This window comes from Streptomyces sp. P9-A2, from assembly GCF_036634175.1.
GTDB classification, from domain to species: Bacteria; Actinomycetota; Actinomycetes; order Streptomycetales; family Streptomycetaceae; genus Streptomyces; species Streptomyces pratens.
The window spans coordinates 1891456-1949126 of record NZ_JAZIFX010000001.1; the positions used below are offsets into that span (position 1 = coordinate 1891456).

50 protein-coding genes and 1 riboswitch (1 of these 51 running past the window's edge) are annotated in these 57671 nt (G+C 71.8%); of the genes, 15 read left to right on the forward strand and 35 right to left on the reverse strand.

Features of this window, described 5'->3' with window-relative positions; all coding sequences use genetic code 11:
- Positions 1-204 carry the end of an alkaline phosphatase D family protein gene (locus V4Y04_RS08580; protein WP_332426766.1) on the forward strand. The gene continues 1482 nt to the left of window position 1, outside the view, so only the last 204 of its 1686 coding nucleotides appear in the window; the start codon falls outside the window, past its left edge; it ends in the stop codon at positions 202-204.
- A 66-nt stretch (positions 205-270) separates the two neighbouring features.
- On the opposite strand, the gene V4Y04_RS08585 is transcribed toward V4Y04_RS08580, so the two are convergent.
- Positions 271-849, reverse strand: a complete 579-nt coding sequence (locus tag V4Y04_RS08585; RefSeq protein ID WP_332426768.1) for a dienelactone hydrolase family protein — start codon at positions 847-849, stop codon at positions 271-273.
- Positions 850-1062: 213 nt separating this feature from the next.
- On the opposite strand from V4Y04_RS08585, the gene V4Y04_RS08590 reads away from it, so the two are divergent.
- Positions 1063-2247, forward strand: coding sequence for a mechanosensitive ion channel family protein (locus tag V4Y04_RS08590; protein ID WP_332426769.1), 1185 nt, complete (start codon positions 1063-1065; stop codon positions 2245-2247).
- A gap of 409 nt (positions 2248-2656) precedes the next feature.
- Here the strand turns inward: V4Y04_RS08590 and V4Y04_RS08595 are convergent, their stop codons facing one another.
- The 6 genes from V4Y04_RS08595 to V4Y04_RS08620 all read right to left on the reverse strand — a co-directional run bounded on the left by V4Y04_RS08595 (position 2657) and on the right by V4Y04_RS08620 (position 8713).
- Complete coding sequence (locus V4Y04_RS08595) at positions 2657-3403, reverse strand: SDR family NAD(P)-dependent oxidoreductase (protein ID WP_332426770.1); 747 nt, start codon at positions 3401-3403, stop codon at positions 2657-2659.
- A 41-nt stretch (positions 3404-3444) separates the two neighbouring features.
- Entirely contained in the window at positions 3445-5031 is a 1587-nt protein-coding gene (locus tag V4Y04_RS08600) for a Na+/H+ antiporter (RefSeq protein WP_332426771.1), read from the reverse strand.
- A gap of 530 nt (positions 5032-5561) precedes the next feature.
- Positions 5562-6029 (reverse strand): GNAT family N-acetyltransferase, encoded by a 468-nt coding sequence (locus tag V4Y04_RS08605; protein ID WP_332426772.1) that lies wholly within the window; start codon positions 6027-6029, stop codon positions 5562-5564.
- Entirely contained in the window at positions 6026-6970 is a 945-nt protein-coding gene (locus V4Y04_RS08610) for an RluA family pseudouridine synthase (protein WP_332426773.1), read from the reverse strand. Before V4Y04_RS08610 ends, V4Y04_RS08605 begins: the two co-directional genes overlap by 4 nt.
- A gap of 55 nt (positions 6971-7025) precedes the next feature.
- Complete coding sequence (lspA, locus tag V4Y04_RS08615; protein WP_332426774.1) at positions 7026-7652, reverse strand: signal peptidase II; 627 nt, start codon at positions 7650-7652, stop codon at positions 7026-7028.
- An 89-nt stretch (positions 7653-7741) separates the two neighbouring features.
- Positions 7742-8713 (reverse strand): TraR/DksA family transcriptional regulator, encoded by a 972-nt coding sequence (locus V4Y04_RS08620; protein WP_332426775.1) that lies wholly within the window; start codon positions 8711-8713, stop codon positions 7742-7744.
- Positions 8714-9359: 646 nt separating this feature from the next.
- On the opposite strand from V4Y04_RS08620, the gene ileS reads away from it, so the two are divergent.
- Entirely contained in the window at positions 9360-12527 is a 3168-nt protein-coding gene (gene ileS, locus V4Y04_RS08625) for an isoleucine--tRNA ligase (protein ID WP_332426776.1), read from the forward strand.
- A gap of 455 nt (positions 12528-12982) precedes the next feature.
- Here ileS and V4Y04_RS08630 read toward each other — a convergent pair whose 3' ends face one another.
- The 16 genes from V4Y04_RS08630 to rsmH form a co-directional block, all read right to left on the reverse strand.
- Positions 12983-14272, reverse strand: a complete 1290-nt coding sequence (locus V4Y04_RS08630) for a DivIVA domain-containing protein (protein ID WP_332426777.1) — start codon at positions 14270-14272, stop codon at positions 12983-12985.
- Positions 14273-14324: 52 nt separating this feature from the next.
- Positions 14325-14615: a YggT family protein gene (locus tag V4Y04_RS08635; RefSeq protein WP_332426778.1), complete on the reverse strand. Its 291-nt coding sequence runs from the start codon at positions 14613-14615 to the stop codon at positions 14325-14327.
- 50 nt (positions 14616-14665) lie between these two features.
- Positions 14666-15316, reverse strand: a complete 651-nt coding sequence (locus tag V4Y04_RS08640; protein WP_055628326.1) for a cell division protein SepF — start codon at positions 15314-15316, stop codon at positions 14666-14668.
- 130 nt (positions 15317-15446) lie between these two features.
- Entirely contained in the window at positions 15447-16178 is a 732-nt protein-coding gene (locus V4Y04_RS08645) for a YggS family pyridoxal phosphate-dependent enzyme (RefSeq protein ID WP_332426779.1), read from the reverse strand.
- Positions 16179-16184: 6 nt separating this feature from the next.
- Positions 16185-16913 carry a peptidoglycan editing factor PgeF gene (pgeF, locus tag V4Y04_RS08650; protein ID WP_332426780.1) on the reverse strand — a complete coding sequence of 243 codons (729 nt, stop codon included), beginning with the start codon at positions 16911-16913 and terminating at the stop codon, positions 16185-16187.
- On the reverse strand, positions 16910-18103 hold the full coding sequence (gene ftsZ / locus V4Y04_RS08655) for a cell division protein FtsZ (protein WP_065003104.1): 1194 nt from the start codon (positions 18101-18103) through the stop codon (positions 16910-16912). The genes pgeF and ftsZ overlap by 4 nt, the downstream gene beginning before the upstream one ends.
- A 280-nt stretch (positions 18104-18383) precedes the next feature.
- Complete coding sequence (locus V4Y04_RS08660) at positions 18384-19181, reverse strand: cell division protein FtsQ/DivIB (RefSeq protein ID WP_332426782.1); 798 nt, start codon at positions 19179-19181, stop codon at positions 18384-18386.
- A 255-nt stretch (positions 19182-19436) separates the two neighbouring features.
- Positions 19437-20528: an undecaprenyldiphospho-muramoylpentapeptide beta-N-acetylglucosaminyltransferase gene (gene murG / locus V4Y04_RS08665; RefSeq protein ID WP_332426785.1), complete on the reverse strand. Its 1092-nt coding sequence runs from the start codon at positions 20526-20528 to the stop codon at positions 19437-19439.
- 6 nt (positions 20529-20534) lie between these two features.
- Positions 20535-21887 (reverse strand): putative lipid II flippase FtsW, encoded by a 1353-nt coding sequence (gene ftsW, locus V4Y04_RS08670; protein ID WP_332426786.1) that lies wholly within the window; start codon positions 21885-21887, stop codon positions 20535-20537.
- A gap of 80 nt (positions 21888-21967) precedes the next feature.
- Complete coding sequence (gene murD / locus V4Y04_RS08675; RefSeq protein ID WP_332426787.1) at positions 21968-23446, reverse strand: UDP-N-acetylmuramoyl-L-alanine--D-glutamate ligase; 1479 nt, start codon at positions 23444-23446, stop codon at positions 21968-21970.
- Positions 23428-24519, reverse strand: a complete 1092-nt coding sequence (mraY, locus tag V4Y04_RS08680; protein ID WP_332432761.1) for a phospho-N-acetylmuramoyl-pentapeptide-transferase — start codon at positions 24517-24519, stop codon at positions 23428-23430. The genes murD and mraY overlap by 19 nt, the downstream gene beginning before the upstream one ends.
- Positions 24519-25940, reverse strand: a complete 1422-nt coding sequence (locus V4Y04_RS08685) for a UDP-N-acetylmuramoyl-tripeptide--D-alanyl-D-alanine ligase (RefSeq protein WP_332426788.1) — start codon at positions 25938-25940, stop codon at positions 24519-24521. The genes mraY and V4Y04_RS08685 overlap by 1 nt, the downstream gene beginning before the upstream one ends.
- 4 nt (positions 25941-25944) lie before the next feature.
- Positions 25945-27714, reverse strand: coding sequence for a UDP-N-acetylmuramoyl-L-alanyl-D-glutamate--2,6-diaminopimelate ligase (locus V4Y04_RS08690; protein ID WP_443079977.1), 1770 nt, complete (start codon positions 27712-27714; stop codon positions 25945-25947).
- Between the two features lie 52 nt (positions 27715-27766).
- Positions 27767-29743: a peptidoglycan D,D-transpeptidase FtsI family protein gene (locus V4Y04_RS08695; protein WP_332426791.1), complete on the reverse strand. Its 1977-nt coding sequence runs from the start codon at positions 29741-29743 to the stop codon at positions 27767-27769.
- A gap of 5 nt (positions 29744-29748) precedes the next feature.
- Positions 29749-30255, reverse strand: coding sequence for a hypothetical protein (locus tag V4Y04_RS08700; protein WP_332426792.1), 507 nt, complete (start codon positions 30253-30255; stop codon positions 29749-29751).
- A gap of 56 nt (positions 30256-30311) precedes the next feature.
- A complete protein-coding gene (rsmH, locus tag V4Y04_RS08705) occupies positions 30312-31295 on the reverse strand; it encodes a 16S rRNA (cytosine(1402)-N(4))-methyltransferase RsmH (RefSeq protein WP_332426793.1) in 984 nt (327 codons plus the stop codon).
- 436 nt (positions 31296-31731) lie between these two features.
- Here rsmH and V4Y04_RS08710 point away from each other — a divergent pair, with 436 nt between their 5' ends.
- The 4 genes from V4Y04_RS08710 (at position 31732) to V4Y04_RS08725 (ending at position 37414) form a co-directional block, all read left to right on the forward strand.
- The gene (locus V4Y04_RS08710) at positions 31732-32280 is read left to right on the forward strand and encodes a beta-class carbonic anhydrase (protein WP_332426795.1); all 549 of its coding nucleotides are present in this window, start codon (positions 31732-31734) and stop codon (positions 32278-32280) included.
- A gap of 297 nt (positions 32281-32577) precedes the next feature.
- Complete coding sequence (locus V4Y04_RS08715) at positions 32578-33651, forward strand: AAA family ATPase (protein ID WP_443079978.1); 1074 nt, start codon at positions 32578-32580, stop codon at positions 33649-33651.
- Complete coding sequence (locus tag V4Y04_RS08720) at positions 33651-35015, forward strand: DUF58 domain-containing protein (RefSeq protein ID WP_332426798.1); 1365 nt, start codon at positions 33651-33653, stop codon at positions 35013-35015. The genes V4Y04_RS08715 and V4Y04_RS08720 overlap by 1 nt, the downstream gene beginning before the upstream one ends.
- Positions 35012-37414 carry a transglutaminase TgpA family protein gene (locus tag V4Y04_RS08725; protein WP_332426799.1) on the forward strand — a complete coding sequence of 801 codons (2403 nt, stop codon included), beginning with the start codon at positions 35012-35014 and terminating at the stop codon, positions 37412-37414. The genes V4Y04_RS08720 and V4Y04_RS08725 overlap by 4 nt, the downstream gene beginning before the upstream one ends.
- Positions 37415-37683: 269 nt before the next feature.
- On the opposite strand, the gene V4Y04_RS08730 is transcribed toward V4Y04_RS08725, so the two are convergent.
- The 3 genes from V4Y04_RS08730 to V4Y04_RS08740 all read right to left on the reverse strand — a co-directional run bounded on the left by V4Y04_RS08730 (position 37684) and on the right by V4Y04_RS08740 (position 39985).
- Positions 37684-38094 carry a DUF3040 domain-containing protein gene (locus V4Y04_RS08730; RefSeq protein WP_332426800.1) on the reverse strand — a complete coding sequence of 137 codons (411 nt, stop codon included), beginning with the start codon at positions 38092-38094 and terminating at the stop codon, positions 37684-37686.
- 291 nt (positions 38095-38385) lie between these two features.
- Entirely contained in the window at positions 38386-39156 is a 771-nt protein-coding gene (locus V4Y04_RS08735) for a methyltransferase (protein WP_332426801.1), read from the reverse strand.
- 181 nt (positions 39157-39337) lie between these two features.
- Entirely contained in the window at positions 39338-39985 is a 648-nt protein-coding gene (locus V4Y04_RS08740) for an SAV_6107 family HEPN domain-containing protein (RefSeq protein WP_332426802.1), read from the reverse strand.
- Positions 39986-40167: 182 nt separating this feature from the next.
- Between V4Y04_RS08740 and V4Y04_RS08745 the strand changes: the two genes are divergently transcribed.
- Together V4Y04_RS08745 and V4Y04_RS08750 are read left to right on the forward strand one after the other, a co-directional pair.
- Positions 40168-40797: a TetR/AcrR family transcriptional regulator gene (locus V4Y04_RS08745; RefSeq protein ID WP_332426803.1), complete on the forward strand. Its 630-nt coding sequence runs from the start codon at positions 40168-40170 to the stop codon at positions 40795-40797.
- A gap of 493 nt (positions 40798-41290) precedes the next feature.
- Positions 41291-42832 (forward strand): phytoene desaturase family protein, encoded by a 1542-nt coding sequence (locus tag V4Y04_RS08750; protein ID WP_332426805.1) that lies wholly within the window; start codon positions 41291-41293, stop codon positions 42830-42832.
- A gap of 82 nt (positions 42833-42914) precedes the next feature.
- Here the strand turns inward: V4Y04_RS08750 and V4Y04_RS08755 are convergent, their stop codons facing one another.
- The 6 genes from V4Y04_RS08755 to V4Y04_RS08780 form a co-directional block, all read right to left on the reverse strand.
- On the reverse strand, positions 42915-43877 hold the full coding sequence (locus V4Y04_RS08755) for an SCO2102 family sporulation regulator (RefSeq protein ID WP_332426807.1): 963 nt from the start codon (positions 43875-43877) through the stop codon (positions 42915-42917).
- 56 nt (positions 43878-43933) lie between these two features.
- Positions 43934-44857 (reverse strand): methylenetetrahydrofolate reductase [NAD(P)H], encoded by a 924-nt coding sequence (metF, locus tag V4Y04_RS08760; protein ID WP_332426809.1) that lies wholly within the window; start codon positions 44855-44857, stop codon positions 43934-43936.
- Between the two features lie 191 nt (positions 44858-45048).
- The gene (thiE, locus tag V4Y04_RS08765) at positions 45049-45729 is read right to left on the reverse strand and encodes a thiamine phosphate synthase (protein ID WP_332426810.1); all 681 of its coding nucleotides are present in this window, start codon (positions 45727-45729) and stop codon (positions 45049-45051) included.
- Positions 45730-46082: 353 nt separating this feature from the next.
- The gene (locus V4Y04_RS08770; protein WP_332426811.1) at positions 46083-46448 is read right to left on the reverse strand and encodes an Rv2175c family DNA-binding protein; all 366 of its coding nucleotides are present in this window, start codon (positions 46446-46448) and stop codon (positions 46083-46085) included.
- Between the two features lie 83 nt (positions 46449-46531).
- The gene (locus tag V4Y04_RS08775; RefSeq protein ID WP_332426812.1) at positions 46532-47773 is read right to left on the reverse strand and encodes an NAD(P)/FAD-dependent oxidoreductase; all 1242 of its coding nucleotides are present in this window, start codon (positions 47771-47773) and stop codon (positions 46532-46534) included.
- 39 nt (positions 47774-47812) lie between these two features.
- A complete protein-coding gene (locus tag V4Y04_RS08780) occupies positions 47813-48157 on the reverse strand; it encodes a hypothetical protein (RefSeq protein ID WP_332426813.1) in 345 nt (114 codons plus the stop codon).
- Between the two features lie 59 nt (positions 48158-48216).
- Positions 48217-48328, forward strand: a riboswitch (TPP riboswitch).
- On the opposite strand from V4Y04_RS08780, the gene thiO reads away from it, so the two are divergent.
- The 5 genes from thiO (at position 48326) to V4Y04_RS08805 (ending at position 54154) form a co-directional block, all read left to right on the forward strand.
- Positions 48326-49522, forward strand: a complete 1197-nt coding sequence (gene thiO / locus V4Y04_RS08785) for a glycine oxidase ThiO (protein WP_332426814.1) — start codon at positions 48326-48328, stop codon at positions 49520-49522. Its footprint overlaps the riboswitch before it by 3 nt.
- Positions 49519-49779 (forward strand): sulfur carrier protein ThiS, encoded by a 261-nt coding sequence (gene thiS, locus V4Y04_RS08790; protein WP_332426815.1) that lies wholly within the window; start codon positions 49519-49521, stop codon positions 49777-49779. The genes thiO and thiS overlap by 4 nt, the downstream gene beginning before the upstream one ends.
- Positions 49780-49781: 2 nt before the next feature.
- Positions 49782-50576: a thiazole synthase gene (locus tag V4Y04_RS08795; RefSeq protein ID WP_332426816.1), complete on the forward strand. Its 795-nt coding sequence runs from the start codon at positions 49782-49784 to the stop codon at positions 50574-50576.
- A 560-nt stretch (positions 50577-51136) separates the two neighbouring features.
- Positions 51137-53134, forward strand: a complete 1998-nt coding sequence (pknB, locus tag V4Y04_RS08800) for a Stk1 family PASTA domain-containing Ser/Thr kinase (protein ID WP_332426818.1) — start codon at positions 51137-51139, stop codon at positions 53132-53134.
- Positions 53135-53272: 138 nt separating this feature from the next.
- The gene (locus V4Y04_RS08805) at positions 53273-54154 is read left to right on the forward strand and encodes a deoxyribonuclease IV (protein WP_332426819.1); all 882 of its coding nucleotides are present in this window, start codon (positions 53273-53275) and stop codon (positions 54152-54154) included.
- Positions 54155-54191: 37 nt separating this feature from the next.
- On the opposite strand, the gene V4Y04_RS08810 is transcribed toward V4Y04_RS08805, so the two are convergent.
- The gene (locus tag V4Y04_RS08810; protein WP_332426820.1) at positions 54192-54839 is read right to left on the reverse strand and encodes a sulfite oxidase-like oxidoreductase; all 648 of its coding nucleotides are present in this window, start codon (positions 54837-54839) and stop codon (positions 54192-54194) included.
- 184 nt (positions 54840-55023) lie between these two features.
- On the opposite strand from V4Y04_RS08810, the gene bfr reads away from it, so the two are divergent.
- On the forward strand, positions 55024-55536 hold the full coding sequence (gene bfr, locus V4Y04_RS08815) for a bacterioferritin (protein ID WP_332426821.1): 513 nt from the start codon (positions 55024-55026) through the stop codon (positions 55534-55536).
- A 237-nt stretch (positions 55537-55773) separates the two neighbouring features.
- On the opposite strand, the gene V4Y04_RS08820 is transcribed toward bfr, so the two are convergent.
- Both V4Y04_RS08820 and V4Y04_RS08825 read right to left on the reverse strand, forming a co-directional pair.
- Positions 55774-56010 carry a (2Fe-2S)-binding protein gene (locus V4Y04_RS08820; protein WP_332426822.1) on the reverse strand — a complete coding sequence of 79 codons (237 nt, stop codon included), beginning with the start codon at positions 56008-56010 and terminating at the stop codon, positions 55774-55776.
- 207 nt (positions 56011-56217) lie between these two features.
- Complete coding sequence (locus V4Y04_RS08825; RefSeq protein WP_332426823.1) at positions 56218-57570, reverse strand: class II 3-deoxy-7-phosphoheptulonate synthase; 1353 nt, start codon at positions 57568-57570, stop codon at positions 56218-56220.
- Between the last annotated feature and the right edge of the window lie 101 nt (positions 57571-57671).

Here is a 57671-nt window from a genome sequence, read left to right on the forward strand (position 1 = left end):
ATCAGGGCCACCAACCGGCACGTCCACTGGGTCGACACCGACCGCCACGGCTACGGCGTGCTGGACATCACGTCCGAGCGGGCGCAGATGGACTACTACGTGGTCTCCAGCCGCACCGACCCGGGCGCCACGTCCACGTGGGCGCGCTCCTACCGGACGCTCAGCGGCACCCAGCGGGTCGAGCGCGCCGACCGCCCGGTCTGAGCCGCGCGGTCCGATACGCACGGTCCGATACGCCGGTCCGGCCCGCGCGCCCTCCACCTCTCTCCGTCAGTCGTCCTCCAGCGAATCGAGGAAGCCGAGCGCCACCCGCCAGGTGGCCTCGGCGGCCTCCTCGTCGTGGTCCGGCAGACCGGGGTCGGTGTAGAGGTGACCTGCTCCGGCGTACCGGTACACCTCGACGTCGGCTCCGGCGCGGCCCATCTGCAGATACCAGGCGCTCAGCCAGTCGTCGGTCTCGAACGGGTCCGGCTCGGCGACGTGGAGCTGCACCGGCAGACCGTCCACCGCCGCGTTCGCCGCGATGTCCGACGTGCCGTGCAGGAGCAGCAGCCCGCGCGCCCGGCCGTCACCGAGGGCCAGCGTCTGGGCGACGGAGGCGCCGAAGGAGAGCCCGGCGTACACCAGCCCCCGCTCCGAGTAGGGCGCGGCGGCGAGCACGGCCCGCCGCAGCAACTCGTCCCTGCCGATGGACTCCTGGTGGGCCATGCCCTCCTCGACCGTGTCGAACGTACGGCCCTCGAAGAGGTCGGGCGTCCACACCTCGTGTCCGGCGCCGCGCAACCGGTCCGCGGCCGCGGCCACCGCGGGCCGCGGGCCGTAGGTCGAGTGAAACAGCATGATGTTCATGACGCCATGGTGCCAGCCGGGTCCGACAGCCGGTGCCCGCCGGCCTACGGACCCGGCGCACGGACCCGATGTGCCGGGTCCATGGGCCGGCCTCGTGGGCCGGCCTCGTGGGCCGGCCTCGTGCGACTGTCCCGGACCGCCGCACCCCGCCCAGCCCACGGCGCCACGGATGTCACATGTTCACTGCGCGCGAGGCCGGTTAGGTTCAGGAACATGGAAGACGTGCTCCGCCCCCTGATCGTGTTCGGCGGCTCGGTCGTGCTCACCCTGACGCTCGGCTGGGCCACCGACCGACTGCTGCGCAAGGCCGACGCCCGGCACCCCGAGACCCCCATGTGGGAACTGCTCCGGCGCGGCCGCATCCCCTACCAGTTGCTCATCTGCGCGGCCCTGCTGAGAGGTTCGTTCAGCGAGGCCAGGATGTTCCAGGAGTACCGGGAGGGCATCGGCCGGGTGCTGACGCTGGTGCTGATCGGGTCGGCCGCCTGGCTGGTGATCCGGATCGCGGCGGCCGTCGTCGAAACCTCGTACACCCGGTACGCCAACGTGCACCGCGAGCGCGACCCGGCCAGGGTCCGCCGGGTGCGCACCCAGGTGACGCTGATCCGGCGGGTCGTCTCGGCGATCGTCGGCGTGGTGGCAGTGGCCGCGATGCTGCTGACCTTCCCCGCCATGCGCGCGGCCGGCGCCTCGCTGCTGGCCTCGGCGGGCATCCTCGGCATCGTCGCCGGTGTCGCCGCCCAGTCCACGCTCAGCAACCTGTTCGCCGGGCTGCAGATCGCCTTCGGCGACATGGTGCGCATCGGCGACACGGTCGTGGTGGACGGCGAGTGGGGAACGGTCGAGGAGATCACCCTGACCTTCCTCACCGTGAACACCTGGGACGAGCGCCGGATCACCATGCCGGTGTCGTACTTCACGTCCAAGCCGTTCGAGAACTGGTCCCGCGACTCCCCGCAGATGACCGGGACGGTCATCTGGCATCTCGACCACCGGGCCCCGCTGGACGCGATGCGCGACCGGCTCCGCGACATCCTGCGCGAGTGCCCGGCCTGGGACGGCCGCGCCTACAACCTGACCGTCGTGGACACCACGCCCAGCACCATGCAGGTGCGGGCCCTGGTGACGGCCAAGGACGCCGGCGACATATGGACGGTACGGGTCGAGGTCCGCGAGCAGATGGTCCGCTGGCTGGCCGAGCAGCATCCCTACGCCCTGCCCCGGATCAGCACCGCCCCGGCCGACCCGGCACCGGTCCTCGACACGAGCCACCACTCCCCCGGCGGCGCCGCCGGCATCACCCGTCCCCCGGGTATCCCCGGCCCCTCCGGTCCCCCGGAGGACGGGGCGCCCGCCCACGACCCGCAGGGCGCGGCGCAGGGGTCGTCAGCTGCTTGAGGGCGGTGTGACTCGTTCGTGTGAGGGTCGGCTTCCGGGCTTGCGGTGTCGTGGGCCGTCCGGGTCAACGTGATCGTGCGATCCGGACGCCGGGGACGGCGCCGGTGAACGGGGCCCCCGCTCCACCGGAGTGATGGTTCGGGGCCTCCCCGTCGCCTTGGCCGCACCCATGTGGCCGGATCGCGCGGGGCAGTGTCATTCAGCGACCTCCGGCCGCGGAGGCCTCCCGGGCCCGGACCACGCACCGGATGCGTGTCACCGCCCCGGAGCCGACCCCGGGGCCGAGCACGCCGGAGACCCGGGGCACCTCCCACGCCCTTGAGGCAGCGGGGGAGCCCAGGACCGTTCGGGGCGTCCGGCCGAGCAGACCCACCCCTGCTCAGCCCAGAGGAACGGTACTGACGGCGTTTCAGTGGCCGCGTTCGGCGCCGCCGTTGACCTGGATGATCTGCGAGGTGATGTGTCCGGCGCCCGGGGAGGCCAGCCAGTGCAGGGTGGCGGCCACGTCCCCGGGCGTCCCGGCCCGCCCGTCGGCGGTCTCGGCGATCAGCTCCGCCCGCCGCTCCCCGTCGATGCCGTCGCCGAAGAACGCGGTGTCCTCGATGTAGCCGGGCGCGACCACGTTCACCGTGATGCCGTGCGGCCCCAGCTTCCGGGCGAGGTCATGGGCGTACGGATGGAGTCCGGCCTTGGCCGCCGCGTACGCGGTCTGCCCGGAACCCCGGTAGGCGGCGATGGAGCTGAGGAACAGCACCCGTCCGCCGGGCTCGGCGAGCCGGTCCTTGAGGGCCTCCGTGAGCAGGACGGCGGTCAGCAGGTTGAGCCGGAAGTTGACCGTCCAGTGGCGGGCGACGGCGTCGAGCGGATCGTCCGCCCCGGCCTGGCGCTCGAGGAGGCCGTTGCCGCCGGCGCTGTGGATCAGTACGTCGACGGCTCCGAACTCCCGGCCGACGTAGCCGGCGACGCCCCGCACGGCGACCGGATCGGCGAGGTCCGCGGCGTACACCTCGGCCCCCGGTACCTCGGCCCCGGCCCGCTCCAGGACGTCCCCGCGCCGTCCGAGCAGCAGCACCCGGTCCCCGTCGGCGGCGAAGACCCGTGCCGCCGCCAGCCCGATCCCCGTACCGCCCCCGCTGATCACCACGTTCCGCGTCATACCCCGACCTTACGAACAGAACGCCGTACCGCGGGGAGAACTCACCGCATACTGCGCACATCGAGGTGACGCAGCACCCGGTCCACCACCTCGGGGTCGGCCCCCGCCTCGCTCCGCGCCGCCAGCACCTCGTGCCGCGCCGCGCTCAGCATCTCCCCCCGGATCCGCCGCGCCGCCTTGGCCCGTCGCGCCCGGTGCCGGTACGCCTCCCGCCGCTCGTCCTCGACGACATCGGGGCTGATCCGCGCCCCGATGTCGAAGGCGCTGCGCAGCATCTGCTCGGCCAGTTCCTCCGGCAGTTCCTCGGACTCCTCGATCTCGTGCAGCCGGTGCTTCGCGGCCTGGGACGCCCGCAGCGCGAGATCCCGTTCGAGTTCCTTCTCCCGTCTGGTGTCGGCCCGCACCCCCAGCCGTCTCACCAGCCACGGCAGGGTCGTCCCCTGGACCAGCAGCGTCGCCATGATCACGCCGAACGCGATGAAGACGATCTCGCCCCGGGCCGGGAAGTCGCCCCCGGTGCCGGTCTCCAGCGGAATCGCCAGCACCAGCGCGACGGAGGCCACCCCGCGCATCCCCGACCACCACATCACCATCGTCTCGCGCCAGCTCACCGGGATGTCCTCACCGGTGTCCCGCGCGGCGTGCAGCCGCCTCGTCAGCCAGGTCGCCGGCAGCAGCCACAGCAGCCGGACGAGGACGACCACGCCCACGATCACCCCGGCCCAGCCGAGCAGTTCGCCCCAGTGGCCGGACGCGGTCCGGACCGCGTTGTGCAGTTCGAGGCCGACCAGTCCGAACGCGATGCCGGTGACGAGCGTGTCGACGATGTCCCAGAAGGCGTGTCCGGCCAGCCGGGTCATGACGTCGTCGGCGTCGGTGGCGTACTCCACGAGGAACAGCGCGGTGGTGAGCACGGCGAGCACCCCCGAGCCGTGCAGTTCCTCGGCCAGGACGTAGGAGAAGTACGGCACCAGCAGGCTCAGCGCGACCTGCAGGGTCGCGTCCCCCAGCAGGTCCATGAGCCGGTTGGCGCCCCAGCCGAGCACGAGCCCGACCGCGACCGCCACCACGGCCGACAGGACCAGGTCCAGGCCCGCCTCCCAGGGCGAGAAGGTACCGCTCACGGCGGCGGCGATCGCCACGTGGTACAGGACGATGGCGGTGACGTCGTTGAACAGGCCCTCGCCCTCGAGGATCGACACCAGACGGCGCGGCAGCCCCAGCTTCCCGGCGACGGCGGTCGCCGCGACCGGGTCGGGCGGTGCGACCAGCGCGCCGAGGGCGACCGCGGCGGCCAGCGGCAGACCCGGCACGATCGCGTGGGCGACGACGGCCACGCACAGCGTGGTGACGAACACCAGCGCCACGGCCAGCAGGAGGATCGGTCTCGCGTTCGCCGCGAACTGCCGCCAGGACGTCCGGCGGACGGCGGCGTAGAGCAGGGGCGGCAGCAGCAGCGGCAGGATCAGGTCCGGCGGGACGTCCACGTTCGGGACGAACTCCAGAAGGGCGAGGACGATCCCGAAAACCGTCATCAGCACCGGCGCCGGCAGTCCCAGCCGGTCTCCCAGGGGGACGCACACCACGGCACCGAGCAGCAGGGCGAACAGCAGGGCCAACTGGTCCACGGTCGGTACTCCGGGCGGTTCGACGGTCAAACGGCAGGGCGCCCAGCCTGCCACGCCGACGCCCCGCGCCAGGCGTGCGGCGCCGACCGTCCGGCGTCCGGCGTGCGGCGCCACTGGTCACCCCCGCGTGCCCGGCCACGAAACGCTTACGACCTCACCCGCGATGGGGAGTGGATCAGCGAGCGGCGTCATGCGGCTTCGCGTCCAAGGCGGAGGAGGGAGTGATGGCGGAGCCATCGCGACCGACGACAACGCTGGAGGCGAAGCCGCATGACGTCGGGAGCCCGCTCACTATCGCGGGTGAGGCCGTTAGGGCTCGCAGAGAAACAACTTGTGGGTTTCCGGACTTGATGCCGCAGGTCAGCGCGCCGACCACCCACATATTGTTCTCCGGCAGACCCTTACGCGTGCGGATCCCGGCCGGCCGGAGTGTGTACGGCCACGGTGACCGGCCTGCCGCGAGGCGGTCCGGCGGTCCGGCAGCCGGATGCCCGGACCGCCTCGCGCCGACCGCTACGCGTCCCGTCCGGTCACAGAGTGCGCCGCATGGCCCGGTGCGGCATCCCCGCGTCCGGGAACTCCGGCCCGTAGGCCACGTATCCCAGCCGCTCGTAGAATCCCAGGGCATGGGTCTGCGCGTGCAGGTCGACGGCGGCGAGACCACGGGCGCGGGCCGCCTCCTCGACGCCCCGCACCAGGGCGGCCCCGACGCCCAGCCCCCGCGCCCGGCGCGTCACCGCGAGGCGTCCCAGGGACCCGGCCGACGCGTCACCGCCGGTCTTCGCCGCGGCGGCCCCGCCGTGCAGCAGCCGCCCGGTACCGAGCGCCTCGCCGTCCTCACCGACCGCGAGCACATGCACGGCGCCGTCGTCGTACGCGTCGTACTCCAGGTCCTCGGGCACGCCCTGCTCGGCGACGAAGACCTCCTTGCGCACCGCGAAGCACGCCTGACGGTCGCCGGGTCCCACCGCTTCGCGGACCACGTACGGGGTGCTCACGCGTAGGTCTCCTCCCGGACCAGGTCGAGCGCCTGGCGCAGGTCCTCGGGGTAGTCGCTGGTGAACTCCGCCCACAGGCCGTCCCCGGGGTGCTCGAAGCCGAGCCCCACGGCGTGCAGCCACTGGCGGGTGAGGCGGAGCCGCTTGGCGAGCGTGGGGTCGGCGCCGTAGGTCAGGTCGCCGACGCAGGGGTGCCGGTGGGCGGCCATGTGGACGCGGATCTGGTGGGTGCGGCCGGTCTCCAGCTTGACGTCGAGGAGCGAGGCGGCCCGGAAGGCCTCGATGAGGTCGTAGTGCGTGACGGAGGGCTTGCCCTCCGCGGTGACCGCCCACTTGTAGTCGTGGTTCGGATGACGGCCGATGGGCGCGTCGATGGTGCCGCTGGTCGGGTCGGGGTGGCCCTGGACCAGGGTGTGGTAGCGCTTGTCGACCGTGCGCTCCTTGAACTGGCGCTTCAGCGACGTGTACGCGTACTCCGACTTGGCGACCACCATGAGACCGGAGGTGCCGACGTCGAGGCGGTGCACGATGCCCTGGCGCTCGGCGGCGCCGGAGGTCGAGATGCGGTACCCGGCGGCGGCGAGGCCGCCGATCACGGTCGGTCCGGTCCAGCCCGGCGAGGGGTGGGCGGCGACCCCGACCGGCTTGGAGATCACGACCACGTCGTCGTCGTCGTGCACGATCTCCATGCCCTCGACGGGCTCGGCGATCACCCGCACCGGGGCGGGCGCCTGCGGCATCTCCACCTCGAGCCAGGCGCCCCCGCTCACCCGCTCCGACTTGCCGACCACCGATCCGTCGACCGTGACCTTCCCCGAGGTGGCGAGCTCGGCCGCCTTGGTACGGGAGAAGCCGAACATACGGGAGATGGCGGCGTCGATGCGCTCGCCCTCCAGTCCGTCGGGCACGGGCAGGGTTCGGATCTCGGGAATGGTGCTCACCCGTCGAGTATGCCGGACCGGCCCGGCAACCCCGTACCCGCGCTCCCGGTCCTGCTCAGTCCTTGTGGACGGTCCCGTCCGGGTCGAGGCCCCGGAAGGACAGCAGGACGATCAGGATGCCGCCGCAGACGATCGCCGAATCCGCCAGGTTGAAGACGGCGAAGTGCTTGGGCGCGATGAAGTCGACGACCGCTCCCCGGAAGACACCCGGGGAGCGGAAGATCCTGTCCGTGAGGTTGCCCAGGGCACCGCCGAGCAGCAGGCCCAGCGCGATCGCCCAGGGCAGGCTGTACAGCTTGCGGGCCAGCCGGACGATCACCACGATCACCGCGGCCGCGATCAGCGTGAAGATCACGGTGAAGGCCTCGCCGAAGCCGAAGGCCGCGCCCGCGTTGCGGATCGCCTCGAACCTCAGCCAGTCCCCGATGATCTCGATGGGCTCGTGGTGCTCCAGCTCGGCGACCACGATCATCTTGCTGACCAGGTCGAGGGCGTAGGCGACGACGGCGACGGCGAACAGCACGGCCACCCGCCGCTTGCCGCGGGGCGTTTCGGCCGCTGCCTCCGCATCCTGGGCGTCGGCCCGCACCTCCTCGGCCCGGTCGTGCTCGGCACGGTCCTGCCCGTCCCGGTCCGCGTCCGGGGTCTCCGGCGTACCGATGATGCGCTCCGCCTCTGCCACGTGAGTCCCTCAACCTAGGTACCTGACTGAAGGACGAGGGTACGGCACACCCCGCGCGACTCCCGTGCTCAGGCGGGGTACGAGGGTGCTCAGTACCGGCGCTCCTGTTTCTGCTTGCACTCGACGCACAGCGTGGCCCGGGGGAAGGCCTGCATCCGGGCCTTGCCGATGGGGTTGCCGCAGCTCTCGCACAGGCCGTAGGTGCCGGCGTCCAGCCGCTGCAGGGCGCGCTCGTACTGGGTGAGCATCTCGCGTGCGTTGGCGGCGAGCGCCAGTTCGTGCTCGCGCGTGATGTTCTTCGTGCCGGTGTCGGCCTGGTCGTCACCCGCTCCGTCCCCGGAGTCCCGCATCAGGCCGGCCAGTGACCGTTCGGACGAGGTGATCTCCTCACGCAGCCGCAGCACCTCGGCCGTCAGCTCGGTCCGCGCGTCCTCGGCCTCCTCCGGTGTCCAGGGCTCCTCTCCCGGACGCACCGCGAGGTCGCCGGGCTCCACCGCAGCGAGCCGTGCCTTGGGCACGGCGGTCTTCGCCGCCGTCGCCGTGCCAGGAGTCTTCTCAGCACCCACCGTCGTCGCTCCCGTCTGCGTCGCGGCCTCGGCCGCGCCCGCGTCAGTGGCCGTGCCGTGCCCGGCCGTGTCCTGTGTGCCCCCGCTGGTCCTGGTGGTGCTCCTGCCCGTACCGCCCCCGCGCGCGGCATCCCGCCCGGCGCCGGCCTCCGTTTCCCCGGCGGCCGCCTTCTTCCGGGAGCTCCTGGCCCCGGCGGCCCGGGAAGCCGTCGCTTTCGATCGCGCGGCTCCGGAGGCCGCCGTTCCCTTCTCCTCCTCGGTCTTCGTCTTCGTTTTCGCGGAAGCGGAAGCGGAAGCGTTCTTCCCGGCCCCGGTCTCCCTCGCCGTGCTCTTTCCCGCCACGGCCTTCCCTGGTCCGGCCTTCCCGGCCGACTGCTTCGTGGCCGCCTTCCCCGCCTGAGCCTTCGCCGTCGCCTTCGTGTCCTCCCGGGACTCCTCGGCGGGCACGGCTCCGCCGGACGCCGACTGCTGTACGGCGGTCTTCTTCGCCACCATGGCCGCGGCCCCTTTTCACATACTGTGATCTTGCGCACGCATCGTGCTGGGACGATAAATCGACTCGGGTCCCGCGGCAACGGGGCGCACCGCCCGATTCGACCGCCCCGCGGACGCCGCGCGGCGGACCTTCATGCGTTGTGCCCAGCTCCCCGCCGGGTATGCCGCCAAGTCGGACGCCACAGAATCCGAACACCCGTGCCGCCCCATTCAGCGGTATGTCTCACTGTTCGGGACTCGTACGACATGCGCACGGACTCCCCTGACCCTGCCCGGGCCCACTCACCGCCCGCGGGAAACCGGTCGGCCGCCGGCCGCTCCGCGCCGTACACTGAGCGGAGCGAAAAGCGTGGATGGGGACGAGTAGCGGCGTACGCAGCCCAGAGCGACCCGGGGACGGTGTGAGCCCGGGGGCGAGCGCGACGCGAAGATCACCCCTGAGCCGCCGGAAGAAAGCCGCAGCCCGACAGCAGCGGCGAGTAGAACCGGTATCGCGACCCCAATGAGGGGGTTCACCGGCGCACACGACGCGCCGGGGGGCCAAGGAGGGTGGTACCGCGGGAGCGCGCCGACGGCGGCGCAGGGATCGACACGGCTCTCGTCCCTCCGGACGGAAGGCAGCAAGTCCGCCGGAGGAAGCCCGCTCATGACAACGCCGATGTACCGACAGGTGCCCGCCCAGGTCGACCTGCCCGCTCTCGAGCACGCGGTGCTCGATTTCTGGCAGCAACAGAAGATCTTCGCCAAGAGCCTGGAGCAGTCCGAGGGCCGCCCCGAATGGGTGTTCTACGAGGGCCCGCCCACCGCCAACGGCATGCCGGGCGCCCACCACATCGAGGCGCGCGTCTTCAAGGACGTCTTCCCCCGCTTCCGCACCATGCGCGGCTACCACGTGGGCCGCAAGGCCGGCTGGGACTGCCACGGCCTCCCGGTGGAGCTGGCGGTGGAGAAGGAGCTCGGTTTCTCCGGCAAGCAGGACATCGAGGCGTACGGCATCGCCGAGTTCAACGCCAGATGCCGCGAGTCGGTGACCCGCCACACCGACGCCTTCGAAGAGCTCACGACCCGCATGGGCTACTGGGCCGACCTCCAGGACCCGTACCGCACGATGGACCCGGAGTACATCGAGTCCGTCTGGTGGTCGCTGAAGGAGATCTTCGACAAGGATCTGCTGGTCCAGGACCACCGCGTCGCCCCCTGGTGCCCCCGCTGCGGCACCGGCCTGTCCGACCACGAACTGGCGCAGGGCTACGAGACGGTCGTCGACCCGTCCGTCTACGTCCGTTTCCCCCTCACCTCCGGCCCGCTGGCCGGCGAGGCCGCGCTCCTGGTGTGGACGACCACACCGTGGACGCTGGTGTCCAACACCGCGGTCGCCGCGCACCCCGAGGTCACCTACGTCGTCGCGACGCAGGGCCCCGAGGGCACGGAGAAGGTCGTCGTCGCCGAGCCGCTGGTCGCCAAGGCGCTCGGGGAGGGTTGGGAGACCACCGGCGAGAGTTTCACCGGCGCCGAGATGGAGCGCTGGACCTACCAGCGTCCCTTCGAGCTCGTGGAGTTCCCGGCCGAGGCGCACTACGTGGTGAACGCCGACTACGTCACCACCGAGGACGGTACGGGTCTGGTCCACCAGTCCCCCGCCTTCGGCGAGGACGACCTCAGGGTCTGCCGCTCCTACGGCCTGCCGGTGGTGAACCCGGTCCGCCCGGACGGCACCTTCGAGGAGGACGTCCCGCTGGTCGGCGGCGTCTTCTTCAAGAAGGCCGACGAGAAGCTGACGGAGGACCTGGGCGACCGGGGCCTGCTCTTCAAGCACATCCCGTACGAGCACAGCTACCCGCACTGCTGGCGCTGCCACACCGCGCTGCTCTACTACGCGCAGCCCTCCTGGTACATCCGCACCACGGCCGTCAAGGACCGCCTGCTGGAGGAGAACGAGGGCACCAACTGGTTCCCGGACTCCGTCAAGCACGGCCGGTACGGCGACTGGCTGAACAACAACATCGACTGGGCGCTGTCCCGCAACCGCTACTGGGGCACCCCGCTGCCGATCTGGCGCTGTGAGGACGACCACCTCACCTGCGTCGGCTCGCTCGCCGAGCTGACCGGGCTGACCGGCACCGACCAGTCGGGCCTCGACCCGCACCGCCCGTTCATCGACGAGGTCACCTTCGCCTGCCCGCAGGACGGCTGCGGGAAGACGGCCACGCGGGTGCCCGAGGTCATCGACGCCTGGTACGACTCGGGTTCGATGCCGTTCGCGCAGTGGGGCTACCCGCACAAGAACAAGGAACTGTTCGAGAGCCGGTACCCGGCGCAGTTCATCTGCGAGGCCATCGACCAGACCCGCGGCTGGTTCTACACGCTGATGGCGGTCGGCACCCTGGTCTTCGACAAGTCCTCGTACGAGAACGTCGTCTGCCTGGGCCACATCCTCGCCGAGGACGGCCGCAAGATGTCCAAGCACCTGGGCAACACCCTGGACCCGGTCCCGCTGATGGACCGGCACGGCGCGGACGCGGTCCGCTGGTTCATGGCGGCCGGCGGTTCCCCGTGGGCGGCCCGCCGGGTGGGCCACGGCACCATCCAGGAGGTCGTCCGCAAGACGCTCCTGACCTACTGGAACACCGTCGCCTTCCAGGCGCTGTACGCGCGTACGTCCGGCTGGGCCCCGTCCGGGGCCGACCCGGCACCCGCCGACCGCCCGCTGCTGGACCGCTGGCTGCTCTCCGAACTGCACGCGCTCACCGACCAGGTGACCTCGGCGCTGGAGGGCTTCGACACCCAGCGGGCCGGCAAGCTGCTGTCCTCGTTCGTCGACGACCTGTCCAACTGGTACGTCCGCCGCTCCCGGCGCCGCTTCTGGCAGGGCGACAAGGCCGCACTGCGCACCCTGCACGAGGTCGTCGAGACGGTCACCAGGCTGATGGCCCCGCTGACCCCGTTCATCACCGAGCGGGTCTGGCAGGACCTGGTGGTGCCGGTCACCCCCCACGCCCCGGAGTCCGTCCACCTGTCCTCCTGGCCCGAGGCCGACCTGACGGCGATCGACCCGGAGCTGTCGAAGCAGATGGTGCTGGTGCGCCGCCTGGTGGAGCTGGGACGGGCCACCCGCGCGGAGTCGGGCGTCAAGACCCGCCAGCCGCTCAAGCGCGCCCTGATCGCGGCGAGCGGCTTCGGCGCCCTCCACCCCGAGCTGCACACGCAGATCACCGAGGAGCTGAACGTCGAGTCCCTGGCGTCCCTGTCCGAGGTGGGCGGCTCGCTGGTGGACACGACGGCCAAGGCCAACTTCCGCGCCCTGGGCAAGCGGTTCGGCAAGCGCGTCCAGGACGTCGCCAGGGCCGTCACGAACGCGGACGCCGCCGCGCTGTCCCTGGCGCTGCGCGAGGGCACCGCCTCGGTGGAGGTCGACGGTGAGACGATCACCCTCGCCCCGGACGAGGTGATCATCACGGAGACCCCGCGGGAGGGCTGGTCGGTGGCGTCCGACGCCGGTGCCACGGTCGCCCTGGACCTGGAGATCACCGAGGAGCTGCGCCGGGCCGGTCTGGCCCGGGACGCGATCCGGCTGATCCAGGAGGCCCGTAAGAACAGCGGCCTCGACGTGGCCGACCGGATCGCCCTGCGCTGGACGGCGACGGAGGACGCCACGGTCGCGGCCCTGACCGAGCACGCCGGTCTCATCGCCGACGAGGTCCTCGCCGTGGCCTTCGTGAACGAGCACAGCGCCCGGGACGAGGCGGACGGCGCCTACGGTCAGCCGTTCACCGACGAGGGCCTGTCCCTGACGTTCCGCCTCCGCAAGGCGTAACGACCTCACCCGCGATGGGGAGTGGATCAGCGAGCGGCGTCCTGCGGCTTTGGATCCGAGGCGGAGGAGGGAGTGATGGCGGAGCCATCGCGACCGACGACGACGCCGGAGGCGAAGCCGCAGGGCGTCGGGAGCCCGCTCGCTGTCGCGGGTGAGGTCGTAAGTGTCCTCAGGGTGTAAGTAACGCCCGGGGCGCGGATCACGCCGGGGCGCCCAGCGCGTTCCCTCCCGCCCCGCACAGCGAAGGGCCCGGGTCCACCGAGAAGAACCCGGTGGACCCGGGCCCTTCGGCGTCGCGTCCGGCGGACAACTGCCCCACACCTTGAACAACCACCGCAGACACCGCAAAGGGGCCCCAACGCGCGTAGCACAAGGGCGGGGCCCCGGGTTGTCCAACCCGGGGCCCCGCCCTGAACGCCGTCGGCCGCTACGCCGTACTCATGGCCATCAAACCGTCAGTTGTCGTCCTCGTCGATCAGGAACCCGCGCATCGGCGAGGGCGCCTGACCCATCGGCGACGGTCCCTGCGGACGCACCGGCGCCATGGGCTGGGTCATCGCCGGCTGCATCTGCTGCTGGCCACCGCCGTAGGACGGACCGGGCTGTCCGGGGCCGCCCATCTGCTGGTTGCCGCCGTAGGACGGCGCACCGGCACCGGCCGGAGCCATCGAGGGCGCCGGGGACGGCGGCAGCGACGGGGCGGCGGGCTGACGCGGCGGGGCGAGCGAGTCGTCCGCCTGGGTCTCCAGCTGACGCAGCTGCGACTCCAGGTAGGACTTCAGCCGCGTGCGGTACTCGCGCTCGAAGCCGCGCAGGTCCTCGACCTTGCGCTCCAGCGTGGCGCGGGCGGACTCCAGGGAGCCCATCGCGACGCGGTGCTTCTCCTGCGCGTCCCGCTCCAGGGCGTCCGCCTTGGAGCGTGCGTCCCGCTCGAGACCCTCGGCACGCGAACGCGCCTCGCCGACGATCTTGTTGGCCTCGGAACGGGCCTCGGCGATCGCCTGGTCGGCGGTCTGCTGGGCCAGCGAGAGCACGCGGGCCGCGCTGTCGCCGCCGGGACCGCCCTGCTGTCCGGGGAGGCCGGGAGGGCCGCCCATGGGACCGCCGGGACCGCCCATGGGGCCACCGTGGCCCATCTGTCCCTGCATCTGCCCCTGCATCGGGCCGCCCTGGCCCATCTGTCCCTGCATCTGCCCCTGCATCGGGCCGCCCTGGCCCATCTGCCCCTGCATCTGCCCCTGCATCGGACCGCCCTGACCCATCGGGCCACCCTGACCCATGGGACCGCCCTGGCCCATGGGACCGGGACCCTGGCCCATCGGGCCGGGGCCCTGCGGACCGCCCTGACCACCGGGGCCGGCGGGCAGCTGCGGCGCACCGCTCGGCAGCTGGGGCGGACCACCCATGGGGCCACCCATCTGCTGCTGCGGCGGGCCCGATATGCCGGCGGGCACCGGACCGCCGGGACCTCGCATGCCCTGCTGGGGCATCCCCTGGGGCGGCCCCTGCTGTTGCTGCTGCTGGTCCTGCGGTTCCGGAGGCTTGCGCATGTTCTGCTGGTTCTGGGCGGCAGCGCGCGTGGCCGCGGCCAGTTTGGCGCGCAGGTCCTCGTTCTCTCGGAGCAGGCGCGTCAGTTCGGCTTCGACCTCGTCGAGGAAGGCATCGACCTCGTCCTCGTCATAGCCTTCTCGGAGGCGGACGGTCGTGAACTGCTTGTTCCGCACGTCCTCGGGGGTCAACGGCATCTCTTCACCTCAACGTAGTCATCGGCAGTCGGCAGGCCCATGTCGTCCACAGTCACCTCAGCGCATTGCCCACGAGGGAGATCAGGATGTAGACGATGATCATCAGCACGAAGAAGGACAGGTCGAGCGCCACGCCCCCGAGACGCAGCGGCGGGATGACCCGACGCAGAAGCTTCAGCGGTGGATCGGTGACAGTGTAGGTGGCCTCCAGGACGACCACCATCGCCTTGCCGGGTTGCCACGAGCGGGCGAACTGGAAGACGTAGTCCATGACCAGACGGAAGATGAGCACGATGAGGAACACCATCAGCGCGATGTAGATCACCTGCGCGAACACGCTCATGGTCTGGTTGTCCCTCTCCCCTGTGTACTGCTTCTGTCCGGTCCTGCGTCTCAGCTCTGGTTGAAGAACCCGCCCTCTGCGATACGGGCCTTGTCCTCCGCCGTGACATCGACGTTAGCAGGAGACAGCAGGAACACCTTCTGCGTCACCCGCTCGATGCTGCCGTGAAGACCAAACACCAGACCGGCCGCGAAGTCGACAAGTCGCTTGGCGTCCGTGTCGTCCATCTCGGTCAAATTCATGATCACCGGCGTGCCTTCGCGGAAGTGTTCCCCGATGGTACGGGCCTCGTTGTAGGTCCGCGGGTGAAGTGTGGTGATCCGGTAAGGCTCTCGTTCCGACACGACCTTGGGCATGATCACCGGTGCGTTCTTCTCCAGGCTGGCGCGTTCTTGTGTGATGGATGCCACGGGCGCGATGCGCGCCGGGCGTGCCGATTCAGCGGGAAGCGAAGCGGACCGGGCGACCGGCTCGCGAAGTGGGGGCGAGGGGGCGACTCTCACCTCTTCGTCCCTTTGGAGTTGATGTGCACCATGTGCGCCGTGCGACTGATGCGACGGCTCGTGCCGCCGGTGGTCCCGCTCGGGCTCCGGGTCGAGTTCGGGTTCGAAGTCGTCGTCTGGGTCAAATCCGCGGCCGTCGTACCCATCGTCCTCCACGAGGCCGAGGTAGACCGCCATCTTGCGCATCGCGCCGGCCATGCTCCGTGCCCTCCGCTCTGTGGTGGATCCGCTGACGACCGCCGAGTGCCCGCGATCCACAAGATCCTCAAGTCCGCCCGATCAGCGGCAATGACCATATTTTCTGCTGTGGTCCGACTTCCTGGCGACGTTACCCGAGCCTGGGGCGGACTCCGAGTACCGCACTGCCTACGCGCACATGTGTCGCTCCGGCCGCAACAGCCTGTTCGAGATCCGCACTCATCCCCGCGGAGACCATGTTCGCAGCAGGATGGGCCGCACGCAGGTCGGTCGACAAATCCATCAACCGCTCGAACGCCGCCTGTTGACGCCCGGCGTACTCCCCGGTGAGCGGAGCGACGGTCATCAGTCCGTCCAGCCGCAGGCCTTCGGCCCCGGCGACGAGACGGGCCAACTCCGCGACACCGCCCGGCGCCACGCCGCCGCGCTCTCCCCGGCCCCCTCCCGCCGCGGGCTCATCGGCGTCGAGCGCGACCTGGATGAGGCAGCCCAGTTCGCGCCCGGTGCGCACGGCCTCTTTGGAGAGGGCCGTGACCAGTCGGGAACGATCGATGGACTGCACGAAATCGGCATAACCTGCCACAGATCGCACTTTATTGGTCTGAAGCTGCCCGACAAAGTGCCACTCAAGGGGCAAGTCGGCACATTGGGCGGCTTTCGGGGCGGCGTCCTGGTCGCGGTTCTCGGCGACATGGCGCACACCGAGTTCCGACAGGATCCGCACATCGCTCGCGGGGAAGGTCTTGGTGACCACGATCAGGGTCACCTCCTCCCGCCCGCGCCCGGCGGCCGCGCACGCGGCGGCGATCCGCTCCTCCACATCCGCGAGGTTCGCGGCGAGTTCTTCCTTACGCTCCGTCATGCCTCATCAGTCCAGCCACACATAGCCCGCGAGCCGCCCTGTGGTGCGGTCCCGCCGGTACGAGAAATGATCGTCCGACTCCAGCGTGCACACCGGCGACCGCTCCCGGTCGCCCACCCCGAGCCGTTCGAGCTGGGCGTGCACACCCCCGGCCACATCGACCGCCGGCGTGCCCCAGCTCGTCTCGGCGTACGCCGCCGGCTCGACGGCGGCCACCTCGGCACGCATCTGCGACGGCACCTCGTAGCAACGGCCGCAGACGGCGGGGCCGGTACGGGCGACGATGCGGGCCGGGTCGGCGCCGAGTTCCGTCATGGCGTGCACGGCGGCGGGGACCACTCCCGAGACCAGTCCGGGCCGGCCCGCGTGGGCCGCCGCGGCGACACCGGCGGCGGGGTCCGCGAGCAGCACCGGAACACAGTCGGCGGTGAGGACGGCGAGGGCGAGGCCCCGCCGCGCGGTGACCACCGCGTCGACCTCGGGAACGGGACTCCCGCCCCACGGCTCGTCCACCACGACCACGTCGGCTCCGTGCACCTGGTTCATCCAGACCACCCGTGCCGGGTCGAGGGCGAGGGACTTCGCGGCCAGTTCGCGGTTGGTGCGCACCGCGCCGGAGTCGTCGCCGACCGCACCGCCGAGATTGAACTCCGCATACGGAGCGGCGCTCACCCCGCCCCACCGGTCGGTGAGGGCGAAGTGCGCGCCGCGCACGCTTTCGCGTTGTCCTATCACTTGAGGAAGTCCGGTACGTCCAGCTCCTCGGCCGCGCTGTCCGCGTAGGTGCGGGACGGCGGGACGGGCGGCTGGGCGACCGGGATGTCGCTGACCGGCTCGGGCGCCTGCTCCGGCTCCTCCCTGGGCGTGACGCTGCCCAGGGAGCCGAAGGACGGGCGGCTCTCGGGCTGCCGCGCGGGGGCGGGCTCCTCGCGCTTGGCCGAGGACGAGCCGAGGACGTTGTCCCGCTTCGAGGGCGGCTGGCCACCGTCGAAGCCGGCCGCGATCACCGTGACCCGGACCTCGTCGCCGAGGGCGTCGTCGATCACCGCGCCGAAGATGATGTTGGCTTCGGGGTGAGCCGCCTCACTCACCAGCTGGGCGGCCTCGTTGATCTCGAACAGACCGAGGTCGCTGCCGCCGGAGATGGACAGCAGAACGCCCCTGGCGCCGTCGATGGAGGCTTCCAGCAGCGGGGAGGAGATCGCCATCTCGGCGGCGGCCACCGCGCGGTCGTCGCCGCGGGCCGACCCGATGCCCATGAGGGCCGACCCGGCCTCGGACATGACCGACTTGACGTCGGCGAAGTCGAGGTTGATCAGGCCGGGGGTGGTGATGAGGTCGGTGATGCCCTGGACGCCGGAGAGCAGGACCTGGTCCGCCGACTTGAAGGCGTCCAGCACCGAGACCTGGCGGTCCGAGATGGACAGCAGCCGGTCGTTGGGAATGACGATGAGGGTGTCGACCTCTTCGCGGAGTTCGGCGATGCCGTCCTCCGCCTGGTTGGCGCGGCGCCGGCCCTCGAAGGTGAACGGGCGGGTGACCACGCCGATGGTGAGAGCGCCGAGCGAGCGGGCGATGTTGGCCACCACGGGGGCGCCGCCGGTGCCGGTGCCGCCGCCCTCGCCGGCCGTCACGAAGACCATGTCGGCCCCCTTGAGGACCTCCTCGATCTCCTCGCGGTGGTCCTCGGCCGCCTTGCGGCCGACGGCCGGGTTGGCTCCGGCGCCGAGTCCGCGGGTGAGTTCACGGCCGACGTCGAGCTTGACGTCGGCGTCGCTCATCAACAGGGCTTGCGCGTCGGTGTTGATGGCGATGAACTCGACGCCCTTGAGACCGACCTCGATCATCCGGTTGATGGCGTTGACACCACCGCCGCCGACACCGATGACTTTGATGACTGCGAGGTAGTTCTGCGGTGCTGCCACGTCGAAGGCCTCTCGCCTCGATTTACGTGTCGCCGGCTCGCGGCCGTGCCGCGGTTCGACGACTGATGCCGATGTGGGGCGGTCCGTATCGCCGACCCGAACCCTAACGTTGAAGTTTAGAGTTACCAGTGTGCCTGTTCCCTGGAGTCTTCTGAACAGGACACTAAGTCGACAAGTGGCGCGCGTTCAACGAACACGCCGAACCTCCCGTTTTTCTTTTCACCCTATGTGATCAGCCGTGCCACCCCCCAACCAGGGGGCTGGCCTGCGCTGATACCCGTCAACTCCCTGATGATGCGGGTGCCGTGGGGACACTCACATCGAAGTGCCGTGCGTCCGGCGCCGCTTTCAGCAGAGCGGTGAGGGCACGGCCCTTCGCGGCACCGTTCTCGCCGCTTCCCCAGGCGATCGTCCTGCCGTCCGCCAGTTCCAGCGAGATGTCGTCGTAGGAACGGACCTTGACGCTCCGCGCGGTACGGGCGACGGCGTCCGGCACCTCACGGGCGACCCGTACCGCCTCGCGCACCAGCCGGCCCTCGCCGAAGCGGCGCAGGCTCGCGGCCGTGGTACCGCTCCGGCGCACGTCCCATTCCAACCGGGGAACGCCCTTGGGTGCTTGGGGAACCGTGGCGTACCGGACACCTTCGTCGTCGATCTCGGTGAACTCCCCGCCCTTTTCGACCAGAAGAACCGGCGTGCGCTCGGTGATATTCAGCTCGATTTCGTGCGGCCAGGAACGGACCACGTCAACTGTGCCGATTCGGGGCAATTTCTCGCGGAGCCGTGAGGCGATCACGTCCGTGCCCACCGCGGCCAGCTGGTCCCCGACGGGAACATCGGCGGCCTTGCGCACTTCTTCGGGGGTCAGGACCCGGGTGCCGGACACGGACACCCTCTCCACCCGGGCCAGATCGGACCCGTACAGCAGCCAGAACGTACCGCTGCCGAGAAAGACCAGGGCGACCGCCAGGATGATGATCAGACGAAGATGTCTCCGCCTCAACCGCCGCCACCCGGGCGGCGGCCCGGACGACTCCCGCCGGCGTTCACCGCGCTCGGCGGCAGTCGATCCGGCCACAGCACTCCCTTTCCCTCGGCGCGGTTCGCCTCCGGGGCGCCGCGACCGCGTCCCTTCGGCTCACTCGCCGGCGTCCTGGGGCGCGTCCGGCGGATCATGCCGGAAGACGCGAGGCTCGGCACGCCCTCCTCCGCCTTGCGGCTGGACGCTCCCCCACGCTCGAACATGCTCGCGCGGGAGGGGCCCCATCGCCCTCGCTCGACCCAGCTGGACAGACGCCGCCGGTCACCTCCGACTTGATCCGCCGGACAGACCCTAGCGGTGACGTGAGGCGATCGCCTCGTACACCATGCCGACGAGCAGGTCGTCGGCGTCCCGGCGGCCGAACTCGGTGGCGGCGCGGGACATCTCGTACAGCCGGTGCGGGTCGGCCAGGACGGGCAGCACGTTCTGCTGGACCCACTCCGGCGTCAGCTCCGCGTCGTCGACCAGAAGTCCGCCGCCGGCCTTGACCACCGGCTGGGCGTTCAGCCGCTGTTCGCCGTTGCCGATGGGCAGCGGGACGTAGGCGGCCGGGAGCCCGACGGCGGAGAGTTCGGCGACGGTCATCGCACCCGCGCGGCAGAGCATCATGTCGGCCGCGGCGTACGCGAGGTCCATCCGGTCCACGTAACCTACCGGGATGTAGGGGGGCATTCCCGGCATCTGCTGCACCTGGGGCAGTTCGTTCTTCGGGCCGACCACGTGCAGGATCTGGATGCCGGCCTGCTGGAGCCACGGCGCGACCTGCTGGACGACCTCGTTCAGCCGACGGGCGCCCTGCGAGCCGCCGGAGACCAGCAGCGTGGGCAGGTTGGGGTCGAGCCCGAACGCGGCGCGGGCCTCGGGCCGCACGGCGGCCCGGTCCAGGGTGGCTACGGAGCGGCGCAGCGGAATCCCGATGTAGCGGGCGTCGCGCAGCTTGCTGTCCGGGGTGGAGACGGCGACCCTGGCCGCGTACCGGGAGCCGATCTTGTTGGCCAGGCCGGGGCGGGCGTTGGCCTCATGGACGATGATCGGCACACCGAGCCGCTTGGCGGCGAGGTAGCCGGGCAGGGCGACATAGCCGCCGAAGCCGACCACGGCGTCCGCCTTGGTGCGTTCCAGGATCTGTTCGGTCGCCTTGATGGTGCCGCGCAGCCGGCCCGGGACGGTGATCAGCTCGGGGGTGGGCTTGCGGGGCAGCGGTACGGCGGGGATCAGCGCCAGTTCGTACCCGCGCTCGGGTACCAGACGTGTCTCGAGACCGCGTTCCGTGCCCAGGGCCGTGATGCCCACGGACGGATCCTGCCTGCGCAGGGCATCCGCGAGGGCGAGCGCGGGCTCGATGTGGCCCGCGGTTCCTCCGCCGGCGAGTACGACATGCACCGAAATTCACCGCTCTCCGGACGAACGTGCCACCGTGGCGCGCCGTCGCATCGTGTTCCATCTGTGGGGTCTTCGAGTACCCCGGTCCCGCTTTCTACCAAAGCGAGGTTGCCGCATCGCGAGCGCCGCCCGCGCAGCGGGCTCGTCACGCGCGAAGGCGATCAGCAGCCCGATGGCGAACATGGTCGGCAACAGGGCGGAGCCCCCGTAGGAGAACAGCGGGAGGGGAACGCCTGCGATCGGCAGCAGCCCGAGGACCGCACCGAGGTTGATCACGGCCTGGGCCGTGATCCAGGTGGTCACGCCTCCCGCGGCATACCTCACGAAGGGGTCCTCCGTGCGTCCGGCCACGCGGATACCCGCATAGCCTAGAGCCGCGAACAGGGCGAGCACCGACAGCGTCCCCGCCAGGCCCAGTTCCTCACCGGTGATGGCGAAGATGAAGTCGGTGTGGGCTTCCGGCAGTTGGCCCCATTTCTCCACACTCGCGCCGAGTCCGGACCCGAAGATCCCGCCGGACGCGAGGGCGTAGATCCCGTGCACGGCCTGCCAGCAGTCGACGGGACCCGTCCGGGGTTCGGTGGCGCCGAGACAGGCCAGCCGGGCCATGCGGTTCGGGCTGGTCCTGATGAGGAGCGCGCCGATCAGCGCGGCGACGGCCAGCACGCCGGCGAACAGCCGGGTGGGCGCCCCGGCCAGCCAGAGCAGGCCGAAGAGGATCGCCGTCAGGATGATCGCCGTGCCCATGTCGCCGCCGAGCATGATCAGTCCCAGCAGCATGAAGGCGGCCGGAACGAGCGGCACCAGCATGTGCTTCCACTGGGACAGCAGCCGCCTCTCCCGCTTGCGGGCGAGCAGGTCGGCGCCCCACAGCACCAGGGCGAGCTTGCCGAACTCACTGGGCTGGAGCTGGAAGGAGCCGCCGACGCCGATCCAGTTCTGGTTGCCGTTGACCTCCATCCCTATCCCCGGTACCTGCACCAGGACCATCAGGAAGACGGCGCCCGCGAGAATGGGGTAGGCCAGCGCCCGGTGCAGCTTCACCGGCATCCGGGAAGCCGCGAGCAGCAGCACGGCCCCGATGCCGGCGGCCAGGAGCTGCTTGCGGAAGAAGTACGAGCCCGGCAGCGACATCTGCAGCGCGGTGATCTGGGAGGCCGAGTAGACCATCACCAGGCCGAGCACGGTGATCAGCGCGCTGCCGCCGAGGATCAGGTAGTAGGCGGTCAGCGGCCGGTCCCAGGCCCTGTACGCCCGCGCGTGGAGGGCCCTCAGGGGGTTCTCGCGGGCCGGCCGGGGTGCGGCGGGGCGGCGGGGCGCCCGCCGCACGGGAGGCCGTCCGGTGCGGCTACCGGGCATGCCGGCCTCCGCTGTGCGCCCCATGCTGCCTCGACGGTCCCACGCGTCCCTCCCAAGGTCGCCCGGCACAGGCGGCCGGGTCAGGCACCGAGTTCGCGCACCGCCTGTGCGAACGCCTCACCGCGCCTGTTGTAGTTGGCGAACATGTCCATCGAGGCGCAGGCCGGGGCCAGCAGCACCGTGTCGCCGGGCCGGGCCAGCCGCTTCGCCTCCTGGACAGCCTGGAGCATCGCCCCAGTGTCGGTCCGGCCGAGGTCGACCACGGGTACTTCCGGTGCGTGTCGCGCCAGGGCTTCGCGGATCAGCGCGCGGTCCGCGCCGATCAGGACGACGCCGCGCAGGCGTTTCGCCGAGCTCGCGACCAGTTCGTCGAAGGTGGCGCCCTTGGCGAGTCCGCCGGCGATCCACACGATCGATCCGTAGGCCGCCAACGAGGCCTGTGCGGCATGGGTGTTGGTCGCCTTGGAGTCGTCGACATAGGCGACCTCGTCCAGGTCGGCGACGTGCGCGATGCGGTGGGCGTCCGGGGTGAAGGCGCGCAGCCCGTCCCGTACGGCCGCCGCCGGCACTCCGTAGGCGCGCGCGAGGGCGGCGGCGGCGAGGGCGTTGGCGATGTTGTGCGGGGCGGGCGGGTCGACGTCGGCGACCTCGGCGAGTTCCTGGGCGCTGCCCTGGCGGTCCTCGACGAAGGCGCGGTCGACCAGGATGCCGTCGACGACACCGAGTTGGGAGGGTCCGGGGGTGCCGAGGGTGAAGCCGACGGCGCGGCAGCCCTCCTCGACGTCGGCCTCCCGGACCAGGTCCTCGGTGGACGGCTTGTCGGTGGCGTCGGCGTTGTAGACGCAGGCGATGCGGTTGCCCTCGTAGACGCGGCCCTTGTCGGCGGCGTACGCCTCCATGGAGCCGTGCCAGTCGAGGTGGTCGGGGGCGAGGTTCAGCACCGCCGCCGAGTGCGCGCGCAGGGAGGAGGACCAGTGGAGCTGGTAGCTGGACAGTTCCACGGCGAGCACGTCGTACTCCTCGTCGCCGAGCACCGCGTCGAGGAGCGAGACGCCGATGTTGCCGACGGCCGCGGTGCGCAGACCCGCCGCCTCGAGGATCGAGGCGAGCATCCGGACGGTGGTGGTCTTGCCGTTGGTGCCGGTGACCGCGAGCCAGGGCGGGGCCGTCTTCCCCGCGCGGGTTTCGCGCAGCCGCCAGGCCAGTTCGACGTCGCCCCAGATCGGGACGCCGGCCTGTTCGGCGGCGGCGAACAGCGGCTTGCCGGGCTTCCAGCCGGGGGCGGTGACGACGAGTTCGGTGCCCTCGGGGAGGGTGCTCGCGGCCTCCTCGCCGAGGCGGACGGCGATGCCGAGCCGTTCCAGTCCGGCCGCCTGGGTCCGGGCGCGCTCGTCGTCACCGTCGTTGACGACCGTGACGTGCGCGCCGAGGCCGTGCAGTGCCCTGGCCGCCGGGACGCCGGAGACGCCGAGCCCGGCGACGGTGATGCGCCTGCCCCGGAACCGGTAGGGCTCCGGGGACTGCGATGCCACTGGTGCGGTCACTTGTCCGCTGCCCATCCCGCGTAGAAGATGCCGAGTCCGACGATCACGCAGATGCCCTGGATGATCCAGAAGCGGACCACGACAAGGACTTCGGACCACCCCTTGAGTTCGAAGTGGTGCTGGAGCGGTGCCATCCTGAAGACGCGTTTCCCGGTGAGCTTGAAGGAGCCGACCTGGATGACCACCGACATGGTGATGAGGACGAACAGGCCGCCCAGGATGGCGACCAGCAGCTCGGTGCGGGAGCAGATCGCCAGGCCCGCGAGGACGCCGCCGAGGGCGAGCGAACCGGTGTCGCCCATGAAGATCTTGGCCGGCGAGGTGTTCCACCACAGGAAGCCCAGGCAGGAGCCCATCAGCGCGGAGGCGACCACCGCGAGGTCGAGGGGGTCTCTCACCTCGTAACAGGCACCCGGGTTGGTCAGGGTCGTCGCGTTGGCGCAGGACTCCTGGAACTGCCAGACGCCGATGAAGGTGTAGGCGCCGAAGACCAGGACGGAGGCGCCGGTGGCCAGACCGTCCAGGCCGTCCGTCAGGTTCACGCCGTTCGACATCGCGAGAATCATGAACAGCGCCCAGAGGACGAACAGCACCGGGCCGATGGTCCAGCCGAAGTCGGTGATGAACGACAGCTTGGTGGACGCCGGGGTGTTGCCGCGGCTGTCCGCGAACTGCAGGGCGAGCACGGCGAAGGCGATACCGACGATCAGCTGGCCGGACATCTTGGCCTTGGCCCGCAGGCCCAGCGACCGCCGTTTGACGATCTTGATGTAGTCGTCCAGGAAGCCGACGATGCCCATGCCCACCATCAGGCCGAGCACCAGCAGACCCGAGAAGGTCGGCGCCGCGTCGACCTTCGGGTCCACGTAGTCCGTGACCAGTTTCGCCAGGAAGTACGCGGCGACCGTCGCCAGGATGAAGGCGATACCGCCCATCGTCGGCGTACCGCGCTTGCTGGCGTGCTCGCGCGGGCCGTCGTCGCGGATGTACTGCCCGTACCCCTTGCGTGCGAGCAGCTTGATCAGCAGCGGGGTGCCGACCAGCGTCAGGAAGAGGCCAATGACTCCTGCGAACAGGATCTGCTTCATCATCGGGCGACGACCTCGCCCTCGGTACCGGTCGCGAGCAGCGCCTGCGCCACACTCTCGAGACCGACCGACCGGGACGCCTTCACGAGAACGACGTCTCCCTGGCGCAATTCACTGCGCAACAGGTCGACAGCCGCCTGTGCGTCGGACACGTGCACCGACTCCTCACCCCACGAACCCTCGTTATATGCGCCCAGTTGCAGCCAGGCGGCTTCTCTGCCCCCGACCGCGACGAGCTTGCTGACGTTGAGCCGGACGGCGAGCCGTCCGACCGCGTCGTGCTCGGCGAGCGCCTCGTCCCCGAGCTCGGCCATCTGGCCGAGCACCGCCCATGTACGGCCCCCCTTCGCCTGTGAGGCTTTGCCCATGGACGCGAGCGCGCGCAGGGCGGCTCGCATGGACTCGGGGTTCGCGTTGTAGGCGTCGTTGACGACCGTCACGCCGTCCGGGCGCTCGGTGACCTCCATCCGCCAGCGGGAGAGGGAGCCCGCTTCGGAGAGCGCGAGTGCGATCTCGTCTGCGGACATGCCCAACTCGTGGGCGACGGCGGCCGCGGCGAGCGCGTTCGACACGTGGTGCTCACCGTACAGGCGCATGGTCACATCGCTTGCACCGGAGGGTGTGTGAAGCCTGAACGACGGCTGTCCGCTGTCCATGAGTCGTACGTTCTCGGCCCGAACGTCCGCTTCGTCGCTCTCTCCGAAGAGGAGCACCTTCGCCTTCGTGCGGGACGCCATGGCGCGGACGAGCGGGTCGTCCGCGTTGAGGACCGCGGTGCCGTCCTCGGGGAGGGCCTCGACGAGTTCGCCCTTGGCCAGGGCGATCTGCTCCCGGCCGCCGAACTCGCCGATGTGCGCGGTGCCCACGTTGAGCACGAGGCCGATCTTCGGCGGGGTGAGACCGGTGAGGTAGCGGATGTGACCGATCCCGCGGGCGCCCATCTCCAGCACGAGGTACCGGGTTTCCTCGGTGGCGGTGAGCGCGGTCAGCGGCAGCCCGATCTCGTTGTTGAGGGAGCCGGGGGTGAAGACGGTCGGCGCCTTGCGCCGCAGCACCTGCGCGATGAGGTCCTTGGTGCTGGTCTTGCCGGCCGAGCCGGTCAGGGCGACGAGGGTGGTGCCGAGCCGCCGTACGACGTGCCGGGCGAGGGCACCCAGCGCGCTCTGGACGTCCTCGACGACGATCGCGGGCACCCCCACGGGCCGGGAGGCGAGCACGGCGGCCGCACCGGCCTCCACGACCGCGGCCGCGAAGTCGTGGCCGTCCACGCGTTCACCGGCGAAGGCGACGAACAGGCTGCCCGGCACCACCTCCCGTGAGTCCCGGACCACCGGTCCGGTGACCGGGACGGACGGATCCGGTATGTCGTACGTCTGTCCGCCGACGACTTCTGCGATCTCGGCGAGGGAGAGGGCGATCACAAGTTCATCCCTGGGTCTGCTGGATAGCTTCGCGAAGCACCTGGCGGTCGTCGAAGGGACGCACCACCCCGGCGATGTCCTGTCCCTGCTCGTGGCCCTTGCCGGCGACCAGCACGGCGTCGCCGGGCTGTGCGCGGGCGACGGCCGCGGCGATCGCCGCGGCCCGGTCCTCGAAGACCTGCACCTCGCCGCGCTCGTGGGCGGGCACGGAGGCCGCGCCCTCGAGCATGGTGGCGAGGATCGCGAGGGGGTCCTCGGAGCGGGGGTTGTCGGAGGTCAGTACGGCGGTGTCGGCGAGCCGGGCCGCCGCGGCGCCCATCGGCCGGCGCTTGGTGAGGTCCCGGTCCCCGCCGCAGCCGAGCACCACGTGGACCTTGCCCTCGGTGACCCTGCGCAGGGCGCGCAGTACCGATTCGACGGCGTCGGTCTTGTGCGCGTAGTCGACCACCGCGAGGTACGGCTGGCCCGCGTCCACGCGCTCCAGCCGGCCGGGCACGCCGGGGACGGCGGCGACGCCGTCGGCGGCGGTCTGGGGGTCCAGTCCGGCGGCGGCGAGGGCGACGATCGCGGCGAGGGTGTTGGCCACGTTGAAGGGGCCCGGCAGCGGCGACCGGGCGGTGATCCGCTCGCCCTCGGGGCCGGTCACGGTGAACGTGGAGTCGGTGGGGCCGACCACGACGTCCTCGGCACGCCAGTCGGCGTCGGGGTGGCCCTCGGCGGAGTAGGTGATGACGGGGACGCCGGCCTCCTTGGTGAGGCGGCGGCCGTACTCGTCGTCGGCGTTGACCACGGCGAGGCGGCTGCGCAGCGGGGTGAACAGCTGCGCCTTGGCCCCGAAGTAGTCCTCCATGTCGGAGTGGAACTCCATGTGTTCCGGGCTCAGGTTGGTGAAGACGGCGATGTCGAAGACGCAGCCGTCCACCCGGCCCAGTACCAGGGCGTGACTGGAGACCTCCATGGCGACCGCGTCGACACCGCGCTCGCGCATGACGGCGAACAGGGCCTGGAGGTCGGTGGCCTCCGGCGTGGTGCGCTCGGACTTGATGCGCTCGTCGCCGATGCGCATCTCGACGGTGCCGATCAGCCCCACCCGTCGCCCACCACCGTCCTCGGCCGGCGGCGTTTCGCGCCGGCCCTCCTCGTCCGTGCCGCGGACGGTCTTCAGGCCGCCCTCGACGAGATAGGCGGTGGTGGTCTTGCCGGAGGTACCGGTGATGCCGATCTGGAGCAGGTCGCGGCCCGGGTGGCCGTAGATCGTGGCCGCCAGTTCGCCCATGCCCGCGCGGGGGTCGTCGACCACCAGGGCGGGCAGGCCGGCCGCGGCGGCGCGTTCGGCGCCGCTCGGGTCGGTGAGCACGGCGACCGCGCCGAGGCCCGCGGCCTGGTTGACGAAGTCGGCGCCGTGCACGCGGGCGCCGGGGAGGGCGGCGTACAGGTCGCCGGGGCGCACCGCGCGCGAGTCATGGGTGATGCCCGTGACGTCGGCGGTCCGCTGCGGCACGGTGGTACCCAGTTGACCGGCGAGTTCCGCGAGGGGGGTGGCGGTGACCCGCGCCGGCCGGGGCGGCCCGGGAAATGTCACGGGGTGGCCCTTCTGAGTGGTTTGGGACTGATCAGCGTGTGGCACGGCGGTGAGCGTACCGGGCGCACCCGGCGCGGAGCGAAAGAGGGGGCCGGGCACGGTGCCGTCCGGCGGAGAGCCGTGCCCGGGGGCGGGGTCCGGTGCGGGGCGGGGAGTGTTCTGTTTCCCGGGGTCGGGGGTGATCGTTGTCACGGGCTGTTCCTGGGTGGTTCCGTGCCGGCCGGGCGCGAGGGTTCGCGACCGGTCAGCGCTTGAAGGTGACCGGGAAATTGGCCGGTTCGGCGCCGGTCGGCGGCACCTGAAGGGTCTTGAGGGCGAACTCCATGACCTGCTTGTAGACGGGTCCGCAGATCTGGCCGCCGAAGTAACTGCCCTCGGTGGCGTTCTGGATGACGCAGGAGACGGTGACGCGGGGCTGGTCGGCGGGTGCGAATCCGGCGAAGGAGGAGGTGTAGCCGTGGTACTTGCCGGTGGCCGGATCCACGCGGTTGGCCGTACCCGTCTTCCCCGCCACCCGGTAGCCGGGGATGCGCGCCTTGGTGCCGGTACCCTCCTCGTCGTCCACGACCGACTCCAGCATCCTGGCGAGCGTCTTCGCCGTCTTCTGGCTGACGACCCGGGTCTTCTCGGGCTCCGGGGCGGCGGTGAAGCTTCCGTCGGGTTCCTTGGTGCCGCGCACCAGCGCGGGTTCGACGCGTACGCCGCCGTTGGCGATGGTGGAGTAGACGGACGCGGCCTGCATGGCGTTGACGGACACGCCCTGGCCGAAAGGAATCGTGTACTGCTGGGAGGTCGACCAGGTGTCGGGCGGGGCGAGGATGCCCTTGGTCTCACCGGGGAAGCCGAGTCCGGTGTGGCTGCCGAGGCCGAACGCGCGCAGGTAGTCGTGGAGCACCTTGTTGGCGGCGGCCTGGGTCTTGCCGAGCTGGCCGGTGGCCAGGATGGTGCCGATGTTGCTGGACTTGGCGAGCACTCCGTTGAGGGTGAGGTACCAGGTCGGGTGGTCGATGTCGTCCTTGAACAGGCGGTCGCCGCGATGCAGCCGGTTCGGCACGACGACATGCGTCTGCGGGGTGGCCGCGCCCTCCTCCAGGACTGCCGCCATGGACAGGACCTTGGCGGTGGAGCCGGGCTCGAAGGCGTCCTGGAGGGCCGCGTTGCCGAGGGCCGCCGGATCGGCCTCGGAGAGGTCATTGGGGTCGAAGCCGGGTGCGTTGGCCATGGCGAGGACCTCGCCGGTGCGGGTGTCCTGGACGATGACGTAGCCGCGGTCGGCCTTCGACTTCTCCACCTGCTCGCTGATGGCGTTCTGCGCGGCCCACTGGATGTCGCGGTCGATGGTGAGCTCGACGTCGCTGCCGGGGACGGCCGGTGTCTCGCTGGAGTCCACGGTCGGCACCAGACGGCCGCCGGACTGGGCGTAGCGGATCTTGCCGTCCTCGCCGGTGAGCCGCTTGTCCAGCTGGAGTTCGATACCGCCGCCGCCCTCGCCCTCGGCGTTGACCCAGCCCAGTATCCCGGCGGCGAGCTCGTTGTTGGGGTACACCCGCTTGCTGGTGGGCACGGACAGGACGCCGGCGAGGACGTTGACGGAGGACGTGTCGGTCTGCGCCTTCTTGGCCAGCGCGGACTTCAGGTCCTTGATCTGCTGCCACACCTGGGGGGTCTGACGGCTCGCGAGTCTGACGTAGCGCAGGGCCTTGTTCTCCGGCCGCAGCTTCTCGACCAGCCGGTCCTGGTCCTGGCCGAGGATCGGGGCGAGGAGGGCGGCGGCCTGTTCGGGGCCGTCGGCGATCTCCAGCTGGTCGGGGGCGAACAGCGTGGGGTCGGCGGTGATGTCGTAGGCGTCCTCGCTGGTCGCCAGGGCGACGCCGTTGCGGTCGGTGATCCTGCCGCGCTCGGCGTCCAGCACCTGGCCGACGTAGAGGTTCTGTCCGGCCTTCGCGGCGTAGGTGTCGGCCTTGACGGCCTGCACCTGGAGCAGGCGTACGACGAAGACGCTCAGGACCAGGGCCAGCGCCAGGCCGACCAGGCGCAGCCGGGGGCGCGGGCTGCCCAGCCGGATGACCTTCGGGGCCGCCGGGCCCGGCGGCCGGGGACGCGAGGCCGGGCGGGGGGTACGGGCCTGCCGGGCGCCGGGTCCGGGGCGCTGCCCGGCGCCCGGGCGGGCGGGCCGGGCGGGGCCGGGCACGCGACGGCGGGGCGGTTCCCTGTCGGACACTTCCGTCACCTGCCGGGAGTCGATGCGGGGGTGGACGTGGGATCTGCTGCCGCGCCGGGCGTCGTGCCCGGTGCCGTGCCCGGGAGCGGGAGCGGGGCCGTCGTGGTGGCCGGCGCCTCGGGGGTGAGCACCAGGGGGGCGCGGGAGGCGGTGGCGGGGCCTGGGACACCCTTGACCTTGCCGTCGGGGTCCAGGAAGGCGGGGTCGCCGCCGGGCACCATGCCGAGCTCACGGGCCCGGCGCTGGAGGGCGTCGGGGGCGGAGTAGGCGTCGACGTCCCGCTGGAGGGCCTGCTCCTCGTCGGTGAGGCTCTTCTTCTCCCGTTTGAGGTCGTCGAACCGGAACGCGCCCTCGCTGAGCGCCGAGTTCAGCACCAGGAGCCCGATCAGGCCGCCGCCCAGGAGAAGGACGACCAGCAGCACGAAGGGGGTACGGGCCGCCTGGGCCCGTCCCGTGGGGAGGAACTGCGCGAGACGGGCCGCCCTCCCCCTCAGTTCGGGTTTCCTGCTCACTCATGCTCCCCTGGGTCCGTCCGAAGCCTGCCTTCCGCACCCGAGTGCCCCGCACGTCATTCGAGGTGCTCCCGGACGCGCTGGGCGCCCCGCAGCCGCGCGGGTGCCGCTCGCCGGTTCTCGGCGATCTCCTCCTCGGTGGGAAGCTCCGCACCGCGCGTGAGCAGCTTGAGCCGGGGCTGGTAGCGCTCGGGCACGACCGGCAGCCCGGGGGGCGCGGTGATGGCGGCGCCCCCCGCGAGCACCTGCTTGACCAGCCGGTCCTCCAGGGAGTGGTACGACAGCACGGCGATCCGGCCGCCGACGTCGAGTGCCCGCACCGCGGCCGGGATCGCCCGCTCCAGCACGGAGAGCTCGCCGTTGACCTCGATGCGCAGGGCCTGGAAGGTGCGCTTGGCAGGGTTGCCGCCGGTGCGCTTGGCGGCCTGCGGCAGCGCGTCCCGGATCAGCTCGACCAGGCGGGCGCTGGTGGTGAACGGCTCCTTCTCCCGCTCGCGCACCACCGCGGCCACGATCCGCTTGGCCTGCTTCTCCTCGCCGTAGGCGCGCAGGATGCGGACGAGGTCGCCGGGCGGGTAGGTGTTGAGGACCTCTGCGGCGCTGATGCCGGCCGACTGGTCCATGCGCATGTCGAGCGGGGCGTCCTGGGCGTAGGCGAAGCCGCGGTCGGCCTCGTCGAGCTGCATGGAGGACACGCCCAGGTCGAACAGGACGCCCTGCACACGCGGGACACCGAGCCGGTCGAGCACGTCGGGGAGTTCGTCGTAGACGGCGTGGACCAGGGTGGCTCGCTCACCGAAGGGGGCGAGCCGCTCGCCGGACAGGCGCAGCGCCTCCTTGTCCCGGTCCAGGGCGATCAGTCGCGCCTCGGGGAACCGTGTCAGCAGGGCCTCGCTGTGGCCGCCGAGGCCGAGGGTGCAGTCGACGGCCACGGCTCCCGGCCGCTCCAGGGCGGGCGCCAGCAGGTCCAGGCACCGCCGGAGCATCACCGGGACGTGCCGGGTCTGCCCGCCCGTGTTCGCATGTGCTTCGCGCCCCATGGGTTCTGGGCCCTCTTCTCAAGGTCCGGCGCGGCCGTGACGCACCGCCGGGTCCCCGCCCCTCCCCCGGTGTGGACGGGGCGGCCGGCCGGCGCCGGAGGCGACAGCCGGCCGGGAACGGGAGGAGGCCGAGCCGTACGTACGCGCAGCGCACGCGGGGGGATCTCCGGGACGCTGCCCGGTTCTCCGGGGGAAATCAGTGCAGCGGGGAGTCTCGCCTCCCGCTTCGCGTCACTTTAGTCCACGGTGTCGCCCGGTCAATCAACCGGCCTGCGCGGCGCGGCCCTCGGCACGAGGACAACCGCATCACAGGGAAGTCACTCGCACGAGGCGGCTCACACCATCCTTGTGGGTCATCTCACGCCAAAGACGGATGACGTTCTTTGTCCTGTCTCACAGCGAGCCCGGACGGTGGGTGCCCAGTAACGTCATGGCTATGACGACTTCTGCATCGGTTCCCGCGAGCCCGGAAAGCGCGACAGTCGGCCAGGGCACGGTCACCGACCGCCTGGTGGACGCGAACGAGCAGTACGCCAACGCCTTCGCCGATCCCGGGATGGACGCCCGCCCCGTCCTCCGTGTCGCCGTGGTGGCCTGCATGGACGCCCGGCTCGACCTGCACGCCGCGCTCGGCCTCGAGCTCGGTGACTGCCACACCGTCCGCAACGCCGGAGGCGTCGTCACCGACGACGTGATCCGGTCGCTGACCGTCAGCCAGCGGGCACTCGGCACCCGCAGTGTGGTGCTCATCCACCACACCAACTGCGGCCTGGAGTCCATCACCGAGGAGTTCCGGCACGACCTGGAGATGGAGGTCGGCCAGCGTCCCGCCTGGGCCGTGGAGGCCTTCCGGGACGTGGACCAGGACGTACGGCAGTCGATGCAGCGGGTGCGCACCTCGCCGTTCCTGCCGTACACCGACGACGTGCGCGGATTCGTCTTCGACGTGAAGACCGGTCTGCTGCGTGAGATCGATCCCACCTGACCCGCCGGCCCGCTCCGAGGCCGTCCTTCGCCGCGGGTTCGCGCGTCCGTTCTCCGGATGTCACCAGGTCGTACGACATTCATAAATGTCGTACGACCTGACATACCACCGCCAGTTGTCCACAGGCGAGTGACACGAATCGGTAACGGCGGCAAGAATGCGGGAGTGGTGCCGTGTGGAACCTTTCCCGCGCGGCGTCCGTGATTCGGGGTGGGCCGGTCCGCACAGCAAGGCGTCGGCCCGGACATTTGTGGCCCTCGTTCCTTCGGAGCGGGGGCAAAGGCCTAGGAGGGCCGGGTGACGACCTATGAGGATCGTGCGAGCCATGGGGGCGCCCCCGACCGAGCGTATTCGAGGGTGGGGGACGATCTGACCGCTGTGGTCGAGCGCGTGCGGGATTCGGTGGAGAGCGTGATCGAGGGCAAGCCCGAGGTCGTGCGGCTCTCGCTGACCGTGCTGCTCGCCGAGGGGCATCTGCTCATCGAGGATGTCCCGGGCGTCGGCAAGACGATGCTGGCCAAGGCGCTGGCGCGGTCCATCGACTGCTCGGTGCAACGCATCCAGTTCACACCGGATCTACTGCCGTCGGACATCACCGGTGTGTCCATCTGGGACCAGCAGCGCCGCGACTTCGAGTTCAAGCCGGGAGCCATCTTCGCGCAGGTGGTGATCGGCGACGAGATCAACCGCGCGTCGCCGAAGACACAGTCGGCGCTCCTGGAGTCGATGGAGGAGCGGCAGGTCACCATCGACGGCACGACCTATGAACTGCCCAGCCCCTTCATGGTGGTGGCGACGCAGAACCCGGTCGAGATGGAGGGCACCTATCCGCTGCCGGAGGCCCAGCGCGACCGGTTCATGGCCCGCGTCTCGGTCGGCTATCCGAGCCCCGAGGCCGAGCTGGAAATGCTGGACGTGCACGGGGGCGTCTCCCCGCTGGAGGACCTCCAGCCGGTGGCGCACGCGCACGAGATCCTGAAGCTGATCGAGACGGTGCGCGCCGTCCATGTGGCCGAGCCGGTCCGCCGGTACGTGGTGGAGCTGGTCTCCGCCACCCGCACGCACCCCGACCTCAGACTCGGCGCCTCCCCGCGCGCGACGCTGCACCTGCTGCGCGCCGCGAAGGCGGCCGCGGCGCTGAACGGCAGGGAGTACGCGCTGCCGGACGACGTGCAGGCGCTCGCCGCGGCCGTCCTGGCGCACCGGCTGCTGCCCACCGCCCAGGCCCAGCTCAACCGCCGCACGGCCGAGCAGGTGGTGCAGGAGATCCTGCAGCACACGCCGGTACCGGCCGCAGCCCCGCAGGAGACCGGCATCGGCTTGGGCCGTGGCGGTCTCGGGTACGGCCGTCAGCAGCCGTGGAGGCTGTGATGACGACCGCGGGATCGGTCCGCGCGGAGGGCGACCACAGCGACCGGGGCGGCCTGCGCACAGCCCTGGCCGGGCTGACCACCCGCGGGCGCTCCTTCCTGGCCGCCGGTGCGGCCGCCGCGGTCTGCGCCTATGTGCTCGGGCAGAGCGATCTGCTGCGGGTCGGGCTGCTGCTTGCGGTGCTGCCACTGGTGTGCGCGGGCGTGCTCCACCGGACCCGCTACCGGGTCGCCGGCAGCCGCCGGCTCTCCCCCTCGCGGGTACCGGCCGGCTCCGAGGCCCGGGTGCATCTGCGGATGGACAACGTGTCCCGGATGCCCACGGGTCTGCTGATGCTCCAGGACCGGGTGCCCTACGTGCTCGGGCCGCGGCCCCGGTTCGTGCTGGACCGGGTGGAGGCGGGTGGGCGCCGCGAAGTGTCCTACCGGGTCCGCTCCGACCTGCGCGGCCGCTATCCACTGGGCCCGCTGCAGCTGCGCCTGTCCGACCCGTTCGGGATGTGCGAACTGACCCGGTCCTTCTCCACGCACGACACGCTGACGGTGATCCCGCGCGTGGAGCCGCTGCCGCCGGTGCGGCTGAGCGGTGAGGCCGGGGGACACGGCGACGGGCGGCAGCGTTCGCTGGCGCTGGCCGGCGAGGACGACCTGATCCCGCGCGGCTACCGCTACGGCGACGATCTGCGCCGGGTGCACTGGCGTTCCACCGCGCGCTACGGCGAGCTGATGGTGCGCCGCGAGGAGCAGCCGCAGCGGGCCCGGTGCTCGGTGCTGCTGGACACCCGCGCCATCGCCTACGACGGCGCGGGTCCGGACTCGGCGTTCGAGTGGGCGGTGTCGGGTGCGGCGTCCGTGCTGACGCACATGCTGGAGCGGGGTTTCTCGGTACGGCTGCTGACCGACACCGGCACGTCGGTGCCGGGCGAGGGCTCCGAGGGGTTCGCGGGCGCGAGCCAGGGGTCGGCGGACGTGGCCGGGCTGATGCTGGACACCCTCGCGGTGGTCGACCACTCCGACGGGGAGGGCCTGTCCCGGGCGTACGACATGGTCCGCGGTGGGAGCGAGGGGCTGCTGGTGGCCTTCCTCGGCGATCTCGACGAGGAGCAGGCGGCGGTGCTCGCCCGGATGCGGCAGCGCAGCCGGGGCGCGGTCGCCTTCCTCCTGGACAGCGGGGCCTGGCTGCGGGAACCGCCGGACGTGCCCGGTCCGTCGGACGGTGGCGGGGAGTGGTCGCGGATGCTGCGCGAGGCCGGCTGGACGGTGGTGGGCGTGCCACGGGGCGCCTCCCTGGAGGAGCAGTGGCGGCTGGCGGACCGGGAGCGTTCCGGCCTGGTGGCCGCGAGCGGTGGGGAGGGAGCAGGGTGAGTGGACGCCTGCGGCTGACGATTGCCTCGTGGGCGGCCACGCTGCTGGCCGCGTGCGCGCTGCTGCCACTGGTCGAGCCGCCCTCCTGGATCGTGCAGGCGGCCTTTCTGCTGGCGGTGCAGTCGGGCGTGGGCGCGCTGGCCCGGCGGGTGCCGCTGGCGCGTCCGCTGACGGTGGCGGCGCAGGCCCTTGTCGCGCTCATGCTGCTGACGCTGGTCTTCGCGCGTGAGCACGCGTTCGCCGGCCTGCTGCCGGGACCGGACGCGTTCCGCTTCTTCGCCGGACTGCTCGACCAGGGTGGGACGGACGTCGGCCGTTATGCGATACCGGCGCCGCTGTCCGAGGGCATCCGGCTGATGCTGATCGGTGGCGTCCTGGTGATCGGGCTCCTGGTGGACGCCCTCGCGGTGACCTTCCGCGGCGTGGCGCCGGCCGGTCTGCCGCTGCTCGCGCTGTACTCCGTCGCCGCGGGTCTGTCCGACGGCGGGGCCGACTGGCTGTGGTTCCTGCTGGCGGCGGCCGGTTATCTGATGCTGCTGCTCGTGGAGGGGCGTGAGCGGCTCTCCCAGTGGGGGCGGGTCTTCGGCGGGGCGGCGCAGGGCTCGCCCGGCGGGCCGGGCGGGGCCCGTGCCCCGGTGCGCACCGGCCGGCGGATCGGGGTGCTCGCGGTGGGCGTCGCCCTGGTGGCGCCGCTCGCTCTGCCCACCATGAACGGCGGCCTGCTGGACCCGGCGGGTTCGGGGGTCGGCCCCGGCTCCGGCGGGGGTGGCACGATCTCCGCGGTGAACCCGCTGGTGTCACTGCGCGACTCGTTGAACGTGAACGAGGACCGCCAGGTCCTGTCGGTGCGCTCCGAGGCGGAGAACGTCTCGGACCTGTATCTGCGCATCGTGTCCCTGGACGACTTCGACGGCACCACCTGGAAGCCGTCCAAGCGGTCCATCACCACGGTGCCCGACGGCGCCTTCCCCATCCCGGCCGGCCTCGGCCCGGACATCGAGCGCGAGGAGATCGGCACGACGATCTCGACCGCCGACTGGTACAGGCAGGACTGGCTGCCGATGCCGTATCCGCCGAGCGGCGTGGACATCAGTGGCAACTGGCGCTACGAACCGGTCGGGATGACGCTGGTCGGCGACCACGGCCAGAACACCCGGGGGCTGACCTACCAGGTCAGCAGTCTGAACCTGCGGCCCACGGCGGAGCAGCTGGCCGACGCTCCGGCGCCGCCTGCCGCCCTGAAGCGGGACTACACCGAGCTGCCCGGCTCGCTGCCCGCGGTGGTGTCCCGGACCGCCCGCGAGGTCACCGAGGGGGCGACCAACGCGTACGACCGAGCGGTCATGCTCCAGGAGTACTTCACCCTGAGGGGCGGCTTCGAGTACGACACCGAGGTCGATGTCGGCAGCGGCTCGGAGGCGATCGCCCGCTTCCTGAGGGACAAGGAGGGCTTCTGCGTCCACTTCTCCTTCGCCATGGCGTCGATGGCCCGCTCCCTGGACATACCCGCCCGGGTCGCGGTGGGCTTCGCGCCCGGCACCCCGCAGCCGAACGGCACGGTGGCGGTGGGGCTGCGGGACGCGCACGCCTGGCCCGAGCTGTACTTCGAGGGCGTGGGCTGGACCCGTTTCGAGCCGACGCCCACACGCGGTTCGGTGCCGGCCTACACCGTGCCGGACACCCCGGACAGCACACTGCCCGACCCGGCACGGCCGTCCGAGGCGGAGCCCTCGGAGCCCTCGTCCGCCCCGTCGCGGAGCGAGAGCTGCTCGGTGCGGCAGCAGCGGCTGGACGGCTGCGCGAGCGAGGCACCCCTGGCGACGCTGCCCACGGGCGGCGACGGGCCGAAGTGGTACCTGGTCCTGGCATGGACGCTGGGCGGTCTCGCCGTCCTGGTACTGCCGCTGGCACCGATGCTGTGGCGACTGCGGACCCGTTCGGTGCGCCTGGGCGCGCACGGCCGGTCCGAGGCCGGCACGGCGGCGCACACCCTGGCCGTCTGGGACGAGCTGACGGACACGGCGTGGGACGTCGGCATCTCCCCGGACGAGTCGCTGACTCCACGCAGGGCGGCGGCCCGGATCGGCCTGCTCGGCCGGCTCGGCCCGGACGCCGCGGCCTCGGTGCACCGGGTGGCGGATGCCGTGGAGCAGGTCCTCTACGCGCCGCGGCCGCGCCCGACGGCGGGCCTCACGGACGATGTGCGCCGGGCGGCGGCCGGACTGAGGTCCGGAGCCGGCCGGGGCATGCGGCTGCGCGCGCTGCTCCTGCCGCGTTCCACGGTGCGGATGGTGTGGGCGCTGTCGGCCCGGTGGGCCGCGGTCCGCAACCGTGTCCTCGCCCTGCGTCCGGCATGGCGCAGACCCACGTGGCGCAGACCCTCCCGGCAGCAGGGGTGACGGGGCGGGTCCGGGCCGACCGGCACCGGGACCAGGACCGGACCCGGCCAGGCGGATGACCCCGGCCGAGCAGGGTCACGGTGCGGAGCAGGGATGGGGGGCAGGACGGCCGGAAGTCGTCCTGCCCCCCACCCCTTCGTACCGCTCCTCGCCATGACCGGCGCCCGGCGCCGGCCCGAGTACGGACATGCGTCAGGGGGCGACCACCGAGCCGGTGGTCGCCCCCTGACGCATGTCCGTACAACAGGTCCTGAAGTGGTGTGGGGGAGCTACTGCCCGCCGCCCTGTTCGTCGCGGCGGCGCTGCCAGCGCTCCTCTATGCGGTTCATCACAGAGCGCCGCTGCCTGCCCTGCCGGCCGGACTGCGGCACGCCGGTGGAGCCGACGTCGGCCGCCTGCTCACCGGGCTTGGGCGCCTTGCGCCAGCCGGTCACCCCGAGCACCGCGCAGCCCAGCATGACGAGGAAGCCCACCACGCTGAGCCAGACCTGCTGGGCGACCATTCCGGCCATGAGGAGCGCAATACCTACGAGGAAGCCCACGACCGCCTGGTAGACCCGCCGACGGGTGTACGTACGCAGGCCACTTCCCTCGAGCGCCGACGCGAACTTGGGATCTTCGGCGTACAGCGCTCGCTCCATTTGCTCGAGCATGCGCTGCTCGTGCTCCGAGAGCGGCACGGCGTCCTCCTCATCGTGCAGTCGCCGGGGCGACCCGGGGGGTCCCTTCAGGATAGGCAGGGATTCGCCCCCATGAAACCCGCCCCTCTGCGCCAATTGGCCGACCGGCACCCGCCATGGGCGTCCTGACCCTCTCGAGGCTTCTCATTCCCCGACGGCCAGGCCGTCATGCCGGACGGTCTCCCTCGATCATACGGTGCCCAGCCGCCATTCGGGGGGCCCGGGGCGGACTCCGCGCATCGTGCGACCGACGGACGCGTCGCTGATCAGCGACGCGTCACAGGCGGCTGCTCAGGCCTCTTCGGCCCCCGGTGCCTCACCGAGCACATGGAGCTGGGTGGCCACCGAGTGGAAGGCCGCGTTTTCGGCCGCCGCGGCCTCCAGCTTCAGCAGCGCGTCGAGGGCTCCGGGTTCGGTGTCCACCAGCCCGCCGGGGACGAGGTCGGCGAAGACCCGCACCCCGTGCACGGCGCCGACCCGCAGCCCCGCTCCCTCGACCAGACCGCTGAGCTGGTCGGCGGTGAAGCGGTGCGGCACGGGATCGCCGGTGCCCCATCGGCCGTTCGGGTCGTCGAGCGCCTGCCGGGCCTCCTTGAAGTGACCGGCGAGGGCGCGGGAGAGCACGGCGCCACCGAGGCCGGCGGCGAGCAGACTGAGGAAGCCTTCGGGGCGCAGGGCGGCCACCGTGTTGCGCACGCCCTCGGCCGGGTCGTCGACGTACTCCAGGACTCCGTGGCACAGCACCACGTCGTAGCCGCCGCGCTCGGCGACGTCGAAGAGGCCGTGGGCGTCGCCCTGGACGCCGCGGACCCGGTCGGCGACATCGGCCTCGGCGGCGCGGCGTTCCAGGGCGAACAGCGCGTCGGGGCTGGGGTCGACGACGGTGACCCGGTGGCCGAGGCGGGCCACGGGCACGGCGAAGTTGCCGCTGCCGCCACCGGTGTCGAGGACGTCCAGCGCCGGCCGTCCCGTGGCCTTGACCCGGCGCTCCAGGGCGTCCTGGAGGACCTCCCAGACCACGGCGGTACGGAGAGCGGCGCGGGGGCGCAGGGTGTCCGACACGGCAGTTGACTCCTCGGCGCGGCACCGCCTCGTTGACGGCGGAGCGATCGGGCGGCCTCCCCGGCCCGGACAAGGGAACGCGGAGGCTTCAGGCGTCTTCCACCCTATTGCCTGCGCCGCATTGCCCGCGCCGCGCTGCCCCGCCACCGCCGGGCGGGGCAGCGCGGGGCCGGGAGAGCGCTCAGCCCGCGTCGGGCATCTCGCGGCTCGGGCCGCCGCCCGGGTGGTGGCCGTCCGGGCGGCGGCTGCCGGGGTCCCGGCCGTTCGGCTCATGGCCGCCCGGGTGATCGGGGTGGCCGGGATGGCCGGGATGGTCCGCGTCCGTGCGGGGCTGCGGGAGGACGGGCTGGAGCACGAGCATCCGCTCGACCAGTCGCAGGAACATCGCCACGTCCCGTATCAGGTCGTCGGCGTCCCGGCCGCCGGCCGCGCCCCGGATGCCCGCTTCCGCGCGGGCGCGGCGCTGGGCGCCCGAGGCGAACAGGACGCTCCATTCGGTGAGTTCGGGAGCGATCTCGGGGAGCACTTCCCAGGCGCTCCGGATTCTGCTCCGGGCCCTGGGCGAGGTCTCGGGCCGCCCCCGTGCGGCGAGCACGGCGGCGGCGGTGCGCAGCGCGGCGAGGTGGGCCGTCGCGTAACGCTCGTTGGGGGTGTCGAGGACGGTGGCCTCGTCGAGTCCGGCACGGGCCTGGGCGAGCAGGTCGAGGGCGGCGGGCGGGGCGGTGGCGCGGCGCAGCACGGGGTGGACATCGTTTGCGGGGCCGGTCAGTGAGGGGGCAGGGCCGGTGGCGCGGCGCCGGCGGGCGGCGGCTGCGGACGAGTGGGCCATGACGAACCTCCTGTCGTCTTCGTGACGGCTTCTGTGGCCGTATGGGTCCATCGTGAGGTATGCCACTGACAAACCGTTCCGACCTGGACTTTTACTTCGATCGGCCGTTCGGTGCCGGGCGGTCCGGCCAGGAGGTCGATCCTGTGGCGGGGCGGGCCGGCGGTGCTGTGAGAATCAGGAACATGGAACGCAGCAGCACCACGTCGGGCGGTAGCACCCGCCGCGAGGCCACCCGGCGGAAGCTCTACGAGGCGGCCGTCACGCTCATCGCCGAGCAGGGTTTCTCCGCCACCACCGTGGACGAGATCGCCGAGCGGGCGGGGGTCGCGAAGGGCACGGTCTACTACAACTTCGCGAGCAAGTCGGTCCTCTTCGAGGAGCTGCTGCGGCACGGGGTCGGGCTCCTCACCGCCTCTCTGCGGGAGGCGGCCGAGCGGACGGCCGGGGCGGGCGGCAGCAGGGTCGACGCCCTGGACGCGATGGTCCGCGCGGGGCTGGTCTTCATCGACCGCTACCCGGCCTTCACCCAGCTGTACGTGGCCGAACTGTGGCGCACCAACCGGACCTGGCAGTCCACGCTGCTGGTGGTCCGGCAGCAGGCGGTGTCGGTGGTCGAGGACGTGCTGCGCGAGGGCGTGGGCAACGAGGAGTTCAGTGCGGAGATCGACGTTCCGCTGACGGCGGCGGCGCTGGTCGGCATGGTGCTGGTGGCCGCGCTGGACTGGCAGGCCTTCCAGCCGGAGCGCTCCCTGGACGACGTGCACTCGGCTCTGTCCCGGCTGCTGCAGGGACGTGTGAGCGGCCACCGCTGAGGCGACGGACGACCGCATCCGCAGACCGCATCCGGCAACCGGCGGCCGGCGGCGGTCGTCGACCGGCCCGGGGCACGAGAAGTGCCGGTCCGACGGTGGCTGCGTCCCCCGCGAGCCACCGTCGGACCGGTGCCTTCCCTGCTCCCCCGTACGTCCCCTGTGGGACTCCCGTCGCGGTCGTCCCCGGGTTCCCCCGTGCCTCGCTTCCACCGACACCTGCACCGTCGGCGGAAGGAGCGGATCGCGGGCCCGGTCCGTTCCGGCGCCCCGTGTCGCCGGTTCCGGAGCCGTGCCCCTCTCCGTGGTCTCCACTCTCTCGTTTTCGCAGGCCGTGGCCCATCCGTGCGCGTACTCATCTCGGGGACCAGGTACGGATACTCACTCCTGCGCACCCGGCCCCACACGGCACGGCCGCCGGCAGGCCGGCCACCGGGACGTGGGGGGACGGTACTCGGGTCCGGAGATGCCCGTAGGGGCGGATAAAGTCCCTGACATGGCACGGATTGCGGTGATCGGCGCCGGGCTGGGCGCGATGGCGGCCGCCGCCCGGCTCGCCGTCGCGGGCCACCGGGTGACGGTGTACGAGCGGACGGACACGTACGGCGGCGCGCTGCGCCGGATGGAGCGGGAGGGCTTCTCCTTCGACACCGGCCCCGGGCTGCTCCCGCTGCCTGCGGTCTACCGCGATCTGTTCCTGAAGACGGGCAGGGAGCCGCTGGAGGCCCGCGTCGAGCTGGTCCAGGTCGACCCGTCGTCGCACCACGTGTTCGCGGACGGTACGTGCGTCCCGTTGCCGAACGCGTCCCGCGCGGGTGTCGTCCACGCCCTGGACGCGGCCCTCGGACCCGCCGCCGCCAAGCGCTGGGGCGACTTCCTGGTGCGGGCCCGCGAGGCCTGGGACAGGACCCGCAGGCCGCTCCTGGAGGAGCCGTTGTGGCCCGACTGGCAGGTGCTGGCCGGGCGCGAGCCCTACCCGGCCGTCCCCCACAGGAAGCTGCTGCGCGCGCGCACGGCGGGCACGCTCGCCGAGGTCGGCGCCTGGGAGCTGCGCGATCCCCGGCTGGTCTCCCTGCTGGAGGGTTACGCGCTCGAGCACGGCCTGGACCCCCGGTCCACTCCGGCGAGCGCGGCGGTGCTGCCGTACATGGAGCACGCCTTCGGCACCTGGTACGTCCGTGGCGGCATGCGGGAGCTGGCCCGCGCGGTGTACGAGCGGTGCCTGGCCCGCGGGGTGGAGTTCCGTTTCGGTGCCGAGGTCACCGGGGTACTGGAGAAGGACGGCCGGGTGGCGGGCGTGGAGTTCACCGAGAGCGCCTCCCCCGGCTCCGACTCCGACTCCGGGAGCGGTGGCGGGGCGGTGGCCGAGGCGGATCATGTGATCGCCGGGGTGACGCCCGGCGTGCTGGACCGGCTGACCCGGGGGGCGCGGGTGCGGGGCGAGGGCGAGGTTCCCGGCCGCTTCGGCACAGCGAGCCGTCTGACGGTGCTGCTGGCACTGCGCGGCGGACGTCCCGGGGGGACACCGCACCGGACGGTCGTGCACACCCGGGACCGGGAGGCCGAGCTGGAGTCCCTGTTCGGCTCCCCCGCGGGCCTGCCCGCACACCCCACGGTCACGGTCCTGCGCCCCGACGACCCGGCCCTGGTCCCCGACACGGACCACGAGGCGGTCACCCTCACCTCGGCGGTGCCCGCGGGCTCCTCGGGGCCGGGCCTGGACGAACACGCGCGGAACATGATCATCGCCGCCGAGCGGGCCGTACCCGGCCTGCGCGACCGTCTCCTGCGCAGCGAGGTCCGCACCCCGGACGACATCACGGAGGCCACGGGCGCGGAGGGCGGAGCGGTGCCCGTCCCGGCGCTCGCCGCGGCGGGCGGGCGCCTGCTGCACCCGTCCAACAGCACCGGCATACCGGGGCTGTTGACGGTGGGCGGCTGGTCGCATCCCGGCGGGGGCCTCCCGCACGCCGGGATGTCGGGCGCGCTGGTCGCGGGCCTGATCGTCGAGGGACCGGAGTTCCGAGGATCCCAGTGAGCGGCGGCGGCCCGGGGCGGATCACCGGCCGGGGCGGACCACCGGCCGGGACCGACGGTCGCGGCGGACCGGGCCGGCCGGGTCAGTAACGGTACTGCTGCTCGTCGTACCCGTTCCCGTTGCCCGGGGTCTGGCCCTGTTGACCGTTGTCCTGGTACGGCTGCTCCTGCGGGAGTTCGCCGCCGTACAGGTCGTCGGTGTTGCGCTGCTGCGGGACCCACAGGCCGCCCGCCGGGGTCTCGCCGCCGTAGCCGCCGTACTGGTCCTGGCCGTAGCCCTGCTGGCCGTACTGCTGCTGCGGGTCGGTGTATCCGGTGTCGTACGAGGTCCCGTCGTAGGTCGGGTTGCCGATGTACGGGTCGGAGTAGGCCGCGTACTGCTGTTGCTGACCCGTGTCGTAGGACTGCTGCTGGCCGTAACCGGAGTAGTCGTAGGCGTAGTTCTGGCCGGTGTCATAGCCCTGGTCGGCGCTCTGGGCGGTGGCCGCGTACTGGTCCTGGGCGGGGGTGCCGTACCCGTTGTCGCCGTAGACGCCGTACGAGCCGGTGTCGTCGGGCATGGGCTGCGGCTCGTAGACGGCGGTGGTCTCGGCGGCCGTCTGCTGCTCGCCGCGCACGGGCGTGAACACGTCGTCGCGGTCGTAGTCGTCGGCTCCGTAGGAGTTTCGGTCGTGGCGCCGCTCGGCGCCCTCGTCGCCGTACCCGTCGCCGGTGGCCTCCAGGTCGGAGACCTCCAGGGCCGGCTCCTCCCGCACGCGGTCATCACGGCCGCCCTTGACGGCGGACAGCAGCGGGGCGTTGACCGCCCAGCCGGCCGCGAAGCCGCGGCGGAACGACAGCGTGACGTAGGTCTGGCCGATCGCGAAGGCGATGGCGCCCAGGCCGATCACGACGACGGACGGGATCAGTACACCGAGCACGACGCCCAGAAAGCCCCCGAAGGCGAGCAGTCGCCAGCGCAGCCGTGCCTTGTACTGCAGCAATACCTCGCCGAGCAGCCACAACGCGACCACACCGAACGCGATGTAGAGGACCGTCCAGCCCATGTACGCCCCTCTCCCAGTGGCCGCTACGCAGTGTGTCGTACACCGGTGCGACCGGTCTAGGCCCGCGGTGGGTGATGCAGGCCCAGGTTCTCGTAGATTTCCAGTGCCGCCGTGGAGTTGTTCAGCGTGATGAAGTGCAGTCCGGGCACTCCCTCGGCCAGCAGCCGTGCGCAGAACTCCGTGGCGAACTCGATACCGATGGAGCGTACCGCCGCCGGATCGTCCGCCGCTGTGAGGATCCGCTCTTTCAGGGCATCCGGGAACGAGGCGTTACTGAGCTGCGGCAACCTCTCCAACATCTTCACACTGGTCACCGGCATGACCTCCGGAATCACCGGTGTCCCGCAACCCGCCGCGTCGACCCGGTCACGCAGGCGCAGATAGGACTCGGGCTGGAAGAACATCTGGGTGATCGCGTAGTCGGCACCGGCCCGGCACTTGTCGACGAAGCGTGCGACGTCCGTGTCCCAGTCGGAGGACCTCGGGTGCATCTCCGGGAAGGCGGCGACACCCACGCAGAAGTCGCCCGACTCCTTGATGAGCCGGACGAGTTCGGCGGCGTAGGTCAGGCCCTGCGGATGCGGGATCCAGTCGGCCGTCGGGTCGCCGGGCGGGTCGCCCCGCACGGCGAGCATGTTGCGGATCCCGGCGTCGGCGTACTGGCCGATGATGTTGCGCAGTTCGGCGACGGAGTGGTCGACCGCGGTGAGGTGGGCGACCGGGGTGAGGGTGGTGTCGGCGACGATCTGCTCGGTCTCGTGGACCGTGCCCGCGCGGGTGGACCCTCCGGCGCCGTAGGTGACGGAGACGAAGTCCGGAGCGACCGCCTCGACCCTGCGCAGCGCGCTCCAGAGGTTCCGCTGCCCCTTGGGCGTTTTGGGCGCCGCGAACTCGAACGAGTACGTCGTTTTTCCGGCGGCGAGCATGTCACGCACGGTGCGCGCGTGATCAGTCCTGACGGATGCTGTTCCGAGGGCCATACCGGCAGGTTAGCCAGGGGGCGCCGGTCCCCCAACCGGATGCGGGGGATTTGCCGGAATTGCCGACTTGTTGTCCACCCTTTGGACACGCGGTGCCGAACGGGGACGGCGGGCACAGTGGCGGCGGGCGCAGTGACGGGCGGCGGAAGCGGTGCCGGCGGCGGGTGAGAGGGAGGGGCGCCGGTGGCGCGTCAGGGGTGGACGGCCGGCGCCGCCTGCCGCAGCCGCCTCGCGAACTCGGCCGCCGCCGCGCCCGGGTCGTCCGCCTCGGTGACGGCCCGTACGACGACGATCCGGCGGGCGCCGGCCTCCAGGACCTCGTCGAGGTTGCCGAGGTCGATACCGCCGATGGCGAACCAGGGGCGGTCGGTGCCGAGTCCGGCCGCGTACCGGACCAGGCCGAGGCCGGGGGCGTGGCGGCCGGGCTTGGTGGGGGTGGGCCAGCAGGGGCCGGTGCAGAAGTAGTCGACACCGTCCTGCACGGCGGCCGCGGCGGCCTCGGACTCGGCGTGCGTGGAGCGGCCGATCAGGGTGTCCTCGCCGAGGAGGGACCGGGCCGCGGGGACGGGGAGGTCGCCCTGTCCGAGGTGCAGTACGTCGGCGCCGGCGGCGTGGGCGACGTCCGCGCGGTCGTTCACCGCGAGCAGCTTGCCGTGCCGGGCGCAGGCGTCCGCGAGGACCTCCAGGTGCTCCAGTTCCTCGGCGGCCTCCATGCCCTTGTCCCTGAGCTGGACGATGTCGACGCCGCCGGCCAGCACCGCGTCCAGGAACTCCGCGAGGTCGCCCTGCCTCTTGCGGGCGTCGGTGCACAGGTAGACCAGGGAGTTTGCGAGGCGGGCGCGCGGGGCGGTGCCTGCGGCGGTGTCGGGCATGCGGGAATCCCCCTGTGTGTCGATGGCGGCCGGGCCCGGCCGGCGCGGGGCCGGGTCCCGGTGGGGCGTCGGCGTATGCTTCACGGCCCACCGGGACCGGCGGAGCGCACGCCGCAACGGACCCTATGCCGCTACCCCGGCGACCGGGAGAGCGGCCGTGAGCGGGGCCGGGCGTCCGCCCGGCCCGCGGGGTTCTCCCGGCACCCCGTGGCAGCGGCGCCGGGTGCCGGTTTCACGGCCGGGTACCCGCGCACGAGTGCGAGGGCGGGCCCGGTCGCGTGCCCGCAACCGGGTGCGGGCACGCGAGGAAGTGCGGACCGGGCCGGCGCGGGTCCCGGTGTTCCGCCCCGGGGTCAGACGGCGAGCGCCTGGGCGCGGCGCTTCACCTCCGTACCGCGGTTCTCGCTCAGTGCCTGCGCGGGCGTGCCCGGCAGGCTCTCGTCGGAGGTGAAGAGCCATTCCAGCATCTCTTCGTCCGTGAATCCGTCGTCCCGCAGGAGCGTCAGGGTCCCGGAGAGGCCCTTGACGATCTTGTCCTCGTCGATGAAGGCGGCGGGGACGTGCAGTGCGCGGTTCTCACCTCGGCGTACGGCGATGAGCTGGCCGTCCTTGACCATCTGCCGGACGCGCGTCACCTCGACACCGAACATCTCGGCGATGTCGGGAAGGGTGAGCCAGGCGGGGACGAGAACATCGGTCTTTGCGTCAATCTCGGTCACGGGACAAGCCTGCCATCTGGCACCGACAGCCGGAAGTCGGACCCCTCCACCCGGGCGGACGTTCAACCCGGACGCCCGGATACTCACACCTTTGCCGACTTCAGGGGTCGCGCCGGGTCGGCCAGCAGCGTCTCGTCCATCACCGTGCCCGCCTCGATCAGCCGGCGCCCCTGGGCCAGGTCGCGGGGGCGGCCCACCGCCAGCAGCGCGACCAGCCGGGACGCACGGAGCCAGCAGACCGTCCACGCCGGGCCGTCGGCCTCCCCCCGCCACACCGTCCGGTCGGCGTCCGCGTGGTGCCCGGCGTACTGGACGAAGCGTCCGAACTGCTCGGACCAGAAGTACGGCACCGGGTCGTACACCGCCGGGGACGCACCGGTGGCCGCCCCGATGATGTTCGCCGCGACCGTGCGCGGGCCCTGGAGGGCATTGTCCCAGTGGTGCACCAGCAGGCGTTCGCCGTACCGCTTCGAGGGGAAGGACGCGCAGTCGCCCACCGCGTACACGTCCGGCACGGAGGTCGTCAGACGGGCGTCGGTGACCACCTCGCCGTGCTCGCCGAGTTCGATCCCCGAGCCGGCCAGCCAGGCGGTGGCGGGGCGGGCACCGATACCGACGACGACGGCGCCCGCGGGCAGTCGCGAGCCGTCGTCGAGCACCACCGCGCCGGGCTCGACGCGCTCCACGCGCGCGTGCGTCCGCAGCACCACTCCCGCGTCGTCGTACCAGGCGGTCATCGGGGCGGCCACCTCGGCGGGCAGCGCCTCGGCCAGGGGCCGGTCGGCGGCCTCCACGACGGTGACCGCGCAGCCCGCCTCGCGCGCGGCCGTGGCGAACTCCGCGCCGATCCAGCCGGCACCGACGACCACGACGTCCTGCCGGCGCGCGAGCACCGGCCGCAGCCGTTCGACGTCGTCCAGGGTGCGCAGCAGATGGACGCCCGGGACCCCTTCCGCGCCCGGCAGCCGGACCGGTTCGGCGCCGGTCGCGACGACCAGGACGTCGTAGGGGACCGGCCCGGCCTCCGTGTCCAGCTCGTGGTCGGCGGGGCGCAGCCCGAACACCTGGCAGCCGAGCCGCAGTTCGATGCCGAGCGTCTCGAAGTCGACGTCGAAGGCGGAGTTCTCCGCCGTGCCCAGCAGCACCGCCTTGGACAGGGGCGGCCGGTCGTACGGCTGGTGGGGTTCGGCGCCGATCAGTGTCACGGTGCCGGTGAAACCCTGCTCCCGGAGGGCGACGGCTGTCTGTACGCCGGCCATTCCGGCCCCCGTCACCACCACGCGCCGCGGCCCGGACGGTCCCCGTTCCTGCGTCTGCTCGCTCACCTGATCACCATAGACACCCGCCCCGTGACCGGACAGGTCCTAGAGGGCCGTGAGCTGCTCCACCACGCTGGTGCCGCTGCCCGGCTGCGACTCCCACTCCCAGGTCTCCTCCAGCCGCACCCGCCCGTCGGGCAGTTCCACGACCGTCGACTCGCAGTGGCCCGAGGAGGTGGTGCCGTCGTGCTTGAGCTGCACGTACCGGAAGTCCAGCCGGTCCCCCTCCCGGGTGCCCACCAGGTGTCCGCGCACGACGTCACCGCCCGCGTACTCGGCCCAGATCCGGCCGTCCCGCTCGTGGTAGACGAACCGGGTGCGGGTGCCGACCTGCCCCGGTGCCTGGTCGGCGACCGGGGAGAGAACCAGGCCGTCGAGCGAACCGGCCATGTGAGGGCTCCCTGTGAGTTCGTTGTTCCGGCATTGTTCCGGGGCTAGGCTGGCCACCGTAAAGCACTCGCGGGAGCCCGGACGCACCGGGCTGAGAGGGAGGCTGGCGGCCTCCGACCGTATGAACCTGATCCGGGTCATGCCGGCGAAGGGAGGGGCTGGACGCCCATGTCGCCCACACACACCTCGGGCTCCCCACGCGCTCCGGGGCGTTCTCCGGACGTCCTCGTCGTCGGGGGCGGGATCATCGGCCTGGTCACGGCCTGGCGGGCCGCGCAGCGCGGGCTGGCCACGACCGTGCTGGACCCCGAGCCGGGCGCCGGCGCCGCCCGGGTGGCCGCCGGGATGCTGGCCGCCGTCACGGAACTGCACTACGGCGAGCAGACCCTGCTCGGTCTGAACCTCGCCTCCGCGCGCCGCTACCCCGGCTTCGCGGCCGAGCTCACCGAGGCCACCGGCCACGACCTCGGTTACCGCCGCTGCGGCACCCTCGCGGTCGCGCTGGACGCCGACGACCGTGCCCATCTGCGCGAACTGCACGTCCTGCAGCAGCGGTCGGGGCTCGACGCGCAGTGGCTGTCCGGGCGGGAGTGCCGACGCCTGGAGCCGATGCTCGCACCGGGTGTGCGCGGCGGGCTGCGGGTGGACGGCGACCACCAGATCGACCCCCGGCGCCTGGCGGCCGCGCTGGTGACCGCCTGCGAGCGGGCGGGAGTGGTGTTGCACCGCGCGTGGGCCGAGCGGCTCACCGTCGCCGGGGAGCGGGCCACGGGTGTGGTCACCGCCGAAGGCACCGCGCTGAGCGCCGGGCAGGTGGTGCTCGCCGGGGGCAGCCTCAGCGGACGGCTCGCGGGGATCCCGGCGGATGTGCTGCCTCCGGTACGTCCGGTGAAGGGACAGGTGGTCCGGCTCACGATGCCGGACCGGTTCGGCCCGTTCCTGAGCCGGACGGTACGCGCGGTGGTGCGCGGCAGCCATGTGTACCTGGTGCCGCGCGAGAACGGGGAGCTGGTGATCGGGGCGACCAGCGAGGAACAGGGCTGGGACACGACCGTCACCGCGGGCGGGGTGTACGAACTGCTGCGCGACGCCCACGAAATCGTCCCCGGGATCACCGAACTTCCGCTCACCGAGACCCGGGCCGGGCTGCGCCCCGGTTCCCCCGACAACGCGCCGCTGCTCGGCCCGTCCGCGCTGGCGGGGCTGGTCCTCGCGACCGGGCACCACCGCAACGGCGTGCTGCTCACGCCGGTCACCGGCGACGTCCTGGCCGAGGCCCTGACCACCGGTGAACTCCCGGCCGAGGCCCGTCCCTTCACACCCCGGCGGTTCGCCGCCGCCGCACTCACGGAGCAGTCCGCATGAACGATCCGGCGAATGTCACGACCGGCCCCACCGTCTCCGTCTCCGCCTCCGTCTCCGTCTCCGTCTCCGTCAACGGGGAACCGCGCGAGGTGGCTTCCGGTACGGCGCTCGACGCGCTGATCGCCACCCTGACCCCGGCTCCCTCCGGGGTGGCCGCCGCCCTCAACGAAACCGTCGTCCCGCGCGCGCGGTGGCCGCTCACGTCCCTCTCCGAGGGGGACCGGGTGGAAGTCCTGACCGCCGTCCAGGGAGGCTGACCATGGCCGACGATCCGTTCGTTCTCGGCGGTATGTCCTTCACGTCCCGGCTGATCATGGGGACCGGTGGGGCGGCCGGCCTCGAGGTGCTGGAGCGGGCGCTGGTGGCGTCCGGTACGGAGCTGACGACAGTCGCGATGCGGCGGGTGGACCCCTCGGTGCACGGCTCGGTCCTGTCGGTGCTGGACAAGCTGGGCATCCGGGTGCTGCCGAACACGGCGGGCTGCTACACCGCCGGCGAGGCGGTGCTCACCGCGCGCCTCGCGCGGGAGGCGCTCGGCACCGATCTGGTCAAGCTGGAGGTCATCGCCGACGAGCGCACCCTGCTGCCGGACCCGATCGAGCTGCTGGAGGCGGCGGAGACCCTGGTCGACGACGGGTTCACGGTGCTGCCGTACACCAATGACGACCCGGTGCTGGCGCGGAAACTGGAGGACGCCGGCTGTGCGGCGATCATGCCGCTCGGTTCGCCGATCGGGTCGGGGCTCGGCATCCGCAACCCGCACAACTTCGAGCTGATCACGCAGCACGCGCGCGTGCCGGTGATTCTGGACGCGGGCGCCGGTACGGCGTCGGACGCGGCGCTGGCGATGGAACTGGGATGCGCGGGGGTGATGCTCGCCTCGGCGGTGACGCGGGCGCAGGAGCCGGTACTGATGGCCGCCGCCATGCGCGGTGCGGTCGAGGCGGGGCGGCTGGCCAGGCGGGCGGGACGGATTCCGCGGCGGCACTTCGCCGAGGCGTCGTCTCCTGCGGAGGGCCTCGCCGCGCTGGATCCGGAGCGGCCCGCGTTCTGAGGGGACCGTCGTCACCGGGTTGCTCCCACCCGTGCACCGCCCGTCTCCGGCCGGGCGGGAGGCGGGAGCTTCCCGTGGGGCGCACCGCCATCGCGGCTGCCGTGCCATGGCCCGGACCACCTCCCACCTCATCCCGTCCCACCTCATCCCGTCCCACCACGCCCCTGAACCGGAACCCGGGCCCGCGTCGGGACGCGTTCCAGGCCGAATCCGAATTCGCTTCGGGACGCGTTCCGGAGCCGGGACGCACTCGCGCCGGAGCCTGACCCCCATACCGGGCCGGGCCCGCGTCGGAACGCGTCGCCGCGCCGGAACCGGACCCGCCACGGAGCACGGAGCGCGGCCCCGGTCCGCACCCGCACCCGCACCCGCACCCGCACCCGCACCCGCACCCGCACCCGCACCCGCACGAGGGTACGGAAGGCTGGGACGCGTTCCGGAGCCGGAACCGCACCCGCCCCGGCCTGTGTGCGTGGGTTGCGTCACAGGTCGGCTGCAGTCGCGGACCGATCCGCGACGAAGCGGTCGGAGGTGTCGGCGGCTGCTCGTAGACTCCCTGCGTGGACACGACCCTTCAGGACCCTCTGGTCGGGCAGGTGCTCGACGGTCGGTATCGCGTCGAAGCGCGTATCGCGGTCGGCGGGATGGCCACGGTCTACCGGGCCGTGGACACCCGCCTCGACCGCGTGCTCGCGCTCAAGGTGATGCACCCGGCGCTCGCCGCCGACGGTTCCTTCGTCGACCGGTTCATCCGCGAGGCGAAGTCGGTGGCCCGTCTGGACCATCCGAACGTGGTGCAGGTCTTCGACCAGGGCACCGACCGGGGGTACGTGTATCTGGCGATGGAGTACATCGCCGGCTGCACCCTGCGGGACGTGCTGCGCGAGCGCGGGGCGCTGCAGCCGCGTGCCGCGCTGGACATCCTGGAGCCGATGCTGGCCGCGCTCGGTGCCGCGCACCGGGCCGGTTTCGTGCACCGGGACATGAAGCCGGAGAACGTCCTGATCGGGGACGACGGCCGGGTCAAGGTCGCCGACTTCGGCCTGGTCCGGGGCGTGGGCACGGTGACGAACACCACCGGCACCGTGCTGGGCACGGTCTCGTACCTGGCACCGGAGCAGATCGAGAGCGGTACCGCCGACCCTCGCGTGGACGTCTACGCGTGCGGCATCCTGCTCTACGAGATGCTGACCGGTGAGCGGCCGCACGAGGGCGACTCACCCGCGATCGTGCTCTACAAGCATCTGCACGACGACGTACCGCCGCCGTCGGCCGTCGTCCCCGGTATGGCGTACGCGCTGGACGAGCTGGTCGCGTCGGCGACCGCGCGCAACCCGGAGATCCGTCCGCACGACGCGGTGGCGCTGTTCGCCCAGGTCCGCGTGGCCCGCGGCGGCCTCGACACGGCGCAGCTGGACGCGGTCCCGCCCCAGGCGCTGTCGTCGGAGCACCACAACGCGGACGACCGTACGAGCGTCATCCCGCGCGCGCTGACCTCCCCCACGCTCGGCTTCGCTCGCGCGGGGGGACCCCCATCCCGCCCGCTGCCCGTGAACGAGGACGACGAACAGCAGGGGCGCGGCGGCGGTGCGGACTCCTACCACCGCACCAGCCGGCTCCGGACCCCGGCGCCGCTGCCGCCCCGGCGCGGCCCGGGGCTGCGCGCTCCGGCGCTGCTGCGCGGCCCGATGACGATCGTCGTCGTGGTGCTGCTGGTCCTCGGGGCCGGAGCGGGCGTCTGGTACATCAACTCGGGCCAGTTCACCAAGGTCCCGCCGCTGCTGGCGAAGACCGAGCAGGAGGCCCGGGACCGGCTGGCGGAGGCCGGGCTGGACGTCGGCCGGGTCGAGGAGGCGTACAGCGACTCCGTGAGGCGGGGCACGGTGATCCGTACGGACCCGGCAGCGGGCGCCCGTATCCGCGGCACCGACTCGGTCTCGCTGACCCTCTCCAAGGGGCCACAGACCGTGAAGGTGCCCGATGTGGACGGCGTCGCGCTGGACAGGGCGCGGTCCGCGCTGAAGAAGGCGGGCCTGGAGCCGGGCATGGTCACCCGGGAGTTCAGCGAGGACGTGGCCAAGGGTTCCGTGATCTCCACCGGGCCGGCCGGGGGTACCGAGGTCCGTGCGGGCTCGGCGGTGGCACTCACCGTGAGCAAGGGCAACCCGGTGGACATCCCCGACGTGACCGGCGATGAGGCGGCGGACGCGCGCGCCGCGCTGGAGGAGGCCGGCCTCGAGGTGGAGGTCGCCACCGAGCGGGTCACCTCCGAGCACGACGCGGGCCGGGTGGCCCGGCAGAGCCCGGAGGCGGGCGGTGAGGCCGTCGAGGGGGACACCGTGACGCTGACGCTGTCCAAGGGACCCGAGATGATCGAGGTTCCCGACGTGGTCGGCAACAGCGTGGACGAGGCCACGGAGACGCTGGAGGCGGCCGGGTTCCGGGTCGAGGAGGACCGCGGGCTGCTCGGCCTGTTCGGCGACACCGTCAGGGGACAGTCCGTGAAGGGCGGGGGCACCGCGCCCAAGGGCTCGACGATCACCCTCAAGATCCGCTGAGCCACCGACCCGGTGAACCACCGGCCCGCCGAGCTGCCGACCCGCTGAACCACCGGCCCGCCGAGCTGCCGGCCCCGCGAGCTGCCGTTGCGCTGGTCCGGCGGCGGCCGCCGGGCGGCGGCATGACACCCTGGACGGGTGAAGAGTCACCTGTCCGGCCCTGCCCGCAATCCGGTCGGCGGCCATGTCCCCGTGGCCGGCGGTCTGCATTCCGTCGGTCTGTCCTACGCCCGTGAGCTGCGCGCGGAAGCCGTTCAGGTCTTCGTCGCCAACCCGCGCGGCTGGGCGACGCCGACCGGCAACCCGAAGCAGGACGCGGCCTTCCGCGAGGAGTGCGCGGCCGAGTCGATCCCGGCGTACGTGCACGCCCCGTATCTGATCAACTTCGGGTCCCACACCCGGGCGACCGTCGAGCGGTCCGTCGAGTCGCTGCGGCACTCGCTGCGGCGCGGGCGCGAGATCGGGGCGCTGGGCGTGGTGGTCCACACCGGCAGCGCGACGGGCGGACGGGAGCGGCCGGTGGCGCTGGCACAGGTACGGGAGTATCTGCTTCCGCTGCTCGACGAGCTCACCCATGACGACGACCCGTTCCTGCTCCTCGAGTCGACGGCCGGCCAGGGTTCCTCCCTCTGCTCGCGGACCTGGGACTTCGGGCCGTACTTCGAGGCGCTGGACGCCCATCCGAAACTGGGCGTCTGCCTGGACACCTGCCATGTCTTCGCGGCCGGCCACGATCTGACCGGGCCGAGCGGGATGCGTCGAACCCTGGATCTACTGGTGGACACGGTCGGCGAGGGACGGCTGAAACTGATCCACGCCAATGACTCCATGGATGTGGTCGGCGCACACAAGGACCGTCACGCGAACATTGGTGCCGGCCATATCGGCGAGGACCCGTTCCGCGCGTTGATGGCGCACCCCGCGACCGAGGGCGTCCCGCTGATCATCGAGACACCCGGCGGCAAGGAGGGCCATGCGGCGGACGTGGAGCGGCTGAAGAAGCTCCGGGAGTCGTCGTAGTCGTCCGCGGTCCCGGGAGGACGCACACCGGACCGGCTCAGAGCTCGGGGCCCTCCCCGGGCTCCTCCTGGTACGAGTAGCGCTGTTCCTTCCAGGGGTCGCCGACGTTGTGGTAGCCGCGCTCCTCCCAGAAACCGCGGCGGTCGGTGGTCATGTACTCCACCCCGCGAACCCATTTGGGCCCCTTCCAGGCGTACAGATGGGGGACGATCAGACGGAGCGGGAACCCGTGCTCGGCGGTCAGCAGCTCGCCGTCCTTGTGGGTGGCGAAGAGGGTCCGCTCGGACGCGAAGTCCGCCAGGCGCAGGTTGGAGCTGAATCCGTACTCGGCCCAGACCATCACATGGGTGACGTCGGACGCCGGTGGGGCGAGTTCCAGGAGGGTACGGACCGGAATGCCGCCCCATTCGGCGCCGAGCATGCTGAACTTGGTGACACAGTGCAGGTCGGCCACGACGCTGCGGTACGGCAGGGCCGTGAACTCCTCGTGGTTCCAGCAGCGCTTGTCACCGTCGGCGGTGGCGCCGAACACCCTGAACTCCCAGCGCTCGGGCCGGAACCTGGGCACCGGACCGTAGTGCGTGACCGGCCAGCCCTTCTGCAGTCGCTGTCCCGGCGGGAGCTCGAACCGTGCCCCTTCCTCCGCTGTGCGCTCCCCCGATTCGCGTTCCGCCGGCTGACCCATGCTTCCATCCTGACAGACCCGGCGTAACGCATCGGACCGGGGTCACACGAAATCGCGCAATACACCCCAAAGCGCAGTAAGCATAGCCTTACTTACTAAGTCAGTACTTACTGGACGATCTTCTCCACCGGTGGAATCATGCGGCGCACCTGGACCGTTCATCCGTACGGAAGGAGCCCCCGCGATGCAGGGCGACCCCGAGGTCATCGAATTCCTCAACGAGCAGCTGACCGCCGAGCTGACCGCGATCAACCAGTACTTCCTGCACTCGAAACTGCAGGACCACAAGGGCTGGACCAGGCTCGCCGAGCACACGCGCGCCGAGTCCTTCGACGAGATGCGGCATGCGGAGGTGCTCACCGACCGCATCCTGCTGCTCGACGGCCTGCCCAACTACCAGCGGCTCTTCCATGTGCGGGTCGGGCAGACGGTGACGGAGATGTTCCAGGCCGACCGGGAGGTCGAGGTCGAGGCCATCGACCGGCTGCGCCGGGGCGTGGAGGTCATGCGCCACAAGAACGACATCACGTCCGCCAACATCTTCGAGGCGATCCTCGCCGACGAGGAGCAGCACATCGACTACCTGGACACCCAGCTGGAACTCATCGAGAAGCTGGGCGAGGCACTGTACCTGTCGACGGTGATCGAGCAGTCCCAGCCGGACTCCTCGGGGAAGGGCACGCCCTCGGCCTACTAGGGTCTGTCCGGCGGATCGAGTCGGAGGTGACCGGCGGCGTCTGTCCGGCTGGGCCGAGCGAGGGCGATGAGGGCCCCTTCCGCGCGAGCGTGTTCGAACGTGGGGGAGCGTTCAGACGCAAGGCGGAGGAGGGCGTCGACGCGATGAGGGTCCCCTTGCTCGAAAAGCTTGAGGGAGGGCGTGCCGGCCCCCGTATCTCCGGCATGATCCGCCGGACAGACCCTGGACCTACAGGGCTTACGCGGCTTCGGGGAGCTCCGTCGCGAGGGGCGGCCGGCCCTGGTCGGCCAGCTGGCGTCGGGGGCAGGCCCCCCGGCCGAGCAGCGCCTGGATGCGTCGCACGCAGCCGCCGCAGTCGGTGCCGGCCTTGCAGGCGGAGGCGATCTGCCGGGGAGTGCAGGCCCCGGCATCCGCGTGACTCTTCACCTGTTCCTCGGTCACTCCGAAGCAGCTGCAGACGAACACGCGGTTCACCTCCCGACGTAGCGTGGGTCGTGCCGCCCCGACTCCTGATCGGTGAGGCAAACCTAACCTTACCCGTCGCCCGGAGGGCATAAAAGTGGGGTGGGTGCGGATTTCATGTGATCCGCGCCCCACCCCTCGCCGTTCCGGTAGGTGAGCGGCGGGTGGCCGATACCGGCGCCTACTGGTCCGGTACCGGCCACCCGCCGCTTTCGGCGCCTACTGGTCCCGGTACATCTCGGCGACGAGGAACGCCAGGTCCAGCGACTGGCTACGGTTGAGCCGCGGGTCGCAGGCCGTCTCGTAGCGCTGGTGCAGATCGTCGACGAAGATCTCGTCGCCACCGCCCACGCACTCGGTGACGTCGTCGCCGGTGAGCTCCACGTGGATACCGCCGGGGTGGGTGCCGAGCTCCTTGTGGACCTCGAAGAAGCCCTTCACCTCGTCCAGCACGTCGTCGAAGCGGCGGGTCTTGTGGCCGGAGGCCGCCTCGAAGGTGTTGCCGTGCATCGGGTCGGTCACCCAGGCGACGGTGGCGCCGGAGGCGGTGACCTTCTCGACCAGCTCGGGCAGCTTGTCGCGGATCTTGTCCGCGCCCATGCGGACGATGAAGGTCAGCCGGCCGGGCTCGCGGTCCGGGTCGAGACGCTCGATGTACTGCAGCGCCTCCTCGACCGTCGTCGTCGGGCCGAGCTTGACGCCGATGGGGTTGCGGATCCGCGAGGCGAACTCGATGTGCGCGTGGTCCAACTGCCGGGTGCGCTCACCGACCCACACCATGTGCGCGGAGACGTCGTACAGCTGTCCGGTGCGCGAGTCGACGCGGGTCAGCGCCGACTCGTAGTCCATCAGCAGCGCCTCGTGCGAGGAGAAGAACTCGACGGTCTTGAACTCCTCCGGCTCGGCCCCGCAGGCCTGCATGAAGTTCAGCGCCTGGTCGATCTCGCGGGCGAGCTGCTCGTAGCGCTGGCCCGACGGGGACGACTTCACGAAGTCCTGGTTCCAGGCGTGCACCTGGCGCAGGTCGGCGTAGCCGCCGGTGGTGAAGGCGCGCACCAGGTTCAGAGTGGAGGCGGAGGCGTGGTACATCCGCTTCAGCCGCTCGGGGTCCGGGATGCGGGCCGCCTCGGTGAAGTCGAAGCCGTTGACGGAGTCGCCCCGGTAGGTGGGCAGGGTCACGCCGTCGCGGGTCTCGGTCGACTTGGAGCGCGGCTTGGAGTACTGGCCGGCGATCCGGCCCACCTTCACCACGGGCACGGACGCGGCGTACGTCAGTACGGCACCCATCTGGAGCAACGTCTTGAGCTTGGCCCTGATGTGGTCGGCGGACACCGCGTCGAAGGACTCCGCGCAGTCGCCGCCCTGGAGAAGGAACGCCTCTCCCTTGGCGACGGCCGCCATCCGGGCGCGCAGCTGGTCGCACTCGCCCGCGAAGACGAGTGGCGGATACGACTCGAGGTCCGCGATCACTGCGCGCAGAGCCTCGGTGTCGGGGTACTCGGGCTGCTGCGCCGCGGGCAGGTCTCGCCAGGTGTTGCCAGCGCTCGGGCTGGTCTTAGCGTTCACGGTCACGCCTCAACATTACGGGGTGGGATGGTGCCTTCCGGGCGATGCCCAGCAAGTGAGACGGAGAACGCGCTCCGTGACCGGACGACGGACGCACCGGGGCCGGG

What these genes read in the sequence shown, in the direction of transcription:
- V4Y04_RS08645 (WP_332426779.1), bottom strand. Translation starts at nt 16,178, where the DNA reads ATGACGGAGCGTAAGGAAGAACTCGCCGCGAACCTCGCGGATGTGGAG.
- murD (WP_332426787.1), bottom strand. Translation starts at nt 23,446, where the DNA reads ATGGGCAGCGGACAAGTGACCGCACCAGTGGCATCGCAGTCCCCGGAG.
- metF (WP_332426809.1), bottom strand. Translation starts at nt 44,857, where the DNA reads ATGGCCCTCGGAACAGCATCCGTCAGGACTGATCACGCGCGCACCGTG.
- V4Y04_RS08750 (WP_332426805.1), top strand. Translation starts at nt 41,291, where the DNA reads ATGGCACGGATTGCGGTGATCGGCGCCGGGCTGGGCGCGATGGCGGCC.
- V4Y04_RS08635 (WP_332426778.1), bottom strand. Translation starts at nt 14,615, where the DNA reads ATGAGCGTGTTCGCGCAGGTGATCTACATCGCGCTGATGGTGTTCCTC.
- ftsW (WP_332426786.1), bottom strand. Translation starts at nt 21,887, where the DNA reads ATGCCCGGTAGCCGCACCGGACGGCCTCCCGTGCGGCGGGCGCCCCGC.
- V4Y04_RS08590 (WP_332426769.1), top strand. Translation starts at nt 1,063, where the DNA reads ATGGAAGACGTGCTCCGCCCCCTGATCGTGTTCGGCGGCTCGGTCGTG.
- V4Y04_RS08795 (WP_332426816.1), top strand. Translation starts at nt 49,782, where the DNA reads ATGGCCGACGATCCGTTCGTTCTCGGCGGTATGTCCTTCACGTCCCGG.
- V4Y04_RS08710 (WP_332426795.1), top strand. Translation starts at nt 31,732, where the DNA reads ATGACGACTTCTGCATCGGTTCCCGCGAGCCCGGAAAGCGCGACAGTC.
- V4Y04_RS08810 (WP_332426820.1), bottom strand. Translation starts at nt 54,839, where the DNA reads ATGGGTCAGCCGGCGGAACGCGAATCGGGGGAGCGCACAGCGGAGGAA.
- V4Y04_RS08595 (WP_332426770.1), bottom strand. Translation starts at nt 3,403, where the DNA reads ATGACGCGGAACGTGGTGATCAGCGGGGGCGGTACGGGGATCGGGCTG.
- mraY (WP_332432761.1), bottom strand. Translation starts at nt 24,519, where the DNA reads ATGAAGCAGATCCTGTTCGCAGGAGTCATTGGCCTCTTCCTGACGCTG.
- V4Y04_RS08620 (WP_332426775.1), bottom strand. Translation starts at nt 8,713, where the DNA reads ATGGTGGCGAAGAAGACCGCCGTACAGCAGTCGGCGTCCGGCGGAGCC.
- V4Y04_RS08585 (WP_332426768.1), bottom strand. Translation starts at nt 849, where the DNA reads ATGAACATCATGCTGTTTCACTCGACCTACGGCCCGCGGCCCGCGGTG.
- rsmH (WP_332426793.1), bottom strand. Translation starts at nt 31,295, where the DNA reads ATGGGGCGCGAAGCACATGCGAACACGGGCGGGCAGACCCGGCACGTC.
- V4Y04_RS08745 (WP_332426803.1), top strand. Translation starts at nt 40,168, where the DNA reads ATGGAACGCAGCAGCACCACGTCGGGCGGTAGCACCCGCCGCGAGGCC.
- ileS (WP_332426776.1), top strand. Translation starts at nt 9,360, where the DNA reads ATGACAACGCCGATGTACCGACAGGTGCCCGCCCAGGTCGACCTGCCC.
- V4Y04_RS08780 (WP_332426813.1), bottom strand. Translation starts at nt 48,157, where the DNA reads ATGGCCGGTTCGCTCGACGGCCTGGTTCTCTCCCCGGTCGCCGACCAG.
- V4Y04_RS08720 (WP_332426798.1), top strand. Translation starts at nt 33,651, where the DNA reads ATGACGACCGCGGGATCGGTCCGCGCGGAGGGCGACCACAGCGACCGG.
- V4Y04_RS08755 (WP_332426807.1), bottom strand. Translation starts at nt 43,877, where the DNA reads ATGGGCTGGACGGTCCTCTACATCGCGTTCGGTGTGGTCGCGTTGTGG.
- bfr (WP_332426821.1), top strand. Translation starts at nt 55,024, where the DNA reads ATGCAGGGCGACCCCGAGGTCATCGAATTCCTCAACGAGCAGCTGACC.
- V4Y04_RS08740 (WP_332426802.1), bottom strand. Translation starts at nt 39,985, where the DNA reads ATGGCCCACTCGTCCGCAGCCGCCGCCCGCCGGCGCCGCGCCACCGGC.
- thiE (WP_332426810.1), bottom strand. Translation starts at nt 45,729, where the DNA reads ATGCCCGACACCGCCGCAGGCACCGCCCCGCGCGCCCGCCTCGCAAAC.
- V4Y04_RS08640 (WP_055628326.1), bottom strand. Translation starts at nt 15,316, where the DNA reads ATGGCCGGCGCGATGCGCAAGATGGCGGTCTACCTCGGCCTCGTGGAG.
- thiO (WP_332426814.1), top strand. Translation starts at nt 48,326, where the DNA reads ATGTCGCCCACACACACCTCGGGCTCCCCACGCGCTCCGGGGCGTTCT.
- V4Y04_RS08630 (WP_332426777.1), bottom strand. Translation starts at nt 14,272, where the DNA reads ATGCCGTTGACCCCCGAGGACGTGCGGAACAAGCAGTTCACGACCGTC.
- thiS (WP_332426815.1), top strand. Translation starts at nt 49,519, where the DNA reads ATGAACGATCCGGCGAATGTCACGACCGGCCCCACCGTCTCCGTCTCC.